Here is a 57,671-nt window from a genome sequence, read left to right as displayed (position 1 = left end):
AGGAATTTACTTTTATGGAAAAGGAATTACAGACAACACAGGCTAAGAAAAAAATCGGTTCAGTAAAGCTTGCCGATGATGTGGTTGCTAAGATCGCAACTCTTGCAGCACTTGAGATTGACGGCGTCAGCGCAATGGCAGGCGGAATTACCAACGAAAATATAGAGAAGTACAGCTCAAAGAACGTACTTAAGAGCTCAAAGGTATTTTTGGGCGAGGGCAAGGTAAGAGTTGATCTTTCAATTCTTATGCGTTACAGCTACAACATTCCTGCAACAAGTAAGCAGGTTCAGGACCGCGTTAAGACTTCTATTCAGAATATGACAGGTCTTGATGTGACAGATGTAAATGTACGCATTGCCGGAATAACCATTCCCGAATAAAAATAAATGAGGATAATATGAACAGATCAGAATTAAGAGAACAGGTTTTTAAGCTTCTTTTCCGTGTGGAATTCAACACACCGGAGGAGATGGAAGAGCAGGAAGCACTTTTTATTGAGAACAGCGATGTTGAGATAAATGAGAAGGATGCTGCTTTTATAAAGAGTCGTTTTGAACAGGTTGTAGATAAGCTTTCCGAGATCGATGGACTCATCAATAATGAGACAACAGGCTGGAATACTGAGAGAATAGGTAAGGTTGAGCTTGCTATTCTGCGTCTTGCAGTTTTTGAGATAAAATTCGATGAGCAGATTCCTACAGGAGTAGCTATCAATGAAGCTGTAGAGCTTGCCAAGAAGTTTGGTCAGGACGGAGCTTCATCTTTCATTAACGGAGTACTTGCTAAATTTGCGTAACGTATATACAGTCGCTCAGGTTAATTCATTCATCAAAAATATGTTTCAGCAGGAACCGCTACTGAACCTTTTGACCATAAAAGGAGAGGTTAGTAACTGCAAATATCACTCCTCCGGTCACATCTACTTTACGCTTAAGGATGCGTCCGGAGCGATTTCATGTGTGATGTTTAACGGAAACAGGGCTGCAGGTCTTAAGTTTCAGATGAAGGACGGACAGCAGGTTCTTGTTACGGGAACGGTTGATGTTTACCCTCGCGACGGAAAATATCAGGTCTATGCAAGAAAAATAGAACCGGATGGAGAAGGCGCATTATTCGAAAAATTCGAAAGGCTGAAGGCTGAGCTCGAAGAGCGCGGAATGTTCGATAAATGCTACAAGCGTCCGATCCCCAAATACATAAAGACTTTAGGTGTGGTAACTGCGCAGACAGGGGCAGCAGTCAAGGATATTATTAATGTGTCTACGAGGCGAAATCCCTATGTGCAGATTATTTTATATCCGGCTATAGTTCAGGGAGACGGTGCGGCTGAGAGTGTTGCAGCGGGAATAGAAGCCCTTGAGCGGATGAATGTGGATGTCATCATCGTGGGTCGAGGTGGCGGATCTATAGAGGATCTTTGGGCCTTTAATGAAGAGGTGGTGGCCAATGCGATTTTTAATTGTAACATTCCCATTATCTCTGCAGTTGGTCATGAGACGGATACGACAATATCGGATTTTGTTGCTGACATGAGAGCACCTACACCTTCAGCTGCGGCAGAGCTTGCGGTTTATGATGTCAGCCTCCTTATTCAGGATATAAATGACTATCAGGATATTCTGGGTCGAAGGATGATGGACAAAATAAATCTCCTAAGGCAGAAGGAAGCAAACGACAGAAGACTCCTTCAGCATCTTTCACCTGTTGCGAGAATTCGCGATCAGAGGATGAGGGCTGCTCAGAGCAGAGACAGACTAGAGAGACTTATGCTGGAGCGTATTCGGGATAAAAAGCATCTGCTGGATGTGGATATAGAGAGACTGAAGGCACTCAGTCCACTGGATAAGCTAAAATCAGGCTTTTCATATATCGCGGATAAGGACGGACAGAACATCAAAAAGATATCGCAGGTAAAGGCCGGTGACGAGCTTGATATTTATGTAAGTGACGGACTTATCAGAGCAACAGCAAATGCTACGGAGAAGAGAGATAATGGCTAAAAAGATTGAAGATAAAGAGTTATCAATAGAAGGCGCTTTTGAGCAGGTTAATGAGAAAATCAAGGCCCTTGAGAACAGCGACGTATCCCTTGAGGATTCCTTTAAGCTTTTCCAGGAGGGAATGGACCTTCTTAAATACTGCAACGAGTCTATTGATAAGGTTGAGAAAAAGGTTCAGAAAATAATCGGAGACGGACAGACGGAGGACTTTGAGTAATGACTGTTTTTGAGGAGCAGCTTAATGAGAGGGCTGCTGAAGCAGAGAAAATCATTCAGAAGTTTTTACCTAAGGAAGAGGGCTATCAGAAGCTTGTAATAGAAGCAATGAACTACAGTATTCTTGCAGGTGGAAAAAGAATTCGTCCTGTACTCATGCTGGAAATGTTCAGAGTTTTTGGCGGCGTGCAGCAGGAGGTTGTTGAGCCCTTTATGGCAGCTATAGAGATGATTCACACATATTCACTGGTGCATGATGATCTCCCTGCCATGGATAACGATGAATACAGACGAGGAAGAAAGACAACTCATGTTGTTTACGGTCCCGGAATGGCGACTCTGGCAGGAGACGGCCTTTTGAACTATGCCTATGAGACTGCACTTTTATCCTTTAGGAGTAGCGCAGTGCTTCCTCAGTTTGATGGTGATATCGCAGACCGCAGAGTAAAGGCACTTCAGATTCTTGCAGGGAAAGCGGGAATATATGGTATGGTAGGCGGTCAGTGCGCTGATATCTGTGCAGAGGGCAAGGCAGAAGCTACTGAAGAAGAGCTTATTTTTATACATGAGAATAAGACGGCTGCAATGCTTGAGAGCAGTATGATGATCGGAGCGCTTCTTGCAGGTGCATCGGAGGCAGAGCTTTTGGAAATCGAGCAGGCAGCAAGGAAAATCGGTGTTGCTTTCCAGATTCAGGACGACGTACTTGATGTTACCGGTGATGAAGCAGAGCTTGGAAAGCCCATAGGCTCCGATGAGAAGAATGAAAAGACGACCTATGTAACCTTACATGGTCTTGAAGATTCCAAAAAGGAAGTAAAGCGTCTGTCGGATGATGCTGCAGATATTCTTTCAAAATCCGAAAAAAGTGAAGAATTCCTTATACCGCTTGTATTATGGATGATTTCACGTAACAAGTAAGGAGCAAATATCATGTTGCTTAACAAAATTAAAAAAGCAAATGACATAAAGAATATTCCTGATAACCGTTTAGATGAGCTTGCACTTGAGATTAGAGAATTTTTAATAGATAAAATAAGCCACACCGGTGGACACCTTGCATCTAATTTAGGTGCGGTTGAGCTGACAATGGCACTCCACTTGGAGCTTAATCTTCCGGAGGATAAAATCATCTGGGATGTGGGACATCAGTCTTATACCCATAAGGTGCTGACAGGACGCAAGGAGGGCTTTGATACCTTAAGGAAGTTTGGCGGTTTAAGCGGGTTTCCCAAGAGAGCAGAGTCGGACTGCGACTGCTTTGATACAGGTCACAGCTCCACAAGTATTTCTGCAGGACTTGGAATGGTAAGGGCCAGACAGCTTTCCGGAGATAAATATACCGTTGTTTCTGTTATTGGCGATGGTTCGCTTACTGGCGGACTTGCCTATGAAGCGCTTAATAACGCAGCAAAGCTTGATACCAACTACATTATCATTCTTAACGATAATGAGATGTCCATCTCAGAGAATGTAGGCGGAATGGCCAGATATCTTAATGTAGTACGTACCAATGAAGGCTATCTGAATCTGCGTGATGATATTTATAACTCACTTAAGAATTCAAGTCCCAAGATGGTAGACGGAATCAGACGCGCAAAGAACAGCTTTAAGCAGCTCTTTGTTCCTGGAATGGTTTTTGAAAATCTTGGAATAACATATCTTGGTCCCATAGACGGACATAATATCACACAGCTTCGCGCAGCTATTCGTGAAGCAAAGAAGGTCCGCAAGGCGGTTCTTATTCATGTGGTTACTAAAAAGGGTAAGGGCTTTGGACCTGCAGAGAAGCACCCTGCAAGATTCCATGGAACAGAGCCTTTCCTTCCACAGAACGGAATTCCAAGAAAGCCCAGGACAACCGCTAACTATCAGGATATTTTCAGCACGGTTATGTGCAAGATAGGAGAGCGTGAGCCCAAGGCAGTTGCGATTACCGCAGCTATGGCTGATGGAACCGGACTTAAGAGATTCAGGAACATGTATCCCGACAGATTTTTTGATGCAGGAATTGCAGAGGAGCATGCTGTTACCTTTGCTGCAGGACTTGCAGTTGGCGGATATCATCCCATTTTTGCAGTTTACAGCTCCTTCCTTCAGAGGGCCTATGATCAGGTCATGATGGATGTGTGCCTGCAAAATCTCCCTGTTACCTTTGCGATAGACAGGGCAGGACTTGTTGGCAGTGATGGCGAGACCCATCAGGGAGTTTTTGATCTGTCATATCTGTCTACTATGCCAAACATGCATATCATGGCACCCAAGAATAAGTGGGAGCTTTCGGATATGATGAAGTTTGCCATAAGATTTGACGGCCCCACTGCCATCAGATATCCAAGAGGCACAGCCTATGACGGACTTAAGGATTTCAGAGCACCCATCGAGATGGGCAAGGCTGAGCCTATCTACGAGGAGAGCGATATTTTACTCCTTCCTGTAGGAAGCATGGTGAAGGTTGCAGAGGGTGTCAGAGAGATACTTAAGGAAAACGGATATAACTGCTCGCTTACCAATGCGAGATTTGTAAAACCCTTTGATGAGGAATACGTAAGAGAAGCTTCGGGTAACCATAAGCTTATTGTTACGATGGAAGAAAATGTTGAAACAGGCGGCTTTGGCGAGCAGGTGAGAGCTTTTGTCTCAAAGGAAAAACTTCCGACTTATACGATGTGTATTGCAATTCCCGATCGATTCGTAACTCATGGTTCCTGCGACGAGCTTTTTAAACAGCTTGGAATTGATGCTGATTCTGTAGCTGAGAAGATAATGGAGTACATGAAAACTAATGCCTAAAGAAAGACTGGATGTGATCCTGGTTTCACGAGGACTTGCTGCTTCGAGAGAAAAAGCAAAGGCTGTCATTATGGCAGGCGATGTTTTTGTAAACGGTCAGCGTGAGGACAAGCCGGGAACAGCATTTGATGAATCAAAAATTATTTCCATAGATGTAAAGAGCAAGGAGCTTGCTTATGTCAGCAGAGGCGGATTAAAGCTTGAGAAGGCTATGAAGAGCTTTAAGCTTAAGCTTGACGGATTTGTCTGCATGGATATAGGCGCATCCACAGGCGGCTTTACAGACTGCATGCTTCAGAACGGAGCATCTAAGGTCTACTCAGTGGATGTTGGTCATGGCCAGCTGGCATGGAAGCTCAGATCAGACGAGCGTGTTGTCTGCATGGAGAAGACTAATTTCAGATACCTTGTTCGTGATGATATTGATGATGATCTTGATTTTGCATCAGTGGATGTTTCATTTATTTCACTTACCAAGATTCTGATACCTGCAAGAAAGCTTCTTAAGGATGGTGGCGAGATGGTCTGTCTCATAAAGCCTCAGTTTGAAGCAGGCAAGGATAAGGTTGGTAAGAAGGGCGTAGTAAGAGAGCCCGAAATTCACAGAGAAGTTATTGAGAGAGTAATTGATTTTGCTGATATTATCGGCTTCAAGATTTTGAACCTTGATTTTTCTCCGGTTAGGGGACCGGAGGGGAATATTGAGTACCTGCTTTATATTAAAAAGGATGCTGACAGAAATGACGAGGTGGCAGAGATAAATGAGGGCACAGGACTTCATTTACTTTCTGATACCGAGGCAGCAGGTAATGGATATTCCAAAGAAGCTGATATGGAAAAGCTTATTAGGGAGACAGTGGAAAAAGCACACGGGGAGCTGTGAGCATGAAGCATTTTTTCATAATTACCAATACGAGTAAGGATCCGGAATTAGCGGAGACTTACAGGATAAAAGATTATCTTGAAGAGCATGGCGCAGAGGTGACTCTTGCCGAGCAGGTTATGGTATCTTCGGATGACGAGAAAAAACCAAGGTTTACGTCGGATGTACCGGGTGACGCGGAGATCTGCGTGGTTCTTGGCGGTGATGGCACTATGCTGCAGGCAGCCGCCAATGTCATCGACAAAAATATACCCATAATCGGAGTTAATCTTGGAAGGATTGGGTATCTTGCAGAAGTCGATATAGACGATGCAAGGAATGCGATGGATAGGCTTCTTGCAAATGATTTCGAGATTGAGGAGCGCATGATGCTAAAGGGCGTTTTGCTTCAGGGCGAGGATGCCGGCAAAGTGAACCATGCGCTTAATGATATTGTCATAGCCAGATGTTCATCTATTCAGGTCTTGAATTTCAATATTTTCGTAAATAATATGCCGCTTACACAGTATCAGGCGGATGGTATTATTCTGTCCTCCCCAACAGGATCAACGGGCTATAATATGTCTGCCGGCGGCCCCATCGTGGATCCCAGTGCACAGATTCTTTTGCTGACACCTATATGTCCCCATACCATAAACGCCAGAACCATAGTTTTGTCGGAGCATGATAAGGTTACGGTCGAGATTGGGGAAGGCCGAGGAGGCGCCGATCAGATTGTGGAAGCAACCCTTGATGGCAGCAACAGGAAAATAATGAAAAGCGGTGACAGAATAGACATCTGTGCATCAGATAAAGTAACCAAGATAGTAAAGCTCAGCAGTGAGAGTTTTCTCAACACACTAAGGAAAAAATTGGTATGAAAAAGAAAAGACACGAAAAGCTTATTGAGATGATCCAGAATAACGTTATTGAGACTCAGGAACAGATGGCTGATATGCTCCGTGCAGAGGGCTTTGATGTTACACAGGCCACGGTCTCAAGGGATATCAGAGAGCTGCGCCTTACCAAGAGGTCTACGCCCGATGGAAAGCACAAGTATGTGATAATCCAGGACGATGCAGGTATGAATGACAAGTACACGGACGTGCTTAAAGCCGGATTTGTCAGCATGGACAGCGCCCAGAATATTCTGGTAATAAGAACCGTTTCCGGAATGGCAATGGCAGTTGCGGCTGCACTTGATGCCATGGAATTTGAGGAAGTAGTCGGCTGTATCGCTGGTGATGATACAATTATGGCTGCTATCCGCACTAATGAAGATGTTCAGATAGTAATGAACAGATTAAACGACTTGCTAAGTTGATTTTCCCAAGCCCGGAGAAGCAGGGGAAAGGATTAACAATATGTTATACAGTTTACACGTGAAAAATCTCGCGCTGATCAATGAGCAGGAGATTGAATTCAGGAAGGGTCTCAACATCATGAGTGGTGAGACCGGAGCAGGAAAGTCCGTAATTATCGGCAGCGTTAATCTTGCGCTTGGCGGAAAAGCGGACAGCAATATGATAAGGACAGGGGCAGATTATGCTCTTATCGAGCTGACCTTTGGAATTGATGATGAGGTACAGCTAAGCAGGCTTAAGGAGCTGGATATTCCTGTAGAGGAGGATGGAACACTTATCCTTCAAAGGAAGATCATGGAGGGCAGAAGCGTCTGCAAGGCAGGCGGTGAGACCGTCAGTGCAAGGCAGCTTCGTGAGCTTTCGGATATTCTTATCAACATCCATGGACAAAATGATAACCAGGTTCTTTTAAGTAAAAAGAAGCATCTACAGATTCTTGATGAGTATGCTGGAGATAAGCTTTCTGCATTAAAAGAAAAATGCGCAGCTACCTACAGAAGCTGGAAGGATGTCCAGAAGGAGCTTGATGAGACTAACCTCGATGAGAGGGAGAGGTCCAGAGAGCAGGATCTTGCAAGCTTTGAATTTAACGAGATCGAAGAAGCAAATCTTACCATAGGTGAGGATGAGACTTTGGAGATGCGTTATCGCAAGATGGTGAATTCCCAGAAAATCGCTGAGGCAGCAGGAATCGCTGCCGAGATGACAGGTGCAGGTGACAGTGATGACAGTGCAAGCTATCAGATCGGAAGAGCAGTAAGGGAGCTTTCATCAGTTAGCAGCTATGATAAGGCTGTTGAGGATTTATTGGCACAGCTTTTAGATATCGATAATCTTTTATCGGATTTTAGACATAATCTTTCATCCTATATCAGTGATCTTGAGTTTGATGCCGAAGCCTTTGCAGAGACAGAGACAAGGCTTAATACTGTCAATCATCTAAAGGATAAGTACGGCGGAACCATCGAAGCCGTCCTTAAGTACCGTGATGAGAAGGAAGAGGAATTGAAGAAGCTTGAGGACCTTGGGGCATACCGGGAGAAGCTTCTGGCAGATGAGAAGAGACTTCATGAGGAGGTTCTTGGACTGTGTGCTGATATTTCCGCAGTCAGAAAAGAGAATGCGCTTAAGCTTTCAAAGCTTTTAAGGAATGCACTGGAGGATCTCAATTTCATTGATGTAAGATTTGAGATTGCCGTGGATTCTTCTGATGAGCGAATATCTTCTGAGGGTTATGATGATGTGGAATTCATGATTTCCACTAACCCCGGTGAAGCTCTTAGACCACTCAGTAACGTAGCCAGCGGCGGTGAGCTTTCGAGAATCATGCTGGCACTTAAGACCGTAGTATCAGAGAAAAATGAGATAGATACACTGATTTTTGACGAAATAGATGCCGGAATCAGCGGACATACTGCATGGAAGGTATCAGAGAAGCTTGGCAGGCTATCACTTGACCATCAGATTATCTGTATCACACATCTTCCGCAGATCGCAGCTATGGCTGACTCTCACTTCGAGATCAAAAAAGAGCTGGCTGATGAGAACGGCCAGGAGAGAACTGTTACCAGAATAACAGAGCTTTCAGATGAAGAGAGAGTATCAGAGCTTGCCAGAATGCTTGGTGGAGCTGAGATTACGGATACTGCTCTTGAGAATGCAAGAGATATGATTAAACAGGCAGGAAATGTTAAGGAGACGAAATGACACTTGACTATGATGACCTTTTAAACAGCATAATGGGCAGCCTTGATCGCATCAAGCAGGTCGATGTAAATGATATTCCAAACATCGATCTGTATATGGATCAGCTTCTTACTTTTATGGACGACAGCCTTCATAAATCAGTGAGACGTCCCGGTGCAGATAAGATTCTCACCAAAACCATGATCAACAATTATGCTAAGAATGATCTGTTACCGCCTCCTGTGAAAAAGAAATATTCCAAGGATCATATAATCATTCTGATCTTCATTTATTACTATAAGAGTATTTTGTCCATAAATGACATTCATACGCTGCTTAAGCCTATGAGAGACCGCTTTGGAAACACCGATAAAACGGTAGATCTGAAGGATATTTATCGGATGATTTACGATGAACAGGATGATATTATCGAAAATCTCAAAAAGGATATTGAGAATAAATACAAAGTAGCAATTGATACTTTCCCGGATGCTCCGGAGGATGAAAGAGCAGAGCTTCAGCTCCTTAATTTTATATCCATGCTTTCCTATGATGTTTTCATGAAAAAACTTCTGATTGAGACAATGCTTGATCATGTTGAGAAGGTTTGCATGAATAAGTCTGATGAAAAGAATGGGAAAGAGAGCAGGAAAAAGAAGAAATAGAGGAATTACGTTTTAGATGAGTATATACGATACACTTAACAGTGAACAGAAAAAAGCAGTTCTGCAGACGGACGGACCGGTTCTTATCCTGGCAGGTGCGGGATCAGGTAAAACCAGGGTTCTTACGCACAGAATTGCTTATTTAATTGATGAATGCGGAGTTAATCCCTGGAACATTCTTGCCATCACCTTCACTAATAAGGCAGCAGGCGAGATGAGGGACCGAGTTGATAATATCGTCGGCTTTGGCGCTGAGAGTATCTGGGTATCAACCTTTCATTCAACCTGTGTAAGGATACTTAGACGTTACGCAGACAAGCTTGGGTATCAGAATAATTTTACAATCTACGATACTGATGACTCCAAGTCCGTAATGAAGGATATCTGTAAGAGATTTCAGCTTGAGACCATGCAGCTTAAGCTGAGAGCCATTCAGACGGCTATTTCCCATGCCAAGGATAACTGTATTGATGCAAATGAGTACGCTCTTGCATCCGGTGATGATTTTAGAAAAATGAAGATCGCCAAAGCATATATCGAGTATGAGAATACCCTTAAGAAAAATAATGCCATGGATTTTGATGATCTTCTTCTTAATACGGTGAAGCTTTTCAGAGATTTTCCTGAGGTTCTTGAGTACTATCAGGAAAGATTCCGCTACATCATGGTGGATGAGTATCAGGATACCAACAATGTGCAGTTTGAGTTCATAAGACTTCTTGCTGACAGATATAAGAACCTTTGCGTTGTAGGTGACGATGATCAGAGTATCTACAGATTCAGAGGCGCCAATATCAGAAATATCCTTGATTTTGAGAAGGTTTATCCTGATGCATGCGTAATTAAACTGGAGCAGAATTACAGATCCACACAGAGTATTCTTGATGCGGCAAATAATGTCATCAGGAATAACTACGGACGTAAGGAAAAGGCACTCTGGACCGATGAAGGTAAGGGTGAGCTTGTACGTTTAAAGCAGGTAAATACAGCGCCTGAAGAGGCTGATTTTGTGGCCTCCGAGGTTTCAAAGCTTAAGAAATCCGGCAAGGCAGATTATAAGGATATTGCGGTGCTGTACAGAACAAATGCCCAGTCAAGACTTCTGGAAGAGCGTTTTGTCTACGAGGGAATTCCCTATGACCTTGTGGGCGGCGTGAACTTCTATGGAAGACGAGAGATTAAGGATATGCTTGCATACCTTAAGACCATAGATTCAGGTGCTGACGATCTCTCTGCAAGGCGAATAATCAATGTTCCCAAAAGAGGAATCGGAGCAACAAGTATCGCTCATGTTCAGGATTATGCGGATAAGATCAACATCAGCTTTTTGCGTGCCTGCGATGAGGCGGAGCTGATTCCCGGACTAAACAAGACGGCGGTAGCCAAGTGCAAGGCCTTTGCCGAGATGATAAGAGTTTTCAGAGCTTTTGCAAAGGAATCAAGACTTGATCAGCTTTTGCAGCATGTGATCCGCGAGATTAATTATGTAGATTATCTGCGTTCAATAGATGAGGATGATTCCACAGAGGAAAACGACCGCGAGCGAAACGTGGACGAACTTATCTCCAAGATGGCTGCCTATGAGGATAAAGAGGAAGAACCTACACTTACAGGATTCCTTGAAGAGGTGGCGCTGGTTGCGGATATCGATAATGTATCTGAGGATGATGACAAGGTTCTTCTTATGACACTACACAGTGCAAAGGGTCTGGAGTTTGATAATGTTTATCTCACCGGTATGGAGGAGAATGTATTCCCCAGCTATATGACTCTTATGAATGAGGACTCCGATCCCGACGGTGTGGAAGAGGAGAGACGACTTGCTTATGTCGGCATCACCAGAGCAAAGAAGCATCTCACTTTAACCTGTGCAAAGAGCAGGATGAATAAGGGTCAGGTTCAGTACAATCGCATCAGCAGATTTGTTACCGAGATTCCAAGAGAGCTTTTGGATGATATAAGCAATTCCGGAATAAATCAGTATCTCTATGATGGCGGAGAATCAATCGATGACGATGATGATATAGATGTTACAACAGGTACACTTTTCAAAAAGAAGATGAACTTCTCAAGCGGCACCGGATATAATACATCTTCACCGCTTCAAAGAAGTGCATATTCAGGAACTACGGCTGCTACAGGAAAGCCGACTGCAAGGGCGGCAGCTAAGCCGGCGCTTAAAAGAGCAGTTCCAAAGGATAAGCCGTTTATCGCAGGAGCAGCAACTTCACACAGCAATGCGCTTAGCGGTAAGGGCGGACTTGCATCACTCAGTAAGGGAATGCCTGCGGGAACTGAACCTGATTACGGTGTTGGCGACAGAGTAGAGCATGTGAAATTTGGCAAGGGTGTTGTTAAGGATATCGTGAAAGAGCCAAGGGACTATAAGGTGACGATTGACTTTGACGATTACGGACAGAAGATAATGTTTGCCGCATTTGCCAAGCTAAAGAAGCTTTGAATTTGAGGGCTGAGTAAATTCGCAAAACGGAATGCTTAGCAGGGACTTTTACAAGAATTAAAAAAGTATTAATACTTCGGTTTTTCATGGAAACAGCACGGCTTGTCGTGTAAAATGGAATAGGAGTGGTTTGGTGCTTTGGAAACGGAAACCACTCAAAAATAATAAATTTTGAAAGGGGTTTGTTATGGACAGAAACAAAATTGATGAACTTTTAGAGTTTACCAGAATCAATGAGCTGATGGAGAAGAAAGAGGCTGCTAACGCTAAGAAGCCTTCAAACATTATTCTCTGGTGCCTTGCAGTTTTTGGAGCAATCGCAGCAGTTGCGACCATAGCATACCTGGTATTTGATTATATGATACCGGAATACGACGATGACTATGATTATGACGATGACGATTTTGATGATTTTGATGACGACTTCGTGGATTTGGATCTTGAGAAATGAAACGTAAAGACATCATAACCGGAAAAATATTACGTGTGGAATTCCCCAATAAGGGAATCATTGAAACACCTGACGGGAAGGTCGTAGTAAAAAACGCACTTCCCGGTCAGCGCGTTTCATGCGTGATAACAAAAGCCAGAAATGGCAGATTTGAAGCCAGGCTTTTGGAAGTATTGGAAGAAGCTGGGGACGCCATTGAAAGTCCATGCATCCATTTTGGAAAATGTGGCGGCTGCAGTTATCTTACTATGCCTTATGTAAAGGAGCTGGGACTTAAGGAGCAGCAGGTTAGACGAATTCTTAATCCTATTTTGGAGAAGCAGAAGAAGAGCTACACCTGGGAAGGAATTAAGACCAGTCCCGTGAAATTTGCATATCGCAACAAAATGGAATTTACCTTTGGAGACGAGGAGCTAGGCGGGCCCCTCGCTCTTGGCATGCACAAAAGAAACAGCATGTATGATATCGTAAGTGTCACCGGCTGCAGAATTGTGGATGATGATTATAATCACATCTTAAGTGCTACGCTCTCATTTTTCGGAGACATGTACAAAGATGGCAAGATTACATACTATCACAGAATGAAGCAGGTGGGATATTTAAGACATCTCCTTGTAAGAAAAGCTGTTAAGACAGGTGAGATTCTTGTAGATATCATCACAACCACTCAGGAAGATCATGATCTTTCCGCATACAGTGATATGCTTCTTACTCTTGATCTTAAGGGAAGAATCGTTGGAATACTGCATACTGTAAATGATGCAAAGGCAGATGCTGTCATTGACGAGGGCACGTCTATTCTGTATGGGCAGGATTATTTCTACGAAGAGCTTCTTGGTCTTCGTTTCAGAATAACACCCTTCTCATTTTTTCAGACTAATTCTCTTAGCGCCGAAGTACTCTATGGCACAGTTAGAGAATATATTGACGGACTGTATCATAACACAAACGAAGATCCGGGCGATAAGGTAATCTATGACCTTTATTGCGGAACCGGAACCATAGCACAGATTGTCGCACCTATTGCCAACAAGGTAATCGGTGTTGAAATAGTAGAAGAAGCTGTTAACGCAGCCAAAGAAAACGCTGCAAGAAACAGTCTTCAGGATTGCGAATTCATCGCAGGCGATGTCCTCAAGGTTCTTGACGAGATCGAAACAAGACCTGACCTCATCATCCTTGATCCTCCAAGAGATGGCATCAACGCCAAGGCTCTTGCCAAGATAATCGCCTACGGTGTAGACCACATGATCTACGTAAGCTGCAAACCTACATCTCTTGCCAGAGACCTAGAGCAGCTCGCCGAGGGCGGATACTATGTGCAGCGAGCTGTGGCTGTAGACCAGTTCCCCTGGACAAATCATGTAGAAACCGTAGTTCTCTTGACGAAGACAAGCAAAGCGTAGTCTGAGTCTAGAGAATACGAGTTGTTCCGGCTCGCACGAAGTACGAGAGCGGAACTTCCTTGTGAAAAAGCGAAGGGACAGGATTGAGTTTAGAGGCGACTGTTGTTCTGGCTCGCATGCTTGCATGCGAGAGCAGAACTTCCTTGTGAAAACGTGGTGGGACACGATAAATAAGACTTTCATTACTAGCGGTTGACAAATCTCTGTCAGCCGCTATAATTTTTTTTATTGTGATATTCACAATTTCTATGTACGGTGTTTATCCCCGTATGATTTTCCTATTTATAGTTAGTTTAGAGCTGCTTATAAACGTGGAAGCATGCTGATGTTCGACAATATGCGAGGTATGGTAGGCATTTTTGGGGAATTTGTCTGCTATGGTTAAGCATTATGAAATTTAGGGCAGGCCATTGCGAAGCCATTAGAAGTCATTATGAGCTTAATTGTCTGCCATGAACGAAAGAATTGAAAAGTAAGGCAGGCGTTTTTGAGGCATAATGTCTGCTGCAGAATGACAAAACTTGATATACGGCAGGCGAGATGTCAACGAAATGCCTGCCATAGAAAGCAAATTATTAACTAATAGCAGACAGAATTCAGGAAAATCGTCTGCTATAAAAAGGGAAAATAAAGATACGGGCAGGCAAATGGTGCTAAAAATGCCTGCTATAAAATCGCAAATCGCAGAATAAAGCAGGCGGTGGGTTATCTAAATTCTTTATGAAACCCATAGAGTGGACATAGTGGAAACTTTTTAGCAGGATTTTAAATACGAATTCAGGTTATGGATTCATACCAAGCAGGATAAAGATTCTGGATTAGTTCCACTTCAAAGTAATGGACATGAATTAAGCAGAATATTCATTCTGGGTTAGTTCCACTCCCAAATAATAGACATGAATTAAGTAGAATATTCATTCTGGATTTGTTCTATTTGCAAACAACGGACATAGAAAAGAGGAGAAACATGATTTATATAAAAGGAGATACTATCGTTTATGTATGGATTAAAAGAAATGCTTATAAAAGAAGAATTAAGATTACAATCGATAAAAAGGACTGTTGATGACAGACTTAGAGATGTACCTGAAGGAAATCTAAGAATAACATCAACGAGAAATCGGGTCCAGTTTATGCATTGCATGGATAAGGAAAAGAAGATGAAAGAGCAGGGAATATATATAAAACAAGACGATAGATCCCTTGCGAACGCTCTCGCTCAGAAGACGTATGATCAACGAGTTCAGAAGCTTGTGGATAGGAGAATAAAGCAGATAGAGAAGCTTACCAAGGAATATACTGACAATGAGATAGATGAGTTATTTGATAACCTTCATCCGATTAGAAAGACTCTTATTAAGGCAGTCGAAATGCCCTGGGAACAGAGACTTCAAGAATGGAAGAATACGCCATACGTTGGAAAAGAATTCGCAGAAAATATTCCTGAAATATATACCAAAAAAGGAGAAAGGGTTCGTTCAAAGTCAGAGAAGATAATTGCGGATACATTCTTTGAGCTGGGAATTGAGTATAAGTATGAATGTCCGTTGAAACTCAAAGGATATGGAATTGTCTATCCTGATTTCACAATACTTCGGAAAAGAGATGGTAAAGAAATATACTGGGAACATGATGGAAGAATGGATGAGCCGGATTACGCAAATAAGGCTGTCAGGAAGATAAATTCATATATTGCAAATGGAATATTCCCCGGAGATAAGCTTGTAATATCTTATGAGACATCAAAAATTGTTCTGAATGACAGAGTAATAAAAATGTTGATTGACGAATATATCCGGTAAGTGGGTTGCACACAGCAGAACCTGTGCACACTGCGCTGAAAAGATTGCACAGAATTGTGGAATGGATGCTGATAAAGCATATGTTCTCGGGCTTTTACATGATATAGGAAGAAAATTCGGAGTATATCATTTGCGACATGTGTCTGATGGATACAAATACATGATGTCACTTGGGTATGATGATGTGGCCAGAATCTGCCTTACCCATTCTTTTAATCAGGATAAATTAGAAGCATATGTTGGAAATTTTGATGCCTCACAGGAAGACACAGAGCTGATTCGCATTAAACTAAAAGAAACAGTGCAGGATGATTATGATAAGCTTATTCAGCTCTGCGACTCGATTGCAGGAGCAGAAGGTGTTATGGATATCATAGACAGAATGAGTGATGTAAAAAGCCGCTACGGTTCGTATGATCCGGAAAAATGGCAAACAAATCTCGACCTTAAAGAGTACTTTGAGAAAAAGATGGGGATGGATTTGTATGTGGCCGTTGATAAAGATAACTACATTCCTATCTCATCCAGAATGGTTGAATTCAGAAAAGCTGATATAGCTGACGCAGAGGTGCTGGTAGATATTTATAATGCGTCGTTTTTTGATGATTATATAAAGTATGGCGAATGTCCGGCATATGGAAGAACAAAAGAAATGATGGAGCAGTCAATAATTGATTATCCCAAATTTCTAATTATTTATGATGGTAAACCGGTTGGCTGCATTTCATGTAAAGCGTTGGAAGACGGAATATATGAAGTTGGATGTCTATGTGTAATTCCGGAGTTTCAGGGAAAAGGGATAGGAACGGCTGCAATGGAATTTGCAAAATCCTTCTATTCTGATTGGAAGAAGTTTACATTGGTAACACCGGTGGATAAAAGTCAAAACGTCAGATTTTATACAGTAAAATGTGGCTTTTCCATCCATTCCGAAGAAATGGATGGAAATGTCAAGGTTATAAGATTTCTATTGGAAAGATAGATTTATGTGCGTAGCATAAGCGAAGTGTTTAATACGTGACTTGGCCTAAGAGCAGCCTTTGCTGGTAACGAACAGCTCATGCAGTATTAGTTAGCGCTATATTTTCTTATCCTAAGCGGAATGTCATGTTCCTTAGATAAAGCAATGCATCTGTCTTTTTCCTCATCAGGGAGGACGTCCACTATAGACCAGCGGACATCTCCGATGACTTCCCGGCACCTTTTGGTGAAGGCGAGCATGTTTTCAAAGCCATTATCCAGAAGTGGTCTTGTCACTTCCTCATATTCCTTTTTTGTAGGAGCATTGAGGCTTACAGAAACGCTGTCGATGACCTTTGCTAATTCAGGAACTATATCACGGCCATGTTCTGCTGAGCCCTGTCCATTAGTATTTAGCCTGGTTTTAAGGCCTTTTTCTTTCTTTGCGTAGGCAGCAGCATCAAGAAGAATATCAAGCTGGCAGGTTGGTTCACCATAGCCACAAAAAACAAGTTCATTATAGCCGGTAAAATCAAAATTTTTAATTGCATCCAGAACTTCTTCTCTTGAGGGATTAACCTGATGCCACAAAGTCTTTGCATCACCAACGCCGTCTTTTACAAATCTGATACAAAAAGTGCATCTGCAATTGCATTTGTTAGTTATATTGGCATACACTGAGTCTTTGTATGTGTAGATAATATCAGCCATGAGCCACCTCCACCTTTGATTTAAGGTTAATTCTGTCAAAAGTCTGTCCAAGAAGAATAAAGAAAATCATACTGCCACCTGATTGTACAAGGCCTCCCGTCAAGCCGGAAAGAAGCGCTGCTTCAAAGCCAAACATGATTGCCTCAGCAATAAAATAGCCTATGTGTGATATGAAATAAGCAATTACCGGTGCGATATAATTTCGCTTGTTTAGTATGTTTGCTCCTTTGTTTGTGAAAGGAATTACTAAAAGAGCCTTGATGATTACTGTAGCCAGTGTCCACGCCGGAGCGGTCAGAAGATCTGCAACTCCTCCGCCGATTGCACCTGCAACCATTGCGTAGGGCATAGGTAAAATAGTAGCTGCAAGGTATATGATTGTGTCACCGAAATGAACATATCCGCCATTTACGCCTACCGGAATATGACCGATGTATGCGGTGAAAATTGTGATAAGAGCAGCAAATGCTCCTGTCAGTGTTAAATTGTAAATTCTGCTGTTTCTGTTTTTCATAGTTAGTCCTCCTCTTTACAATGTAAGCATTTTTAGATTTTTTTCGTATTCAACACCGGCATTCGGTGACGTTGCCGGGGATGTATCTTTGACAGAAGTGTAAATAAATCTGCTTGCAAGATCAGCTGCATCAAAAGCACTCTTTCCGGATATGAAGGCTCCGAGAAATACCGCAGCAAAAAGATCTCCTGTACCCGAATAATGAACTCTGTTACTTTTTGAGGAAATGAGCCGGCTGACACCATTTTCCAAAATATAGTTACCAACTTCTTCATCATCTTCCATGGGAATACCGGTAACTGTAATAATTTTTCCCTGATCGCCGCCAATCAACATGGATAATCTGTTAATCTCGCTGATCAGTTCATCGCCCCTTAATTTCATTATGCTTTCAGGGTCTTCATCTGCAAGGAGTATCAGCTCCGTAAGGTTTGGAGTGATTATATCGGCTTCTTTTGTCATTTCACGGATTGTATGAAGCAGATCCACTGAGAAATTCTTGTATGTTCTGCCATCGTCGCCCAGAACCGGATCAACAAGTACTGTTGTGCTGTCTGTCTTGAATTGCCTTATAAAATCCAGTGAATCAAGGGCCTGTTTCTGGCTCATCATGAAGCCGGTTATTATTCCGTCGAAGATTTCTGACTGCTTTTTCCATTCCCTTGTATATTCAGGTATGATGCCTGTCAGGTCCTTGCTGTAAAAAGAAGGATATCCTGTTTGAGCGCTAAGTACTGCGGTAGGAACGGGACAACATTGGATTCCCATTGCAGATAAAACAGTCATATCGACTACCAGTGAACATTTTCCAAATCCGGAGAGATCGTTTATTGCTGCTACTTTCATGAGTTCTTTGCTCCTTTATCGCTTTGCTTTGATAAAGAATATATTCCTAAATTTGGTACCATTAAAATAGTCAGTTTTGATAATTTTATTAATACCAGATTAAAAAGTATTGTTTTTATTTCCTAAAAGTGATAGCCTAATGATTAGTAAAAAGAAAGGCACGCATCTTGCGTGTAGGTGAAGAAATGAGATATTGATAATTTGATTTGGTTAACGCGAACGAAGAATTTGAATGGCCCAGAGGGGTTTGTTTGTGTATGCCGAATTAGATTATCGTATTCGTTTTGAAGCCGCCCACAGGGATGCTCTTTTTTGGCATATATCGGGTCTTCATTTGTACGTATAATCTGCTTTCGGCATGAAGCAGATTTTTTGTGCCATTTTTTATAACGGAGGTGGTGTGTATGGCACAGATACAGGTGATAGACCTGACTTTTTCTTATGATGGAAGTGCAGATGATGTACTTCAGGATATTTCATTTAGCATTGATACAAATTGGAAGCTTGGACTTATTGGCAGAAATGGAAAGGGTAAAACTACGCTGCTTAATCTTTTCATGGGAAGATATGAGTACAGAGGAAGTATTAAAGCCGGTACCCGTTTCGATTATTTTCCTTACAAGGTAGACGAATCTGATTATTCTCGGAATACCATAGACCTTTTGGAAAAATGGAAACCGCAGATTGAGCAATGGCAGGTGATGATTCAGATGAACGAGCTGCAGATGGATTCGGAATGTCTATATAGGCCATTTGGAACACTTAGCTTTGGTGAGCGTACAAGAGTCATGCTTGCGGTACTGTTTGCAGCAGAGAACGAGTTTCTTTTGATTGACGAGCCCACTAATCATCTTGATAGCAGGGCACGGGATATTGTAAAAGAATATCTTGCCTCTAAAAAGGGCTTTATTCTGGTATCCCATGATCGAGATTTGCTTGACGGTGTATGCGATCATGTGCTTGTAATGAACCGGTCCACGATAGAGGTCCAGGCAGGCAATTTTACGACATGGTGGGAAAATAAAGAAAAGAAGGATATTTTTGCAAAGGCGGAAAATGAAAAGCATCTTAAGGAAATCAGTAAGCTTAAGGTTGCTGCTGACAGAAACAGCAGGTGGGCAGAAAAAAATGAAAATACAAAAATAGGATTCGATCCCATCAAGGAGCATGACAGGAGCAAAAATACCAGGTCATTTATCGGTGCGAAAACAAAAAAGATGCAGTCCCGGGTAAAGGCTGTAGAAAAGCGCATAGATCATGAAATTGAGGAAAAAGAGGGATTGCTTCAGGATATTGAGAAGGTTACGGATCTGAAGCTGGAACCTTTGACATTCCATAAAGAAGTGCTGGTAAATGCCATTGACCTGTCCCTGAAATATGATGATGCTGAAAATGAGTTGTTCTCAGACCTTCGTTTTCAGGTAAAGAGAGGAGATAGAATAATCCTTTCAGGAGAAAACGGGTGCGGGAAGTCCAGTATATTAAAAGCTGTATTACAGAGAATTAATGACGGAGAATACAACCATGATTTGGGATTGTCTGTAGCCGGTGAGCTTAGTGTTGCTGCCGGTATGACAGTTTCGTATGTAAGCCAGGATACATCACTTTTATCCGGCTCTCTTAGGAAGTTTTGTGAGAAAAAGGGACTTAACGAAAGCTTATTTCTTGCAATTCTAAGACAGCTTGATTTTGGACGTGAGCAGTTTGTAAAGAACATGGAAGATTTTTCAGAAGGCCAGAAAAAGAAGGTCCTTATTGCAGCAAGCCTGATAACACCGGCGCATTTATACATATGGGACGAGCCTCTCAATTTTATAGATGTATTCTCCCGTATGCAGATTGAAAAGCTTATCCTGGAATACAAGCCAACCATGCTTCTTGTTGAGCATGATGTGAGATTTCAGGAAAAGGTTGGCACCGGCGTAATTACGGTAGGAAATGCTTTAAAGGACATGGTCGGGACGGAGTTATATGACCAAATAGAATTTAGAGGGGGAGCCTAAAATGTTCTATAATGCCAAAAATGAAAATATCCAACTGGATGGTTCTGACTGCGATTATATCAGTTTTGGAACAGGAAAAGAGAATCTTATTATGCTTCCCGGAGTGGGAGACGGTTTTAAGACAGCAAGGGGTATCGCAGTGCCTTTTGCTTTTATACTGGATTATCTTACAGCTCTGTGACACTGACATGTTGACATTAGTTTTATTCACGTGTATATTGGAAAAATATTTTTTGAGGATATGAAATGAATTTATTTTTATTAAACAGCTTAAGACGCAGACAGAGAAGACATAAGTTCTTGTAATCATTGCTTAGAAAAGCAACAAATATTATTCCTCTGCACCTGTCAGAGAAATCATATCTATATGCTTTAAGATTCCAACATCTTCAAGCAGTCTTATCATACGGTAAACTGTAGCAGTTCCGACGGTGCTGTCCTTGGAAACTACCTTGTGGTAGATTTCCTTGCAGGAGGCACCGTCACTGCTGAGGATTATATCCAGTATGAGCTTTCTTTGTTTGGTTATTCTAAAACCATTATCCTTTAATAGAGATATTACATATTCATTACTCATCAAGGCCTTCCTTTATGAAGCAGCTGATCTGCTGCTGGCTGTATTTACTACCATCTGAGATAAGCATCTGCCTCCGGACAGGCATTTTTTGTAGATCTCAGTACATTTTCTGTAGCTTGAAAAAGTCTTTTCTGCTTTTTCCTTATCACCATAAACTTTCCAATAGCCAACGCATTTAACGCCCTTTCTTGTGTCCTCCATGAAGCCTTTAACATCTACAGGAGGATAACCCAGGAAAAGACCAATCTCATGGGGGAAGGATCCATCATTATGAATGTGGTGAATGAGGTGAACAATATCACTTTCTATGGAGTTGCAGCTATATCCCTTTTCAAGAAGAATGTCCCTAGCTTCTTTTGATGAAAGGTCAGCTTTTAGCTTGTCCGGGCGGTATAGGTAGAGCAGAACATTTTTCTCTGTTATCTTAAGCGGAATGGCACGAAGACCCTTTTCCGTAAAGCACTGATTTAATTCACAAAGTTCTTCCTTTATATCTGATATAAGACTTCTGTCTATTGTAAAAATGTTTCCCGTTTTAATTCCTGCTAATGTGGGTGAGCAATTCTCAACTATGATATTATCAGGCATTATTATGGCTCCTCCGAAAAAAATTTAGTAAAGCGTTAGCAATTGCTAACGAAATTATAACCTATTGTAATCATGTTAGCAATAGGTAACTTTAAATGGCGATGAAACAACATTCCATCGCATAATATTTTTTGTTATCTAATTGTGCAAAATAAGTATTTAATGGGCGATTAAGATGATGTATAATTAGCGAAAACTTTTAAGTAAATGTAGAGGGATTATATGAAAAAAGCAACCAGAATTTTGACGGTACAGTATTCTTTTTTGCAGCTTGGGTATTGGGTGGACTATCTTTTAATATCATCCTTCGCAGCTGTTCTTTTGATGTCGCGAGGCTTCAAGGCCTCTGAGATAGGTTATGTAACAACCATGGGCTCTGTTATGGCAATATTTCTTCAGACCTATTTATCATCTCTTGCTGACAAATCCAAGAAGATCACTTTGAAGCAGATATTGGGGCTTATGATTGCCATGGCTTTTCTGGCAGCAGGAATAGTCTGGCTTGTGCCATCGTCTCATGTGGCAACCTTTATAGGTATGTTTACAGCCTTTGGTGTGACCAGCTCCATATCGCCGCTGCTTACAGCACTTTGCCTTCAGTATAACTATGCGGGCTACGGTGTGGACTTTGGTATAGCAAGAAGCCTTGGTTCCTTTGGCTATGCGGCAGCAGGCTTTGTAATGGGACAGGTCACGGAGAAGTTTGGAGCAAATATCATACTTCCGATTTTCTGCGTGGTTTATGTTCTTTTGATGTTTACACTACTGTCCATGAGAAAGGCTGATAACAATAACGATAAAATGGAGAAGCCTGAAAAGCCCAGCGGAATCATAGAGTTTTTCAGAAAGTATCCGAGATATGATGTTTTTCTTATAAGTGTAATGCTTATTTATTTCATGCAGATGATGCTTGGAACATACATGATCTATTTTGTAAAAAGCTACGGCGGTGCAGAAGCGGAGATGGGCACGGTATTATCTGTAACGGCATTTGCCGAGATGCCGGCAGTTGCCTTTGGAATGTTTTTCCTTAAAAAGTTCACTGCTCAAAAGCTCCTTAAGGTCACAGCTATAGCAGCTTCAATAAAGTTCATTTCAATGATCTTTATTACAGATATAAAGGTTTTCATTGCGCTGATGCTGATACACTTTTTCTACTCCGGAATGTATATGGTTTCATCAGTGTATTTTGCAAACTCCATAGTGGATGATTCCGATGCAGTAAAGGCTCAGGGCATTCTTGCCGTAGGAATCACGGGCGTTGTTGGAATCGCAGCCAACATCATCGGCGGCTATATGCTTGAGTTTGTATCCGTAAAGGCGGTTACAGTTCTTGGAGCGGCCATGGCAATAATCGGAACGGTTACAATGTTCCTTGCAACAGGAGAGAAGATACCAAAGGTAAGTAAGAAAGCAGCATAATAGAATGAGTATATAAAGAAAAGCGCTACACACTGTAACAAAATGTGTAGCGCCTTTTTTGAATTTTTGACGTTATTGGATATACACAATTGCTGTCTTTCTGAAGGCTGTGATTATCCTTGATATTGCGGAGTATATAAGTCCTGCGCTGTAGATGTAAACAATCACAGACAGGGACTTAAGCAAATAGCCTGCAACAAATGCTGCAATGGCAATAGCTATATTTATGGCACCGGAGGTGAATTTGAATCTCCAGGAAGAGGACATACGCTTTGATTCAAGAGCTCGCAGGATGTCAACAACCCCTGAAAACATGTGGATTATAAGCATATACAAAATAACAAAGCTATTAGAGTTATCCGCTACGGTTAGTGTAAAAACCCCAAGATCAAATATTATGACGCCGGTATACAGAATACTCCTGCCGCCTACCATGTGTTTTGCCATGGAGAAGTAGTAGAATATATTTTTAAGTCCATATAAAGTCAGCGACATACTCAGTATAAGCACTATCAACGGTATGCCATCTTCAGGGATCCATACTATGCTTATACTGCCAATGATCATTATAAAGGCTATAAAAATATTTTTAATTCTTTGAAAGGCTGTCATCGTCTGCCCTCCTTAACTGATCTAAAAGCTTTCTGTAATCAGCAATTCCCCTAAAACCTTTTTTGGCATAATCAACTGAAAAGCCTGCCAGTCTGTTTCCTGATTTATAGATTGCGTTTGTGACCATACTCTTTTGACCAAGAGCAGCTATTATAAATCTGCCGATAAAGGTATCATCGATTTCTTTTGGTGTGGCCATATTGTATTCTTTCAGGTACTTGTTCACATTGAAGAACTCTATGGAACAGCCGGAAAGCTTTTCGCCAAAGGCTTTCCAGTCTCTGCTGGAATCAAGCTGCCGTTTTTTTATAATAGCTTCAATCTTTTCCCTGTAAGGCGCTATGGCGTCAAAATCATAGGTGTCTGCCACAAAATCTTCCCGCTCTCCTCGCAGATATTTCATGGCTTCTATCATCTGAGTGAAGGCGTGAAGGTAATCTGAAGGATTATCTTTTATTATCTCATCGTAGTCACCCCAGGCAGGAAGATATTTATACCTGATAAAGCTGTAGTCCGGAAGGTGGCCTGCCCTGCCGTGTCCAAGATTCATAATTGAGCTTTCTTTATTCTGATAAAGGCTGTTGACGTATATGGACTCATTAAGATTATCAGTCATGGACGGATTTGGTTTGAAGGTTATGCGACGCTCAAAGCATCTGTCACCGTCAGGAATGAGTTCAAAGAAATACCTGTCTGTATTATTTATGACAAGAGACGGAGTTCCTGCAAAGTAGCGGTGTGCCCAGGTGTCAGCAAGAACGTGCATAGCTATGCCCACAGCCTGAAGCGAATTGTTTTTTGCACGTTTGACTGTGTTTACAAGGAGCTCGCCGTTTGGATTACAGATCAGTCTGTACTTATTCAGATATCTTTTTGAGCAGCCCTTCTTTTTGGCATAAAGATCTCCCGGAAGAAAATGAAAGGAGGACCAGATTCTGGTGATGTTCTGAAGACTAATTATATCTGATGACGCATCCGCCAGCTCAAGCTGCAGCTGAGTTGTTGCAGCAGAGAGAGGAGCTCCCAGTCTTGATAAAAAAGTCTCTGTACACAGATCCACAAATTGAGCGCTGTAGCATATATCCATGCATTCTTCGTGCGAATAGCCTGCAAGGAATGCTGCGCAATATGTCGCATAGTAGTGAAAATCTATTTGCATGACAATACCTCACATAGTCTTTTTATGTTTTACCGCGTGCTTTTCACCTCGAAGAATTCGGAGCTTCCTGGTGGATGAAATAAGCTCTATCATCATGTAAAGTGAAGTTGAATCTACGAGGAAGGATGCAACAAAATCCGGAATATGTTCGTCGATATTCACATTTAGGACGGAGCTAAAAAGAGTTAGTGCATTGATTATTGTCATTATTATGGCTAAACAATAGAAAATATTGTCTTTATGATAGTTATTTGCTTCGAAAATAGCGGCTCTGCCTATGTAGATTTTAATAAGGAGATTTGTAACTCCAAAAATCATGAGAAAGAGCCATGAAAAAATCAGAGCAAAACGGGCTTCAAATTCAGTGCCGGTCATTCCCATTGCATCAAAAATATAATCCCTGCCAAGCAAATAGTAGAGGTTTATCTTGATCACTTCCCACAGACCAAAAGCGATGACACCCTGCCCTGTTGTTGCCAGAATACTTTGCCTGCGTCTTATTTCTTTATCCATATTTACACCCTCAATAAGAAAAATCTTTATACTTTATTTTAAAACGAAATAGTATAATTTTAAAGTAAATAGGACCTGTTTAATCAGACATATTCAGATATCGGAGGAAGTAAGACATGAGTATTAGGAAGGATTTAGTCAGTCAGCAGATGAGAGAAAAGGCACCGGAACAGGATCCGTTAAGACTTGGTACCGGTTGGAAAAAAGAGGATCTTTCCAAGCCTCAGATATATGTTGAAAGCAGCTACGGCGACAGTCATCCCGGAAGTGTTCATCTTAAAAGGCTTTCCAATGAAGTGATAAGGGGAATTGAAAGTGCAGGTGGTCACGGCGCTGAGTATTTCTGTACAGACATGTGTGACGGCGAAAGTCAGGGGACAGACGGAATAAACTACAGTCTTGCAAGCCGTGAGATGATGGCGGGAATGATAGAGATACAGGCAAATGCAACGCCCTTTGACGGCGGCGTATATCTTGCCAGCTGCGATAAATCCGTTCCGGGTAATCTGATGGGAATGCTCAGGGTAGATATACCTTCCGTATTTGTTCCCGGAGGCGTTATGAAGGCAGGCCCTGACATGCTGACCCTGGAGCAGCTTGGAATGTACAGCGCAAGATTTGAGCGAGGAGAGATCGGGCAGGATAAGCTTGACTGGGCAAAGCAAAATGCATGTCCCGGCTGCGGTGCCTGCTCATTTATAGGTACAGCTTCCACCATGCAGATAATGGCTGAGGCGCTGGGATTGGCTCTCCCTGGAAGTGCGCTTTTGCCTGCACAGGGAGATGCCATTATGGAGAATGCATACAGGTCAGGACAGCGGGTAGTAGAGATGGCAGGGGATGATGATATGCGACCATCCAAGCTTCTGAGTCTTGAAAGCTTTGAGAATGCAATTCTGGTTCATGCTGCTATATCAGGTTCTACCAACTGTCTTATGCATCTGCCTGCCATAGCCCATGAACTTGGAATAGAGATAGACGGTGATACCTTTGACAGGCTTCATCGCGGAGCACATTACCTTCTTGATATTCGTCCTGCAGGAAAATGGCCTGCAGAATGCTTCTACTATGCAGGAGGAGTGCCTGCGGTAATGGAAGAGATAAAGGATCACCTGCACCTTGATGTAATGACGGTTACAGGCAAAAGCCTTGGTGAAAATCTTAAGGAGCTGAAGGAAAGCGACTACTACGAAAAGTGTGCAGAAGGCCTTAAGGAGTTTAACAACAGATACAACGTCAAGGCTACAAAGGAAGACATTATACGTCCCTATGACAAAGCAATCGGTACAGATGGCAGCGTTATCGTGCTAAAAGGTAACCTTGCTCCTGAAGGCGCTGTAATAAAGCATACAGCATGCCCTAAGGAGATGATGAAGGCAGTTCTTAACGCAAGACCCTTTGACAGCGAGGAGGAATGTCTCGATGCTGTACTGCATCACAAAGTACAAAAGAACGATGCTGTTTTCATAAGGTATGAAGGCCCTAAGGGAAGCGGCATGCCTGAGATGTTCTATACCTCGGAAGCAATAAGCTCAGATAAGGAGCTTGGAAAAACGATTGCGCTTATTACTGACGGTCGCTTTTCCGGAGCATCAACAGGACCTGTTATCGGGCATTGTTCACCCGAGGCGGCAGCAGGCGGACCTATCGCCTTTGTGGAAGAGGGTGATTTGATAGAACTTGATGTTATGGAAAGAAAACTCAATATAGTCGGTGTAAAAGGTAAGCGTAAGACTCCGGATGAAATAGATAAGATTCTGGATGAGCGAAAAGCAGGCTGGAAACCGGCAGATAGCAAATATAGGAGAGGAGTTCTCAAGCTTTTTGCAGATCATGCTGTTAGTCCGATGAAGGGTGCATATTTGGAATAAAAGATTAAAGTTTTCTAAAAAACGCTTATATAATCTCGATTTTTCATTCTATACATTATAATAAAATTATATAAGCGAGAATATGTGGGGGATTTTATGTATGGAACATTTTGATTTTTTTCTGACAACAGGTTTTCAAGTGGTATTTGGGTATCTTTTACCTGCAATCGGAAGTGCTTTGATTTTTTATAAGTGCGGAATTAAAAGAAGATGGGCGTTTGTACCTTTCATTAGAGAATACCTGCTTGGCGTATGCGCTGATAAGGAAAGGGAAGGCAGAGTTTATTTAGGACTTGCCGTAGCAGCTGCTGTCATGTCCGGTATAGCGGATCTCATGGGGCAAAAGGTCTATGCAATCTGGGCGCTTCTTCAGGTTGTCTGTTTGTCAATAAGGATTGCTCAGCTGCTGTATTCAGTAAGAATCTTTACAGCGCTTGTTAAGGTATTTGGGAAATCCAAAAAGTGGGTTTTACCAATGGTGTTATTCGAGGGTGCGGTTCTTATTTATTGGGGACTGTCACCTCAATATGTGCCCAGGAAAAAGGTTACAGATAGAGAGATAGAGGCGGAAACCAAGCTGCTTGGCGCTGATGTTCAGAGTATCCTTGATGGACTTACTGTCAATATAAATGAGAGATCAGTAATTGATTTCTTTAGAAAAAAAGTACTTCTTAAGGATATTCATATGTGCATTCCAAAGGGACATATGGTGCTGCTTCTTGGCGGATCGGGTGCCGGCAAGACCACATATCTGAATGCGGTCACAGGTTATGAAAAGGCTGATGCCAGAATAACTCTCGGTGAAGATGATGTCTATTTTGATTACGATAAGATGATGTATGATATCGGATTTGTTCCCCAGCAGGATCTCATGCGAGGTAACGATACTGTAGCTCTTACTTTGTCGGATGCAGCCATGTTAAGGCTTCCTTCAAGTGTTTCAATGGCAGAGAGGAAAAAGCGTGTGGCTGAAGTACTTGAGCAGTTTGGGCTTACCACTGTTAAGGATAATCTTGTAGAGAAGCTTTCCGGAGGTCAGAGAAAAAGACTTTCGATAGCAATGGAGTTTATTTCCGATCCCACACTTTTTATTCTTGATGAGCCGGATTCAGGATTGGACGGCGTAGTGGCCCGCTCGCTTTTTGAGAAGCTTCGAAGCATAGCAGATGAAGGAAAAATAGTTGTTGTAATCACCCACACTCCGGACAGAGTAATTGATCTTTTTGATGATGTTATAGTTCTTGCCAAGGATGCCGGAAGAACGGGAAGACTTGCATGGTATGGTCCCGTGGAAAAGTCATATGAATTCTTTGGTAAAAATTCCATGGAGGAAATTCTCTTATCCATAAATCAAAAGGACGAAGGCGGAGAGGGCAGAGCCGACGAATTTATCGAAAAATATGCTGACTATATGAGAGCGGAAATGGGGTGAAAAACATGAAAAAGAAAATCAGAAGAAGAGGACGTTTTTCACAGACCATTATCTATCTTGGTAAGCTTTTCAGAATGTTTCTGTTTCAAAATGACTGGAAGGTTCTTCCCATGTCTGCGGTTATAGCAGGACTTGTATGCTTTGCTGTTGGCGGAAATCTCTATAAGACAATGGAAGGCACCCTGATGGGATCCTTTGCTATTTCATGTATCTGCGTATGGAACGGATTTTTTAATTCCATCCAGTCTATCTGCAGGGAGAGATCTATTGTCAAAAGAGAACACAGATCGGGACTGCATATATCTTCTTATGTTTTGGCCCACATGATCTATCAGGCGACCTTGTGTATTGCGCAGGCTGTGATAACCATATCTGTATGTGATGCCATGAAGGTTAAGCTTCCAAATGAACCACTTGTTACCCCTTATCCTATTCTGGATTTTGGAATAACACTTTTTCTTATTACCTATGCTGCGGATATGCTGGCACTTTTGATATCATCCTTTGCAAAAACTACAACAGCAGCCATGACTATAATGCCCTTTATGCTTATAGTACAGCTTCTGTTTTCCGGTGCATTTTTCAATCTTCCGGAACAGGCAATGCCATTAACCAATCTCACTGTGACAAAATTCGGCCTCACATCACTTTGCGCACAGGGTGATTACAATTCACTTCCGATGGTATCTATCTGGAACAGCGCAGTTAAGCTTAAGGGTGTAGATGTAGGAGGAGAAAAGCCAATTCAGGAGGCTCTTAAGGCTATAGAAGAGAATGGTTCAAGAGAAGAAATTTTGATGAGAACTGCTGAATATAACCAGAATCCTGCTTACGCTTTTGATCCGGATGTAGTGGTCGGCTGCTGGATGGCACTGATTCTATGGTCCATCGCATATATTATTGTAACTATAATAATGCTTGAAAATATAGACAAGGATAAGCGATAGAGAAGTCTAAACAACCCCGATTTGAAAATCTAAGGGGGATAAGTAAAAATTATCACTGACTATAAAATCATCTAAATTTTCAAATGAGCTATGAGATGATAGTATAAACCCAACAGAAACGAAGGAGGAACAAATGATGACAAAGACATGTATCGTAAATCTTAATAAAATGTGTTGTCGAATGTTGAACTCCCGGGCATGCTATGCGGTTGATTACCTGGCTCATTTGTCAGGCAATCGTATTCAGTAATCTGTCATTTCAGATTCGAATTTACCGATGCCCGGGGGAAACCACTCCGGGCATTTAATTATGTAAGAAAATCTTGATTTGTCCGGGGAGCAAATATAAAATAGTAAACATATTTTATCGTTTATACGATTTATGAGAGGAGACGTTATGAAAAAGAAATTTTTTGGAAGATTATTAGCAGGGACACTGACACTTGGACTTGGTATTGCTTCCCTGACAGGATGCGGCAAGTCAGATGCCGGCAGTGAAGCAGGAGCTACAGAGGTAGCAGAAAGCAGTGAAGCAGCTGAGGCAGACGTAGTAGAAGAGAGCAGTGAAGAAACAGCAACTTCATCAAACTCAGCACTTGACATTGTTCCCGGAAACGGCGAAACTATTAAGATAGCAGCATCGCCTATCCCTCACGCACAGATTTTGGAGAAGGCTGCTGAAATTCTTAAGGAATATGGTTATGAACTTGAGGTAGTAGAATTTGAGGATTATGTACAGCCCAACCTGGTTGTAGAGTCCGGCGAATTTGATGCTAACTACATGGAACATATTCCGTACCTTAACAGCTTCAATGAGGAGCAGGGTACTCATCTGGTGAGTGCAGGCGGAATCCACTATGAGCCCTTCGGAGTTTATCCCGGAACAAAGAGCAGTCTTGATGAAATTGCAGACGGCGACCGCATTGCAATCCCTAACGATACTACTAATGAGGCAAGAGCACTTCTTCTTTTACAGGACAATGGAATCATTAAGTTAAAGGATGGTGCAGATCTTACAGCTACTGTTAATGACATCGAGGAAAACACATACAACATAGAGTTCGTTGAGCTTGAGGCAGCTCAGGTTGCAAGAGTAACCAAGGAAGTTGAGTTTGTGGTACTTAACGGTAACTACGCATTAGAGGCAGGCTATTCGGTAGCAAAGGATTCTATCGCTTATGAGTCAAGTGATTCGGTAGCAGCTAAGACATACGTAAACATCATTACAGTATACGAAGGAAATGAGACCCAGGATAAGATTAAGGCTCTGGTTTCAGTATTGAAATCAGATGAGATAAAGAAATTTATTGAAGATACCTATGACGGTGCAGTAATTTTCTTTGAGGATTAAGATTAAGTGAGGGAAAGATAATTCTTTCCCTCATTTTTAATTTCTGAGAAATTCTATTTTAGTATTGGGGAGCATTTATGAGTGTTATTGAAATCAAGAATCTGACAAAAAAGTTTGAGATTGACGGTAATACCGTCGTAGCCCTTAACAATATTAATCTTAATATTGAAAAGGGCGATATTTTTGGAATAATCGGTATGTCCGGAGCAGGTAAGTCTACTCTGGTCAGATCCATCAACTATCTTGAAAAACCCTCTGAAGGATCGGTTTATGTTGATGGGGTGAATCTTGGCAGCCTTTCAGAGAAGGAGCTTAGAAAAACCAGAAGCAACATCGGAATGATCTTCCAGAATTTCCATCTTCTTGAACAGAAAAATGTAATAGACAACATCTGTTTTCCTCTTGAAATTCGCGGTGTAAAAAAAGCAGATGCAAAGCGTCGCGCCAAGGAGCTTTTAGAGCTGGTTAAGCTTGAGGATAAAGAAAAAGCATTCCCTTCTCAGCTTTCAGGCGGACAGAAGCAAAGAGTTGCCATTGCGAGAGCTCTTGCCACCAATCCCGAGATTCTTCTTTGCGATGAGGCTACAAGTGCACTTGATCCCCAGACAACAGCATCTATTCTGGAGCTTATTAAAAATATCAATGAGACCCTTGGAATTACTGTTGTAATAATTACTCATCAGATGTCGGTTGTAACAACCGTTTGTAAGAGAGTTGCTATTATTGACGGCGGTAATCTTGTTGAGGAAGGGCTTGTTGAGACAATATTTGAACATCCCAGGACCGATGCAGCCAAGGAGCTTATTTCCGGCAAAAAGATCAGCTACACACCTATGAAGGAGCTGATTGCGGATCGCAGAATCAGAATTGTATTTAAAGAGAATACTGCCTATGAACCTGTTATTGCAAATATGATTCTTAAGGTTCAGGCACCTATCAATATTCTGAAAGCTGATACAAAGGATATCGGCGGAAGAGCAGTGGGAGAGATGATTCTTGGTCTCCCGGATGATGTAGAAAAACAGGAAGCTATTATTAGAGAGCTTAAAAATGCAAGACTTATAGTAACGGAGGTAGATTACAATGAATGAAAAGGTTGTTGAGATGATCATACAGGGAATAGGTGAGACTCTCTATATGACCATGGGTTCAGTTATCATTGGTTATATCCTTGGTCTTCCTCTTGGAATACTGCTTTATGTCACAGGTAAAAAGGGACTTAAGCCCAATCCCATAGTTTACAGAACTCTTGATTTTGTCATCAATATTATTAGAAGTATTCCTTTCCTTATTTTGCTGATACTTCTTATCCCCTTCACACGATTTGTTGTAGGACAAAGCTATGGTTCAACAGCGACTATCGTTCCGCTTGTAATCTGCGCAGCACCCTACATTGCAAGAGTTGTGGAATCATCGCTTATGGAGGTTGATGCAGGAGTTATTGAGGCGGCAAGATCCATGGGAGCCAGCAATTTCCAGATCATTACCAAGGTGCTTCTCGTGGAGGCAAGAACATCACTTATGATGGGCTTTACAATTACAACAGGTCTGCTTCTTGGTTATTCAGCAATGTCAGGAACAGTCGGTGGTGGCGGACTTGGTGATATTGCGGTTAGATATGGTTATTACAGATGGCAGACAGATATCATGCTGATCACCGTAATTCTGCTTATCATTATTTTCCAGATCATACAGAATATCGGAACAAAGATTTCCAATAAATTTGATCATAGAAAGCGCTGAAAATAGTCTTTATAGATTTGTGAAGAGTAGTATTATATAAATTGAGACATAAATTGCATACAAGATATATACGGAGGGCTTTTACATGAATGAGTTTAGATATTATGCACCTACAGAAGTAGTATTTGGAAAAGACGTAGAGAATAAGACCGGAGAGACTGCTACAAAGTATGGTAAAAAGGCTCTCCTTGTTTATGGAAAAGGAAGTGTTGAAAAGTCAGGACTGCTTTCCCGTGTTCAGAAATCCCTTGAAGCTGCAGGGATAAGCTATGAGAATTTTGGAGGTGCTAAGCCTAATCCCACTCTGGCTCATGCTGAGGAGGGTGTTCAGAAGGCCCTTGATTTTGGTGCTGACATGATCATCGGCGTAGGCGGCGGAAGTGCTATAGATACAGCTAAGGCTATCGCCCACGGAACGGCAAATCCTTCAGAGAAGCTCTGGGAGCTTTGGACCAAAAAGGTAGAGCTTACGAAATCACTTCCCGTTGGTGCGGTTCTTACTATGGCTGCTGCAGGAAGTGAGATGAGTGATTCAGCTGTTCTTACAAATGAAGAGATTGGTAAGAAAGCAGGCATCAATACAGATTTTAACCGCTGCCGTTTTGCAATTGTCAATCCTGCTCTCGGAAGCACGCTTCCTAAGTATCAGCTGGCTGCAGGTATCACAGATATCATGATGCATACCATGGAGAGATATTTTATTCCGAATATCACCTGTGATATGACTGATGAAATAGCAGAAGGTCTTATCAGATGTGTTGTGAAAAACGGTAAGAAGGTTATTGAAAATCCTGATGACTATGACGCTATGGCTGAGGTTTTCTGGGCATCATCACTTTCTCATAACAACCTCACAGAGTGCGGAAGAGGTAAGGACTTCTCAGTCCACAAGCTTGGACATGCACTTTCTGCAAAGTATGATGTGACACATGGCGCATCGCTTGCAGCAGTATGGGGTGCATGGGCAAATGCTCTTTATAAGGACGCTGTTCCGAGATTTGCACGCTTTGCAAGAAGCGTATGGGGAATTGAAGAGGCTGATGATGTGAGAGCAGCAGAGAAGGGTATTGAGAGCACAGTTCTTTTCTTTAAGTCAATCGGTATGCCTATTGATCTTAAGGGACTTAATATCGAGCCTACAGATGATGATTTGAAGGCTCTTGCCATGGATGCTACAATGAATGACAGTGTTAAGCTTTCAAGAATCCGTCCTTTGGACGCAGAGGCTGTTTATAAGATTTACAAGGGTGCTCTGTAATAACAGCAGCATCTTATACTTAGATATGGTATTGGTAATTAAATGACAGATAACAAGATTTTTGAAAGGGAGTCTTCAGCAAAGAATGACTCCCTTTCCCATGACAAAAAACTGATAAGTGCGCTATTACTCCTCCTTGCAGCAGTTGTATGGGGAGGAGCTTTTGTTGCTCAGTCCCTTGCAGGTGCTGAGATTGGAATCTTTAGCTTTAACGGGATCAGATTTATCATTGGCGGTCTATGTATCCTGCCCATGATGCCAAAGCATAAGCTGGATAAGCTTTCCGAATCAAAGGGAAACATTATTGGGGCAGCGGTTTGCGGAATAGCTCTTTTTCTTGCTTCCACCTGTCAGCAGGCAGGAATAGCTCTTGGAGCCGATGCCGGAGAGGCAGGATTTCTTACGGCCTGCTACATTATAATGGTTCCGATTCTTGGGATTTTTCTTGGTAAAAAGTGCCCTGCAAAAATCTGGGTAGCGGCAGGGATCACCATGGTGGGATTATACCTTCTGTGTTTTTCTGACACGGAGCAGGGAGGAGCCCTTGCAGGCTCCGGATTAGCGGCGCTTATAGCGCTTCTGCGAAATATTTTTTCCTGGACGGATCTGCTGCTTCTTGGATGTGCGTTTCTTTTCTCGATTCAGATTATCTGCATAGACAGATATTCACCCAGAATGCATCCAATCACCCTTACCTGCACTGAATTTATGGTAAGCGGCGTGTTATCGCTTATATGCGGATTCTTTTTTGATTTTTTACCGGACAGGCAGGGCTTTGTCACATCCCTTATGACGCCTACCGTATGGATATCTATTCTTTACACGGGAATCCTTTCAAGCGCTGTTGGGTACACGCTTCAGACCGTAAGTCAGAGAAAGCTTCATCCTGCGGTAGCATCTCTTATCATGAGTATGGAGTCGGTATTTGCAGCAATATTTGGATGGCTGATTCTGGGGCAGGTTATGTCAGTAAGGGAGCTGCTTGGGTGTGCTCTGATTTTTGGCGCGATAGTTCTTACACAGATTGAAAGATAAAAATAGAAGTACAAAATAAGATAAAAAACGGGTTCAGGGTTTGGGGCCTGAGCTGATGTATTGGGAGTTTTAGTAATGAAGGTATTTGTAAAAGATAAGCAGTTCTATAAAATGCTGGTGGCATTTGCGCTTCCTATTGCGCTGCAGCAGCTTATAACCGTTGGCGTAAACATGGCCGATAATATCATGCTTGGTCAGCTTGGTGAAGCGCCTATGAGTGGTGCGACCCTTGCCAACAATTTCATCACCATATTCCAGATTATGTGCATGGGACTTGGTATGGGAGCCAGCGTTCTTGTCAGCAGATTCTTTGGCATGAAGGACAGGCTTAGCATGAAAAAGTCCGTAAATATCATGTTCAGAATGCTTTTCATTGTTGCTACGGGATTTTCAATAGTAACAGCTCTTTTCCCTGCAGGAATCATGAACCTGTTTACAACCGAGGAAGAGGTTATTCGTCAGGGTACAGGGTACCTTCTTATTTCCATTCCCTGCTACTATTTGAACGGATATGCTGTAACATCAAGCATCATGCTTCGAAGCGTTGGTAAAGCCAATATTCCGCTTATTTCAAGCTGCTGTTCGTTTTTCATAAATATCTTTTTTAACTGGGTATTCATATTTGGTAAGCTCGGTGCATCTGCCATGGGCGTTAACGGTGCGGCTCTTGGAACGCTGATTGCGAGAGTTGTTGAGTTTACTATTATTATGGGATTCCTTTTCTTTAAGGATACCAATATCGGACTTCGAATTAAGGATCTTACACTTTCCGTAAAGGACCTGATAGGAGAGTATATCAGGATTTCAATTCCGGTTCTTGTGTCAGATACACTGCTTGGTCTTGGAAACAGCGCAGTAGCTGTTGTTATGGGACACATCGGAGCAAGCTTTGTTGCGGCCAACTCCATAACTACGGTCGTAATGTCTCTTGCCACAGTTGTCATTCAGGGTATCAGCCAGGCCAGCTGCACTATTACGGGAATTACTCTCGGTAAGGGTGAAGTTGAGAAGGCAAAAGCTCAGGGCTATACCTTTGCGGCTCTTGGCTTTATAATAGGCGGTTTTGGATGTGTTCTGATTCTGGCTATTTCCAATTTGATCGTAGGAGCATACAAAATTGAGCCTGAGACAGCAGTGCTTGCTAAGGATTTAATGCATGCGGTTGCGCTTGTAATCTGGTTCCAGGCTGCCAACAGTATTCTTACAAAGGGTACACTCAGAGGCGGCGGAGATACAAAGTTTCTTATGGTTGCCGATATTATTTTTCTCTGGATATGTTCAATTCCTCTTGGAGCCCTGGCAGGACTTGTATTTAAGTGGCCGGGATTCTGGGTATATATAATGCTTAGGATCGATCAGTTTATTAAGTGTATTGTTTGCGTAATTCGGCTTAGAAGCGGCAAATGGATAAAGAAAATCAAAAATGCAGACTAAATTAAATCCCGGATTAAGATTTCGGGATTTTTGCATTAATGAAATAAATTTAAAGTTTTAATAAATATATCATATAAATTTTATTAAATAGTATTAATAAAAATTGTAGAATGAACGTGGTGTAGTGTTTTCTTAAAGGGTTCTCTTGTTACATTAAGGGGGGAAAATATATGAGGAAAAGTCTGCGAAGGCGTATTACGCTGCTAATGACGTTCATGACTCTTATTCTTCTTGTGGTTAATGCGGTCATCAGTACCATCAGTTCTAAGTCCAGTCTCGAAGCTCTTTCTGATAATCTCTATCAGACTACAACAAATTATTATGCAGAAATAATTGATAGTTGGTTTATGACAAACGGCGCAATACTTAAGACAACTGCCGATGCGGCCAAGGTTGTTGACGGTGATATTACGACGCTCCGGCCAATGCTTGCAAAGATTTAAGCATGTCCTACGCCATAGACAGCGGCGTTGTGGGCATTGACCTTGATCTTAATGCTTTAACAGAAAATGTTCCGGTCCCTGAAAATGGCTATACTCTTGTCGCAACAGATCAGGGTAGTATTGTAGTTCACCCGGAGTATGGCCTTACGGCTGATACAGTATATACCATGGATGAAGTTGTGGGAGGAAGCTATAACTCGGCGCTTCAAAACAATGATGTCTTCAGTGATTACAACGGTATAAAGAGTTATATTACCGCTGCTACGGCAGATGCCAATAACTGGATAGTGGCTGTTATTGTACCGCAGAGTAAACAGAATCTGCCGGTATACAGGATGATAAATGTGTTTGTCATTCTTGCAGTTGTATTTAGTGTTATTGCAGCCGTTGTAGTTACGATACTAAGTAATAACATAACGACACCTATCAGAAAGATGACTGCCAAGATTCATGGTATTGTTGCAGATATTCAGGAAGGTAAGGGTGATCTTTCCGCGAGAGTAGGAGTTCAGACCCAGGATGAGATTGGCGAGATTGGAAGAGGAATAAATGCTCTTATGGGAGAGCTTGATCAGCTGATTCCCCAGTCAAAGAGCGCTGCATCTACAGTTAGCGGACATTCAGACGATCTTGTAGACATAACGGATAAGCTGTCTGATGCAATGACGGGAATATCCTCTGCTGTTGGAGATATCGCACAGGGTGCAACCCAGCAGGCCCAGGATGTGGCAGCTGCGACGGAGAATGTTAAGCATATCGGAGAAGCTATTGACAATGTGGTTAATGCCACAGGCGAGCTTAATACAATAGCAAAACAGATGCAGGCTTCCTCAACGGATTCTGCAAATCAGATTCAGAATCTGCAGAAGTCTACAGACTCAATGGTAGATGGAATAACCAAAATAACTGAGCAGATAAATGATACCAGTAGAGCTGTTGATACCATCAATGAGAAGCTGGCTGCAATTACTGAGATTGCTTCACAGACCAACCTGCTGTCGCTTAATGCTTCTATTGAGGCAGCAAGAGCAGGAGAGATGGGCAAAGGCTTTGCGGTTGTGGCAGAGGAAATCGGAAAATTGGCCGTTAATTCTGCAGAAACAGCAGAGAGTATTAAGGCAGAGATGGATTCTCTTTCAGCTATTTCCGAAGAAAATGCAGCATCCTCTGAAGAAACATCAGCTACCACACTTGAGATTACTAATACCATTGATAATCTCAACAGTCAGGCAAAAGACCTCAACGGTGTGGCAACTGAGCTTAATGACAGCCTGAGTATTTTTAAATAACTCGTAGCTGTTTTCCTGATTTTCGTTTTACATCTGAGTAAGATAACGAAGCCGGTTTCGAAAGGAGCCGGCTTCCTATGCGTTTGCAGATACCTGTTTTATCCAAAGCTTCTCCAATGAAAACACATTGATTTTCTGACGATGGTGAATCCGTTATGGAATAAAGGCCGTCAGCTAAGTCAAAGCGGAGAGTTTCATTTCCAACAGGGATAGTGCCTTTTGCTCTTGCTATATGACCAAGCTCGCCTCTCAGGCAATCCTCCAGCAGAGTTATAAGCTCGCCGGGATTAGTGAGCTTTGCATTGTTAATAGTAATTTGAGAAAAGGAGGTCTGCTCGTCTGATGCTTCAGTTACGTTCACTTTTTTTCCGGGAAGTGCCATCAGACTGTTCCACCAGGAATCCTCCTGCCCGGTGTAGTGGCTGCTTATTATCTCTGCATCGGGATTGATGCTTCGAACAGCGGCCTCTGTCTCTGCAAGGAGGTCGGGAGAATCATTTTCACATTTTGAGAAAACAACAACTTTAGCGTTGGCAATCTGGTCAGTGTAGAGCTCTTTCCACTGGCTCATATTCTGTCTGTAGCTGCGGGGAGACAGAACTACTATCGGGTTTAGAATCGATATATTACCGTGGAGGATAGGCTGCAGGTTACTTATGATACTGCTAAGGCGTCCGACACCTGTTGGTTCTACAATAAGATATTCCGGTGCTAGTCCTGAAAAAATCGTAAGGACAGAGTTAACAAAGCTGTCCTTCATGGTGCAGCAGACACAGCCCTCCATAAATTCCATGATTTCAAGCTTCTGCGGTGATGAATCTGTGCTTCTAAGCTCATTCGCATCTATACTGTTATCGCCGTATTCGTTTTCCAGTACAACAGGAGTAGTACCGGTGCGACGGATGAGTTCTTTTATAAAAGTGGTTTTTCCGGCACCCAAAAAGCCGGAGACAATAAGAATATTCATAGTTTACCAATCATTATAATTTTCAAATTTTTACTAATAGAAGGAGCGGCCTGTAAAAAGCCGCTCCATTTCCGTTTGTTTTTAATTTTTATTACGGATTGTTATCAAGGATAACAACGGGCTTGATAAGATCAGCGGGCTTATCCTTCATAAGCTGTAATGCTTCCGGAATATGCTCCCAACCGTGGAATACATGTGTGGAAAGCTTGCTTACATCAAGTTTGCCTGATGAAACAAGAGCACCGAGCTTCTCCATACGGAGACGTCCGCCGGGCATCAGACCACCGTTGATCTGCTTGTGACCCATACCTACGCCCCATTCTACGCGGGGGATAGTGATGTAATCACCGCTTCCAAGGTAGTTAACGTTACCGATCTTTCCGCCGGGCTTAAGAGACTTAACAGCTGACTCAAAGGTCTTAACGCTTCCGCCTGCCATTACTACGCGGTCAACACCCTTGCCGTTTGTAAGCTCCATAACCTGATCTTCGATAGAGCCGTTCTTGTAGCTGATGAATTCGTCAGCGCCATAGAACTTAGCTGCTTCGATGCATTTAGGACGAGTACCTACAGCGAGGATTCTTGAAGCACCACGCATGTGAGTACCTGCAACGGACATAAGACCAACAGGTCCGATACCGATTACAAGAACAGTATCACCAAACTGAACATCAGCCAGCTCTACGCCGTGGAATCCTGTAGGAACCATATCGGAAAGCATACATGCGTCCTCAAGGCTCATACCCTCAGGCATGTGAGCGAGGTTACCGTCAGCATCGTTAACATGGAAGAATTCAGAATCAAGACCATCCTTGAAGTTAGAGAACTTCCAGCCTGCCAGCATTCCGCCGGAGTGCATTGAGTATCCGCTCTGAGCTTCAAGAGAGTTCCAATCGGGAGTGATAGCAGGTACAAGAACCTTATCACCGGGTTTGAAATCCTTAACTTCTGAACCAACTTCAACAACCTCTGCGCATCCTTCGTGGCCAAGGATCATGTTGTGGCGATCGCCTACAGCACCTTCCCAAACGGTGTGTACGTCTGATGTACAGATGGCAATAGCCAGTGGCTTACAAATAGCGTCCAGGGGTCCGCAGACAGGGCGCTCTTTTTCAATCCAGCCGACTTCGCCGATTTTGAGCATTGCAAAACCTTTCATACTGTTTTCTCCTTTATTTTATTTTGTACAATTATTTAGCATGATTTTATGATATAGAATGCAATTTGACTATGTCAAGGAAAGTCAGTGTTCTTCTGCTTTTTCGTGGCTTTGCACATAAAAGAGGTGCAATAATTGTAGGTATTTGCCCCTTTACATTTTGGGAAATAGCAATAGCAATTATTCGAAGATGCTGATATAATGATAAAACATTTGCATTGGAGGTAATAAACAAATGAGAATTGCAGTAACTTATGATGACGGTCAGGTGTTCCAGCACTTTGGACATACAGAGAATTTCAAGATTTATGAGGTTGAGGATGGCGAAGTAAAGTCTTCCGAGATCATCGGATCCGACGGACAGGGCCATGGCGCTCTTGCAGGTCTTCTTGATAATAACAGCATTGATGTGCTTATCTGTGGCGGTATTGGCGGCGGTGCCAAGACTGCACTTGATGAAAAGGGTATTGAGCTCTGCGCAGGTGCTGAGGGTGATGCTGATGAAGCTGTAGCAGCATATCTTAGAGGTGAGCTTGTTAATACAGGTGTTAACTGTGATCACCACGGCGAGGGACATAGTTGCTCAGATCACCACGATGAGGAAGGCCATTGTGGTCATGATGAAGAAGGTTGCGGTCATGAAGGAGGCTGCGGTGGTTGCAGCGGATGTGGCTCTGCTCCCCAGTTTGAAGGAAAGAACGTTGGTAAGATCTGTAAAACACATTACAGAGGCACTTTTAACGACGGTACTCAGTTTGATTCATCCTATGACAGAGGAGAGCCTCTTCAGTTTGTATGCGGAGCAGGCATGATGATCCTAGGTTTTGATAAGGCTGTAGCTAACATGGAGGTTGGAGAGAAGCTTACCGTACACCTTATGCCTGAGGAAGCCTACGGCGAAGCAGATCCGGAAGCAATCTTCACAGTAGATATTGCTGAGATGCCGGGCTCAGAGGAGCTTACAGTTGATCAGCAGGTATATCTTCAGGATATGTACGGAAGACCGATTCCTGTAAAGGTTGTGGCTAAGGATGAGAAGACAATTACCTTTGATGCCAACCACGAGATGGCAGGCAAGGAATTGAACTTTGAGATCGAGCTTGTTGAAGTACAGTAATTTAGCTGTAAAATTATAAAACGAAAACTGATTTTTTAGTCCCATGCTCAGTTATGAGCATGGGATTTTTTCGGTTTTATCAGGGAATTCTTCGAAAATATTTTCGTGATATTTTCGTATTTTAGATGTAATAAAGTATTCTTTTCTTGGATTATTTCGTGTATTATTATTCCGTCAGATTTTTGCAGGGTAAAGTTTGGGAAGGGGACTAAAACATGGAGAAAATTTTTATTAATCAGGTTGGATTTTTGCCGGCAAGTGAGAAGAAGGCTGTTTTAAACTTTGACAGTCCGGAGTTTAAGCTTGTTGATGAGAACGGTCAGACTGTTTTTGAGGGAAAAACAAGTCATTTTGGAACTGATGATATTTCAGGTGAAGATACCTATGTTGCTGATTTTTCTGATTTTGCAGGTCAGGGCAGATATAAGGTAGAAGCAGGAGATGTAAAAAGCACATGCTTTGATATTTCCGACAAGGCTTATGATAAGCTGATGCATGATATTTGTAAGTGTTTCTACTATCTTAGATGCGGACATGGTCTTAGCAAGGAGTTTGCAGGTGAGTACTATCATGAGCCCTGCCATCTTACAAAGGCTACCGTTTATGATGAGGATGTAGAGCCTGTTGATGTTTGCGGCGGCTGGCATGATGCAGGAGATTATGGAAGATACTCCACAGCAGGAGCTACAGCTGTTGCCCATCTTCTTTATGGTGTCAGATTTTTTGAGAATCTTCTTAATATTAATTTTGAAATCCCTTCCGAGAAATGTGAAAAGGGTCAGTATCCCAATATTTTAGCTGAGGTAAAGGTTGAGCTTGATTTCCTTATGAAGATGCAGAGGGAAAACGGTTCTGTATGGCACAAGGTTACAACCTTTAATCACGCTGATTTTATTATGCCGGAGGATGATAAGAATGAGCTGTTCCTTTTCAGCGTATCTTCTCTTGCTACAGCTGACATTGCCGGTGTATTTGCGCTTGCTTACACAGTCTACAAGGACTATGACAGCGAATACGCTAAGCTTTTGTTAGAAAAAGCAATTAAGGCATACGAGTGGCTCAAGGCCAATCCCGAGCCTCTTCTTTTCAAGAATGCAGAAGGCTCTAACACAGGTGAGTATCCTGAGCCTGAGGATTTTTCCAACAGATATTGGGCTGCATGCTCTTTATATGAAGCAACAGGCGACAAGAAATATTATGAGGATGCTCTCATATTGAAGGAAAAGGTTATTGCCTATGATAAGGAAGATTCCTTCAAATTCTATCAGGGAAATATCTTTACATGCTTTGGCTGGACAGACGTGGCGGGTTTTGGCTCACTTTCTCTTCTATTAATGAAGGAGGACAACGAGCTTAAAAAGCTGGCTAAGGACAGCATTATTCTGGAGGCTGACAGATTATGCGAAAATGCAGGAAAGAACGCTTTTAACCTTTGCATGCGTAAGGAAGACTTTATCTGGGGCAGCAACATGGAGCTACTTAAATATCTCATGGTTGCAACGGTTGCGAACATCCTTGATCCTCAGGAAAAATATAAAAATGTGATCCTCTCGGGAGTTGATTATCTCCTTGGCTGCAACAGTATGGATGTGAGCTATGTGACAGGAAACGGAGAGAAGGCCTACAAGAATCCTCATCTTCGTCCCACAGCAATCGACGATATCGAAGAGCCCTGGCCGGGGCTTGTATCAGGTGGTCCCAATGTGGGACTTCAGGATGAAAGAGCGCAGACACTTCCTAAGGATCTGCCTCCAATGAAATGCTATTTAGATCACATTGACTGCTATTCCTTAAATGAGATTACTATTTACTGGAATTCACCTCTTGTATTTGTAATGGCTGGTCTTTTGAAATGATTATTAGCACCCTTGGATATGAAAATATCCGGGGTGTTTTTATGTAAAGTTTTATCAGCTTTTGACGATATATTAATTGAAATCTATTCGTATGCCCTTTTCGTGAACACAAGGAGGTGTTTATGAAAATTATGAATATAGCGGTTAATTCCCAAAATCTATATTTATCTTTTTATCAAAAGAAAGATTCCAATGTTAAGGGAAAGAATAAAGCAGATGGTCTGTTCTCAAAGCTATCCGGTGATGTGTCTGATGAGAAGTCGGCTGTATCAAAACAGATGCGGCAGATGATTCGCGGGCTTAAAAACGCGCAGTTTGAGGAAAAAACAAATTCTGCAACATCAAAGGATAAGCTGAATGATTTTCTTAAGCAGTCAGGCTCTCCGGAGGCGGAAGAGGAAGAGAAGGTCATTAATTCTGTAAAGTATAACTACAAAGCTGTTGCCACCAAGATCCAGCAGGCAAAAACATCCCTTAGCGCAGGGCAGGCGGTTTTGGCCGCAAAAAGGGAGACCTTGAAGCTGAAAAGTAAGATAGCTTCAGGGCAGGGAGATCCGGAGGAGCTTCAGATCGCCCTTACCCATGCAAAGCGTATGGAAATGGTAGCCCGGAAAAAGAAGCATCATATTGAGCTTGAAGAACTTGTGCAGTATACCCGGAAAAATGATGAGAAGCAGGAAGAGATGGAGGATGCTGCAGTACAGATAAAAAACGCCATGGTTGAAGCAGAGGAAGAGAAGCTTACCGAGCAGGAGGATGAGATTTTCGAAGCCCGGGAAGAGATGCTGAGCGATGTGATTGATAGCATTGAAGAAAGCGGGAAAACTATATCAGAGGGTGCGCTTTCTGATATAAACGAGATGATCTCTGAATTCGGAGAAGAGGAGCTTGAGCAATTAGAGGAAAGCATGGGGATGCTTGAGGAAATGGAGATCGTTGATCCTCACATGAGCAAAGAAGATTTCGAAGAACTAAAGAGGAAGCACAGAACCTCTGAGGATAAGGACATAGTTAAAGCAAATATGGATTATCTGAAGGATATGATAGAGCATACTCAGATTGAAGCAGCACCAACTTTGGATATTCAGGTATAGATATTGATGAGTAATGGTGTTTTCAGCATGGAAGCTGCATATATTTTGAAATATTAAATAACAATAAACTGATATTTTATGTTCATTTAATAGTATATTGACGCCACAAATGTATAATTTAGGAGAGGATGCGCAGCTTGCTAAGATGATATTTAGTTCTGTGCAGAATACCTGTGTGCGAAAATTCGCAAGAGAAATACTATCTTATTTAAGGGGGAACTAATGAAAAGAAGAATATTTGGCAGCATATTGGTTATGGCAATAACGGTGTGCCTTATTTGTGTTGCATGCGGACAGAGTAAGACAAAGGCTTTAGCTGAGTATTGGGCAGCAGATTCGGAGGCAGCAGAAAGCCTTCGCAGTTACGTGGCAAAGGTTACAAATAAAAATGATGCAGAAAACTTTATACCGCAGGAGGACCGCATAGCGGTGTTTGATATGGATGGAACGCTTACCTGTGAGACCTTCTATACCTATTATGACACCATGATGTTTATAAACTTTTGCCTGACAGATCATCCTGAGAGAGTATCTGATGAGCTAAAGGCAGCGGCTGCGGAGATTATGCCGGGCTATACTGCAGGTGAAGAGCTTGCAAGGAATTTTGCCAAGGCTTATGCCGGAATGACTGTAAAAGAGCTGTATGATTATGCGGTGGAATTTGGACAGAAGCAGACGGACAGCTTTGAGAATATGCGATATATCGACGGCTTTTATCTGCCTATGGTTGAAGTGGTGAAATATCTCTATGACAATGGTTTTACGATTTATGTGGTCAGCGGAACTGAGCGCACCACAACAAGAGCCATAGTTGCAAATTCTCCTATCAGCGAATATGTATCTCCGGCCCATGTGATCGGAACAGAGTTTGAGGTTAAGGTTAAGGGAAACGAGGATGTTTCTTCAAACATGGATTATAAGTATGCCGATGGCGATGAGCTTGTTTTTACAGGGGACTTTATTCAGAAAAATCTTAACGCGAACAAGACAATCTGGATTGAACGTGAGATAGGACAGTATCCTGTTCTTGCCTTTGGAAACAGCGGCAGTGATACCAGCATGATGAACTATGCTCTGGATAGCAGAAATCCCTACCCTTCAGCAGCATATATGATAGTTGCAGATGATGATGTTCGCGAGTGGGGAACACAGGACTGGGAAGAAAAATCCGCCGGCTACAGAGAGCAGGGCTACGTTCCGATTTCCATGAAAAATGATTTTCTTAAGATATATCCTGATACTATAAAAAGATCTGACGTACAGTATGTTGAACCCGAAGCAGATGCTGCGAAGGTTACCGATTTTCCGGATGAAGTAACGAAACCTGAGCAGACTACTGAGGACGAGTCCGGGCAAAATGTGGCATAATATATTCAGTTATACCAATATGCAAAAGAATGGAACGTGAATTTATGTCAGAAATAATTAGAGCCCATCTGAATTTTAAAGGTTATGTGCAGGGCGTTGGCTTTAGATATACCGCATACCACATCGCTACCATGTACGGACTTACAGGATGGGTGAAGAACGAGTGGAACGGCTCGGTAACTGTGGAGGTTCAGGGAGACCCTGACACCATAGATATGTTTATTCAGAAGGTTAAGGATGGACGCTTTATAGAAGTGCTTGATATGACAAAAGCAACCATACCACCCGAGGATGAAAGTAGTTTTCAGATAAAGTATTGACCCCGTCCCCTAGGACCATTTGTCACTACACGTTTTTACAAATCCGTCCTGACATGGTAATATATATTCGCTGTGTCAGGGCTATTTTTATGTCGTAATACATAAATGGTACTCGTCGTGGCACTCTGTATAACAAGCTGAGATATTAAATGGCTTAAATAAAGCATTTTTAAAAGGAGATACATAAAAAATGAAACTAGGAATCGAGGCAACTAGTCGATTTCACGTGTTGTCACGCCTGGTTATATATCTTCATTTTTCCTAACAATTCCCAAATCTTAATTTTACATAATTTTACGTAAAGTCACGTGAAGTAGGAAATGCTGGTACATAGCTGGCACAAATTTGGTACATAGAAGCGTTCCTACGCCTTTATAGTTTGGTAAGCCTAGGAGTGATAGTTTCACCCGGGGTTTTGATTTTTGGAGCAGTTATCTCAAACGAGGTAGCTGCTTTTTTGCGCTCATTTTGAGCCTGAAACAATGCATATTATTCCGACTTATCCGAAAATGCATAATTTGCCCGTACCAACGGTTGGTACGGATATGTCGTAATTCACGTTAATATCCTTCAAAGCCTGATTTTACAGGGGTTGTGGCAGATGGAGGGCCAAGTGGTTAACCTCATAAGGACAGGTGGGTGAGCCACTTGTTAAAGGTTGTTACTAAAGGTTCGACCATTGAGCAATTTGGAAGTGGATTTAAGAGAATGGCCTTAGTCTTTCTCATGCATAAATGACTTGCATCAGGTCAGTTCCTTGTTTCTTCGATAAATTTCAGAAATGCATTGACTGCATCTGACTGTGCTTCTCGTTTCTTCCAGATCAGCAGAGGCGTAGCCCATTTGCAGGGAGCAATCGCAACGAACGTGAGTCCTTCCCTCAGGAGGTCCGGATCTTCGAAGCACAGCATGGGGCCAAGCCCCTGCTTTACAAGCTGGATGGCATTATGTGCCAGGGTATAGACAGCGGCTATGTCCGGACTTTTGGAAAACCAGCCGGTCAATTCCCTGTAATATACCGGGTTTTCCGGAATGATCAGGGATTCCTTTTCAAGGTCTTCGGCTCTGATCTGTTCCCGCAATGCAAGAGGATGGTCATTCTTTACTAGAACACCCCAGCATGCTTTTCCCGGGTACTCCAGGCTTTCGAAGAGCTCTGTACTGACGGATCGGGTCAGCAGCCCCAGATCAAGGACTCCCTTTTCCACATCCTCACGGATTTCCTCGGCATTTCCAGACTGAATATGAAAACAGATTCCGGGCTGTAGGCGGCGGAAGTCCCGGATCTGTTCCGAAAGCTTTGAAAAAGCCGGGATCTCTCCTGATCCGATGTATATATCACCTTTTAGAAATTTCTGATCCTTTTCCCGGTTAACTGCTTTTCTGTAGATTCTCAGTATATCCGATGCTGTTTCCCTGAACTGCCTGCCTTCATCAGTCAGAGTTACAGATCTGTTCGTCCTCAAGAACAGCTGCCGGCCAAGCTCATCTTCCAGTTCCTGGATCCTTCTGGAGACTGTTGGCTGAGACAGATGCAGCAGTTTCGCTGCCTTTGTGATATTTCTTTCTTCTGCTGCCATCATAAAGATCTCAAGACTTATCATATCCATGCATATGTCCCCATGCTTTCTCTATAGTGATACAAGTATAGCAAAGTGAGCGGTTTATCACCAGTCTGATATTTGAATTTTGTATGACAGATTATTTGAAATTGTTATTTTGCATGGATCATTGGAGGAGTTATAATGTATTCATCAAGTAAAGAAAAGGAAAGGAAATCTGAGATGATCTTATTTTTTTCAGCAACCGGAAACAGTCTCTATGCAGCGAAGCAGCTGGATCAGGAACTTGTCAGCATTCCCCAGGAAATGAAAAAGACAAACCGGCATTATACTGCCGATAAGATCGGGATTGTCTGCCCGCTTTTTGAGTTTGAGATCCCGCCTATGGTGAAGGATTTCATCCGTGATTCAGAATTTGAAACAGAATATTTTTATCTGGTTGTGACCTACGGCTGCCATCACGGTGGGGTTGCCGGCCGTACCCAGGAATTTCTTTCATCTATCGGGAAAGAAGCGAATTATATCAATACCATTATCATGCATGACAACGCAATTATAGTATTTGATATGGATCAGCAGAGACAAATCGAAGGTGAAAAGAAAGTTGACGAGCATCTTGCACTGATCAAAGCTGACATCGATACAGAAAAGCACTATATTCAGGCTGCGTCAAAGGAAGAAACGGATTTTTATAATGGCTACATGCACTTCAAACAACAAGCCGGCCCAATGTATTCCTTCCCGCTTTACCGCGTAAATGAACGCTGCGTCGGCTGCGGTACCTGCAGCCGTATCTGTCCACGAGGATGTATCCGGTTGGAAAACAATCGCCCGGACTATAATTACACGAATTGCATAAACTGTATGGCATGCATCCAGGCCTGCCCTACAAAAGCCCTGCAGTTTGCCACAGTAAATGAGCCCAACCCGGAAGCCCGATACAGAAATGTTCATATCACACTGAAAGAGCTTATAGAGGCTAATCAGCAGTAATGGTGTTCGTAAAATTCAGGACATCATGGAGCAGGAGGGTCTAAAGACTGCAACAGGGCTTACCAGATGGCAGTCTGCTTACATTAATAGAATGCTTAGCAATCCTTTTTATTGCGGTAGAATCGTTTATCGTAAAGGATGCTGTGGCACCGCTTTATAATGATGAAGGCATATTGGTAATGAGTGTTTATGATTTTCTTCTAAATCCAGATAGCATGGAAATCTAAATGAATGTATCTGAATAAAAAAATAGCATCCCTAGGCGTAGTTTCATATAAACAAGATTAAAACACCAGAACTTTGAGCCATATAATGGACCACAAACCCTGTCCCCTAGGTCCATTACTGCATGTTTTTACAAATCCGTCCTGACATGGTAATATATATTCGCTGTGTCAGGACTATTTTTATGTCATAATAGATAAATGGTGTCCGGCGTGGTGCTTGGTACAACAAGCTGAGATAACAAATGGCTTAAATAAAGCATTTTTAGAAGGAGATATATAAAATATGAAACTAGGAATCGTTATTTGAGTACCTTTTTCATATATCTCCATAAAAATCCTTAAAACTCTCTAAAACCGCATAAACACTTCATTCGCGGAAATTTCAACTCATATAAAACTTGTTATAGATTCATATATTTCATAAAAAAATGGCACTCGTGTGGCACTGGGTGGCACTCGATATGGCACTCGATGGCACTCATTTTTGGGTAATCCTATGAGAGATTATTTCATGTCATTTTTGGTAACTTTTTGGTTGAGAGTCCCAAATTAGCAAAAAAGAATTATGGTCGGCATCATGAAGTTAATAGCTTCGTGGTGCCGTTATTTTTTTTGTGCAAAAGTGGGACTAAAATAGTTCCAATACGGGCTGATAAGGGATATGATGAATGTATAATCCTAAGCAATAGGAGGAATACAAGTATGAATACAAATAACATATCAGAACAAAAGGGAACCAAGATAAGTGAAAAACAGTGCGTTGCTGGCTATGATAAAGAGGCTTTTTCAAGGTTTGTTAAATCGAAAAGGAAAGAAATAATCAATGCAGATGGAAAAAAAGGCATTACCACGCGTGAGTTGGCTGACATGATTAACATTGATTATGAGCAGTTTAGAAAAATTGTGAATCAAAATAAACCTACGAAAAAAAGAGACTGCATGAACTATTGGTTATTCTTCTTGATAGAATTGAAAAAGAGAATCCTCAAAGCCTGTCCCTATAAATGGACAGGCATTTTGCTATCATAGGAATCATAAAGGGGGAGTGTACGATTTTTGCGACCTGTCAGATTTTTTCATTATTTTGTAGATTTATTATGCAAATGTATATTTATGGTGATGTACTTCTAATTAGGAAGTAAAGAGAGCAGATTGCTTTTTTAGGAAGGAGTGGCATATGAGACACAAATCTACAGATTTTATGATCTTTTGATGGGACTTGTTGCTAAACTTACCTCCTCTTTTCAAAAAACAGTCAAGACATATATAGACCAATATTCTGAGTATATATCGCAAAGCCAGCACAGGACTATTTTTATGCGGTTTAAAACTAATCCTATTTTAGAAAAGCGGTATATGTTCCGTTTTTTTAATATGACTTGTGAAGATATCTCAAACGTAATATACTTTAGAAAAGCGGTAATTGGACCGGAAAATTGAAATAGGAGTTCTTTATGGAAATAAAAAGGGATAATTATTTAAAAAAACTTATAAATAAAAGAAATAATGGACTAATTAAGGTTATTACTGGGGTTAGACGATGCGGTAAATCATATTTACTTTTTAATTTGTACTATGATTATCTTATTAATGAAGGTGTGTCAAAGGATTGTATTATATCTGTTCCGTTAGATGATGATGACTATGTAGAATGCTGCGATCCTCAAAAGCTATCTGAGTATATCAAAAGCAGAATAACTGATTCAAACAAGCAATATTATGTGTTTATTGATGAAGCACAGTATGCGATTACTAAGGAAGAAATGAAAAACCCTGATGTTCCAATTAGATTATATGGGGTTTTAAATGGATTACTTAGAAAGAAGAACGTTGATGTGTACGTTACAGGAAGTAATTCTAAGTTTTTATCCTCTGATATTTTAACAGAATTTAGAGGGCGTGGTGATGAAATACATATTGCGCCTTTGTCGTTTTCGGAATATTATCCTGCCGCTGGAAAAGATAAATATGATGCATGGCAAGAGTATTTATTCTATGGTGGATTACCGCATATTTTGGCAGAGCCAGATAATGAATCTAAAGAAGCATATCTAGAAAGACTAAATTCTGAGATTTATATTAGAGACATAGTTGAAAGATATGAAATACGAGATGCAGCAAGTATGGAAACCTTGATGAAGGTTATTGCTTCAGCGGTTGGCTCACTTACCAATGCTCAAAAAATATCGGATACATTTAATAGTAATGGCGATAAGTCAATTTCAATGCCTACAATATCGAATTATTTAAAATATCTTACGGAAAGTTTTGTTATTCAAAAGGGTGAAAGATATGATATAAAAGGGCGCAAATATATAGGCACACCATCAAAATATTATTATACAGATATTGGATTAAGAAATGCTCTTTTAAATTTCCGCCAATTTGAAGAAACGCACTTAATGGAGAACGCTATATACAATGAATTGATTTATAGAGGTTATAAAGTTGATGTAGGTGTGGTAGAAATCCGTGTTAGTGAAGATGGGAAAAAAGTGCGCAAACAATTAGAAGTTGATTTTGTGGTTAATCAAGGTAGCAAGCGGTATTATATTCAGTCTGCATTTGAATTACCAAATCAGGAAAAGATAGACCAGGAACAAGCATCACTCATTAAAATACCGGATTCTTTTAAGAAGATAATTATTACTAGTGGAAATTCTTCGGTGTGGAGAAATGAGCAGGGAATAACAATAATGGGATTGTTTGATTTCTTACTTAATGAAGATAGTCTGGATTATTAACCATAGTAGAGAAATAAAAAGAAATGTGTTAATATACAAAAGGCTTTCACCAATGCATCACCATTTCTACAACCTGCAAAAAGCTAGATAAATACTGAGCAAATCAGCATTAAGAAACAACCATTTGGTGAGATTTGGTGACAGATCTTTTGTGTATTAATCTGAAAACACAGTAAATATGCACTTTTTAAAAGGAGAAATATAAAATGAAACTAGGAATCGTTATTTGAACGCCTTTTTCATATATCTCCATAAAAATCTATAAAACTCTCTAAAACCGCATAAATACTTCGCTTGCGGGAGTTCCACCTCGCATAAAACTTGTTAAAGATTCATATATTTCATAAAAAAATGGCACTCGTCTGACACTCGTTTTTGGGTAATCCTATGAGGGATTATTTCATGCCATTTTAGGTTACTTTTTGGTTGAGAGTCCCAAATTAGCAAAATCATAATATGAATGATATTTTTAAAAGCCAGGTTCATAGTAGCCTGGTTTTTATAATGCCATAAAATGTCCAAATTATAGAATTATCACTTATATTTAATAATTCCTACAGACATTATTTATATGTTGTAAACTATTGTATTTTATACTAAATAGTAGCGTTACACATATTGACTGATAGGAGGTTATTTGATCATGAGTAGCACCGATAAAACCGGAAAAAAAGAAAAAGTAAAGGCTATAAGCGTCAGGTTGTCCATTCTGTTTGTGGGGCTTCTTGTGCTGAGCATTCTGGTAAGCGAAACCATCGTGATTGCCATGGGCTACGGGCTTGTCAAGAATCTTATCGACTCCACTTTGACTAATAAGGTTTCAAGTGATGCCGGTGAGATAAACAAAGAGCTTAATGCAACATTCTATTACCTAAATGGTGTTGCCGATGCTGTTGAGCAGAATCAATATAACAGCGACGATGAGCTTATGCAATATATGATAGGAACTGTAGGCAGATATAAAATGCTTCCCACAGGAGCTTATATTGCGCTAAACGATGAAACCTTCATCTATCCAAGCCAGCCTGATTTTCAGATGGAAGGCATCACTGAAAAGCCCTGGTATACACAGTCTTTAGGCTATGACAACAGTTGGTTCTACTTTTATGACGTCCCATATTTTGACACAGTAACAGGTGATCTGTGTGCGACAGTTATCAGACACATTCATTTAAAGGACGGGCGTGAGGGATGCTTTGCAGCGGATCTTTTCCTGTCAGGCTCTCAGGAAAGTCTTAACCAGATTAAACTCTATGAAACCGGTGGTGCGATGTTGCTTACACCTCAGGGAATCATTCTTTCATACAGAGATGATCCTTCATTAAACGGCAAAAATGTTTCCGAACTTTCAGACAATGCATTTATTACCAATATAGGTGCCATTGTTAGTGCTGATGCCGCGGATAGTGAAAGTGACACAGGTCCTGTTCACTCATTTAAGGCAGATGGACAGACCATCTATTCAGTAACATCCAAGGTTAGCGGTACTGACTGGAGAGTTGTTATATATGCAAAACAGAACGAAGTTCTGGCAGTATTAAATCAACTCATTTTAGCTCTTGTAATTGTATCCTTAGTATCGATTGTTGTGGTTATTATCATAATCTCTCAGGTACTTCAGAGGATGATCAAGAAACCTGTCACAACCCTTACCGAAAACATTGAAAAGATTTCGAGCGGTGACTTTACAGTTGATATCACCACTAAGGGTGATGACGAAATTGCTTACATGAACAGAGCTATGGGAGAGTTCATAACAGGTATGCGCTCATCGCTTACAGAGATAAAAGATGTATCTGGAAAGCTTATGGGTGATGCACAGAATTCCAAGAATACAGCAGAGAATCTGGAAGAGGCCGCTAACAATCAGTCCGCAAGCATGACTCAGATCAAAGAAAACATTGAAAATATGGCCAGCGCCGTAAATGAAGTTGCTGAAAATGCAACCGTTCTGGCTCAGACCGTATCCAATGTTACAGATCAGGAAGCCCAGATTGAAGCTTCTATGAATGAACTTGTTAAAAAGGCTGAAAGCGGTCAGCATGATATGTCTAACGTAGCAAACGGAATGTCCGATATCGTTGACTCCATGAAGGATATGGCAGATGCCGTTAAAAACGTTGACGAAGCTGCCGATAAGATCAATCAGATCATTGACCTTATCAACTCTATTTCCTCCCAGACCAATCTCCTTTCACTCAACGCTTCCATCGAGGCAGCAAGAGCAGGTGAAGCAGGAAAAGGATTTGCGGTTGTTGCTTCCGAGATTGGAACACTTGCTCAGAATTCAGCAGATGCTACTAACCAGATCGGTGAAATTATAAAGGATATGTCCCAGAAGGTGCAGATGCTTTCTGAAAAATCCGAGACCAATACTACTCTTATCAATAACAGTGCTGAGACCGTAAATGTTGCAGCTACAACCTTTAAAGAGATCACTCAGGAATTGTCCGATGCCAATGATATCCTTGTAGAAATGGCCGAGCAGATGAACAAGGTCAATGACGTTGCTACCAACATGGCTTCAGTATCTGAAGAGCAGTCCGCATCCACACAGGAAATTGCAGACAACGTTGAAAGAGTAACAGCTGCAGCTCAGGGCGTTGCTTCATCATCTGAAAATGTATCCTCCGCTGCAACCTCTGTTTCTGACGCGGTTGATACCATCAATAATAACCTTGAAAGATTCACAATAAGCTGACTTATGTAAATGAGTTTTTGAAGAAGTCCGTAAAGATCTTCTAAATACCATTAAAATTTAAACATCCCACACCCTTAAAAGTATATAAGAGTGTGGGATGTTTTTTCATTATTTTTGAACATGCTGCAGTGATGTGGCGAGGTCTTTTTGCATAAAAATGTGTATAGAAACAAAAAGTCACTCATAAAAGCGCGAAGAGTACATAGTGCTTCTAAGATTTTCCCAACAGTGTCGGAAAATTTGATCTGTATCGAACAAAAATGCGGAATCCGCAAAAATGTCGATTAGAGTATTGAATAAGCTATTCCTATGATGTAAAATTCTATTGAACAAAAATGCGGATTCCGCATTTTTGTTCAATAAGTAATGGGTGGAACAATATGGAAATACGTAGAGATATATATTTGAATAAGCTTATTTCAAAAAAACATAACGGACTAATTAAGGTTGTAACAGGTATGCGAAGATGTGGGAAATCGTACCTTTTATTTAATATTTTTAAAGAGTATCTGGTAAATGAAGGAGTTAATGAAAACCATATTATTGAGATTGCATTTGACTCTTTTGAGAATAGAAAGTATCGAGATCCTGAAGTTTTATTTCCATATCTGATGGAAAAAATCGCTGATAATGAAATGTATTACGTTTTATTAGATGAAGTTCAGATGCTCGATGATTTTGAATCAGTTCTTAATAGCCTCGGAAGAAAGAAAAATGTGGATGTATATGTAACGGGAAGTAATGCCAAGTTTCTGTCAAAAGATATTATTACTGAATTTCGTGGACGTGGGGATGAAGTTCATATGTATCCGTTAACATATAGTGAATTTATGAGTGTATATGACGGTGACAAACAGGAAGGCTGGAGGGATTATGTGCTGTTCGGTGGGATACCGCTTGTGCTAGGCTTTGAAACGGCTGATCAAAAATCTGATTTTTTAAAATCTCTATTTGAGGAAACCTATATTTCTGATATTACTGGAAGAAATAATATACGAAATAAGGCAGAGTTAGAAGAACTTCTGAACATTTTATCCTCAGCAATTGGATCGCTTACGAATCCAAGCAAGTTATCTGCGACTTTTAAAAGTGTTAAAAACAAGACTATAAGCAAAGAAACTATAATCAAATATATAGATTACCTTAAAGATTCATTTCTTATTGATAGTGCAATTCGATATGACATCAAGGGTAAAAAATACATTAGTACTCCATCGAAGTATTATTTTACCGATCTGGGACTTAGAAATGCGAGACTTAATTTTAGACAGGTGGAGGAGACTCATGCAATGGAAAACATTATATTTAATGAATTAAAAGTTCGTGGATATAATGTGGACGTTGGTGTTGTTGTGATGAATGAAGTTGACAAAAATGGTAAGAAGATCCGAAAACAGTTGGAAGTGGATTTTGTCTGCAACAAAGATTCAAAGAGATTTTATATTCAATCAGCCTATGCATTGCCTGATAAAGAAAAGATGGAACAGGAACAACGCTCATTAGTGAATACAGGCGATGGATTTAAAAAAATTATTATTACAAAGGATGCTGTGGCACCGCTTTATAATAATGAAGGCATATTGGTAATGAGTGTTTATGATTTTCTTCTAAATCCAGATAGCATGGAAATCTAAATGAATGTATCTGAATAAAAAATAGCATCCCTAGGCGTAGTTTCATATAAACAAGATTAAAACACCAGAACTTTGAGCCATATAATGGACCACAAACCCCGTCCCCTAGCTACGGCAACTAGCTCATTTCACGTGTTGTCACGCCTGGTTACATATCTTCATTTTTCCTAACAATTCCCAAATCTTAATTTTACATAATTTCACGTAAATTCACGTGAAGTAGGAAATGCTGGTACATAGCTGGCACAAATTTGGTACATAGAAGCGTTCCTACGCCATTATAGTTTGGTAAGCCTAGGAGTGATAATTTCACCGGGTTTTTTGAATTTAAGGGCAGTTATTTCGAAAGAGATAGCTGTCTTTTTTACACATGATATAGTCAATACTGTATAATTAAATTTGCTTGATAGGAATATTTGGAGGCGAGATATGAGCAACCTTATTAAAATTGATAATGAATATAAAGACTGGATTACAGAAGTATCAAAACGTTTCAGACAGACTCAGCTAAAAGCTGCTGTGAAAACTAATAGTGATATGCTCAGGTTCTATTGGTCTCTTGGTAGGGATATTGTTGGATTGAGCGAAAAAAATAATTACGGATCTGGCTTTTATAAAACTATTAGTGAAGATTTGAAAGATATTTTCCCGGATATCAAATCGTTTTCGCCTACAAATCTTAAATATATGCGATATTTTTATGAGATGTATCCGGAAATATTAAATCGTCCTCAACTTGGGGACGATTCTGAAAATGAATTAAATCGTCCCCAGGCTGGGGACGATTTGGAAAATGCAATATTTTTTATTCCTTGGGGGCATAACAAAGTTATCATAGATAAGTGTAAAGGAGATTCCGCAAAGGCACTATTCTATGTGAAGAAAACATTGGAAAACAATTGGTCAAGGGATGTACTCTTGAACTTCCTTGATACTGATCTATATGAGAGGCAAGGTAAGGCGGTAACAAATTTTGCATTAACATTACCGGCAGAGCAGAGTGATCTTGCGCAGGCTATGACGAAGGATCCATATAGATTTGATTTCTTAACATTGAGAGAAAAGTATGATGAGAAAGAGCTTAAGGATGCGCTTATAAACAAGGCCGAGAAGTTCCTTATGGAACTTGGTACAGGCTTTGCATATATGGGGCGAGAAGTCAGGATTGAAGTAGGTGATACTGAGAAGTTTATTGATATGCTCTTTTACAACACCAAGCGACACTGCTATGTAGTTTTGGAAGTGAAAACGGGCAAGTTTGATTCTTCATATGCTGGACAGCTTGGTACATATGTTGTAGCAGTAAATCACCAGATTAAGTTAGAAGAAGATAATCCAACTGTTGGCTTGTTGATATGTAAAGATCTTGACAAAGTAGAGGCTCAATATGCGTTGGAATCAAGTAGCCAACCTATTGGCGTATCCAGTTACGAATTATCAAAGTTGATTCCAGAAGAATTTAAAGGAAGTATGCCAACGATTGAAGAAATTGAAGCAGAGTTTGGAAATATT

The 57,671-nt window shown here is 41.3% G+C and carries 53 protein-coding genes (1 of these 53 running past the window's edge); 42 read left to right on the top strand and 11 right to left on the bottom strand.

Annotated elements, in window-relative coordinates; genetic code table 11:
• Positions 1-14: 14 nt before the first annotated feature.
• From G608_RS0118450 to G608_RS24375, 16 genes are all read left to right on the top strand, one after another.
• Positions 15-383, top strand: coding sequence for an Asp23/Gls24 family envelope stress response protein (locus G608_RS0118450; RefSeq protein ID WP_026497221.1), 369 nt, complete (start codon positions 15-17; stop codon positions 381-383).
• A gap of 17 nt (positions 384-400) precedes the next feature.
• Entirely contained in the window at positions 401-799 is a 399-nt protein-coding gene (gene nusB / locus G608_RS0118445; RefSeq protein ID WP_026497220.1) for a transcription antitermination factor NusB, read from the top strand.
• A complete protein-coding gene (xseA, locus tag G608_RS0118440; protein ID WP_026497219.1) occupies positions 792-2,003 on the top strand; it encodes an exodeoxyribonuclease VII large subunit in 1,212 nt (403 codons plus the stop codon). Before nusB ends, xseA begins: the two co-directional genes overlap by 8 nt.
• Positions 1,996-2,220: an exodeoxyribonuclease VII small subunit gene (gene xseB / locus G608_RS0118435; protein ID WP_035796232.1), complete on the top strand. Its 225-nt coding sequence runs from the start codon at positions 1,996-1,998 to the stop codon at positions 2,218-2,220. Before xseA ends, xseB begins: the two co-directional genes overlap by 8 nt.
• On the top strand, positions 2,220-3,140 hold the full coding sequence (locus tag G608_RS0118430; RefSeq protein ID WP_026497217.1) for a polyprenyl synthetase family protein: 921 nt from the start codon (positions 2,220-2,222) through the stop codon (positions 3,138-3,140). The genes xseB and G608_RS0118430 overlap by 1 nt, the downstream gene beginning before the upstream one ends.
• 12 nt (positions 3,141-3,152) lie before the next feature.
• On the top strand, positions 3,153-5,012 hold the full coding sequence (gene dxs / locus G608_RS0118425) for a 1-deoxy-D-xylulose-5-phosphate synthase (RefSeq protein WP_026497216.1): 1,860 nt from the start codon (positions 3,153-3,155) through the stop codon (positions 5,010-5,012).
• A complete protein-coding gene (locus G608_RS0118420; protein ID WP_026497215.1) occupies positions 5,005-5,895 on the top strand; it encodes a TlyA family RNA methyltransferase in 891 nt (296 codons plus the stop codon). The genes dxs and G608_RS0118420 overlap by 8 nt, the downstream gene beginning before the upstream one ends.
• Positions 5,896-5,897: 2 nt before the next feature.
• Positions 5,898-6,755, top strand: a complete 858-nt coding sequence (locus G608_RS0118415) for an NAD(+)/NADH kinase (protein ID WP_026497214.1) — start codon at positions 5,898-5,900, stop codon at positions 6,753-6,755.
• A complete protein-coding gene (gene argR, locus G608_RS0118410; protein WP_026497213.1) occupies positions 6,752-7,198 on the top strand; it encodes an arginine repressor in 447 nt (148 codons plus the stop codon). The genes G608_RS0118415 and argR overlap by 4 nt, the downstream gene beginning before the upstream one ends.
• Before the next feature lie 40 nt (positions 7,199-7,238).
• Positions 7,239-8,945, top strand: a complete 1,707-nt coding sequence (gene recN / locus G608_RS0118405; RefSeq protein ID WP_026497212.1) for a DNA repair protein RecN — start codon at positions 7,239-7,241, stop codon at positions 8,943-8,945.
• Positions 8,942-9,589: a DUF1836 domain-containing protein gene (locus G608_RS0118400; protein ID WP_026497211.1), complete on the top strand. Its 648-nt coding sequence runs from the start codon at positions 8,942-8,944 to the stop codon at positions 9,587-9,589. The genes recN and G608_RS0118400 overlap by 4 nt, the downstream gene beginning before the upstream one ends.
• A 16-nt stretch (positions 9,590-9,605) precedes the next feature.
• Positions 9,606-12,050: an ATP-dependent helicase gene (locus G608_RS0118395; RefSeq protein ID WP_026497210.1), complete on the top strand. Its 2,445-nt coding sequence runs from the start codon at positions 9,606-9,608 to the stop codon at positions 12,048-12,050.
• Positions 12,051-12,237: 187 nt separating this feature from the next.
• Complete coding sequence (locus G608_RS0118390) at positions 12,238-12,501, top strand: hypothetical protein (protein ID WP_026497209.1); 264 nt, start codon at positions 12,238-12,240, stop codon at positions 12,499-12,501.
• Positions 12,498-13,907: a 23S rRNA (uracil(1939)-C(5))-methyltransferase RlmD gene (rlmD, locus tag G608_RS0118385; RefSeq protein ID WP_026497208.1), complete on the top strand. Its 1,410-nt coding sequence runs from the start codon at positions 12,498-12,500 to the stop codon at positions 13,905-13,907. Before G608_RS0118390 ends, rlmD begins: the two co-directional genes overlap by 4 nt.
• A gap of 998 nt (positions 13,908-14,905) precedes the next feature.
• The gene (locus tag G608_RS23720; protein WP_026497207.1) at positions 14,906-15,709 is read left to right on the top strand and encodes a hypothetical protein; all 804 of its coding nucleotides are present in this window, start codon (positions 14,906-14,908) and stop codon (positions 15,707-15,709) included.
• Positions 15,690-16,691, top strand: a complete 1,002-nt coding sequence (locus tag G608_RS24375) for a GNAT family N-acetyltransferase (RefSeq protein ID WP_330367098.1) — start codon at positions 15,690-15,692, stop codon at positions 16,689-16,691. Before G608_RS23720 ends, G608_RS24375 begins: the two co-directional genes overlap by 20 nt.
• An 86-nt stretch (positions 16,692-16,777) precedes the next feature.
• Here G608_RS24375 and G608_RS0118360 read toward each other — a convergent pair whose 3' ends face one another.
• The 3 genes from G608_RS0118360 to G608_RS0118350 are packed head-to-tail and all read right to left on the bottom strand — an operon-like array spanning position 16,778 to position 18,740.
• Complete coding sequence (locus G608_RS0118360) at positions 16,778-17,380, bottom strand: TatD family nuclease-associated radical SAM protein (RefSeq protein ID WP_026497205.1); 603 nt, start codon at positions 17,378-17,380, stop codon at positions 16,778-16,780.
• Positions 17,373-17,894: a TIGR04002 family protein gene (locus G608_RS0118355; protein ID WP_026497204.1), complete on the bottom strand. Its 522-nt coding sequence runs from the start codon at positions 17,892-17,894 to the stop codon at positions 17,373-17,375. The genes G608_RS0118360 and G608_RS0118355 overlap by 8 nt, the downstream gene beginning before the upstream one ends.
• Before the next feature lie 15 nt (positions 17,895-17,909).
• Positions 17,910-18,740: a bifunctional hydroxymethylpyrimidine kinase/phosphomethylpyrimidine kinase gene (locus G608_RS0118350; protein ID WP_026497203.1), complete on the bottom strand. Its 831-nt coding sequence runs from the start codon at positions 18,738-18,740 to the stop codon at positions 17,910-17,912.
• A 404-nt stretch (positions 18,741-19,144) separates the two neighbouring features.
• Here G608_RS0118350 and abc-f point away from each other — a divergent pair, with 404 nt between their 5' ends.
• On the top strand, positions 19,145-20,743 hold the full coding sequence (gene abc-f / locus G608_RS21905) for a ribosomal protection-like ABC-F family protein (protein ID WP_051209539.1): 1,599 nt from the start codon (positions 19,145-19,147) through the stop codon (positions 20,741-20,743).
• Position 20,744: 1 nt separating this feature from the next.
• Positions 20,745-20,924 (top strand): hypothetical protein, encoded by a 180-nt coding sequence (locus tag G608_RS0118340; RefSeq protein WP_026497202.1) that lies wholly within the window; start codon positions 20,745-20,747, stop codon positions 20,922-20,924.
• A gap of 150 nt (positions 20,925-21,074) precedes the next feature.
• Here G608_RS0118340 and G608_RS21900 read toward each other — a convergent pair whose 3' ends face one another.
• Positions 21,075-21,320 carry a Fur family transcriptional regulator gene (locus G608_RS21900; protein WP_035796229.1) on the bottom strand — a complete coding sequence of 82 codons (246 nt, stop codon included), beginning with the start codon at positions 21,318-21,320 and terminating at the stop codon, positions 21,075-21,077.
• Between the two features lie 12 nt (positions 21,321-21,332).
• Entirely contained in the window at positions 21,333-21,908 is a 576-nt protein-coding gene (locus G608_RS0118330) for a DUF3793 family protein (protein WP_026497201.1), read from the bottom strand.
• A 222-nt stretch (positions 21,909-22,130) separates the two neighbouring features.
• Between G608_RS0118330 and G608_RS0118325 the strand changes: the two genes are divergently transcribed.
• The gene (locus G608_RS0118325; RefSeq protein ID WP_026497200.1) at positions 22,131-23,330 is read left to right on the top strand and encodes an MFS transporter; all 1,200 of its coding nucleotides are present in this window, start codon (positions 22,131-22,133) and stop codon (positions 23,328-23,330) included.
• A gap of 72 nt (positions 23,331-23,402) precedes the next feature.
• Here the strand turns inward: G608_RS0118325 and G608_RS0118320 are convergent, their stop codons facing one another.
• Genes G608_RS0118320 through G608_RS0118310 form a run of 3 tightly spaced genes read right to left on the bottom strand, consistent with a single transcriptional unit; the run spans position 23,403 to position 25,614 of the window.
• Positions 23,403-23,942 carry a DUF308 domain-containing protein gene (locus tag G608_RS0118320; protein WP_026497199.1) on the bottom strand — a complete coding sequence of 180 codons (540 nt, stop codon included), beginning with the start codon at positions 23,940-23,942 and terminating at the stop codon, positions 23,403-23,405.
• The gene (locus G608_RS0118315; protein WP_026497198.1) at positions 23,920-25,101 is read right to left on the bottom strand and encodes a DUF6765 family protein; all 1,182 of its coding nucleotides are present in this window, start codon (positions 25,099-25,101) and stop codon (positions 23,920-23,922) included. Before G608_RS0118315 ends, G608_RS0118320 begins: the two co-directional genes overlap by 23 nt.
• A 9-nt stretch (positions 25,102-25,110) precedes the next feature.
• Positions 25,111-25,614, bottom strand: a complete 504-nt coding sequence (locus G608_RS0118310) for a hypothetical protein (RefSeq protein WP_026497197.1) — start codon at positions 25,612-25,614, stop codon at positions 25,111-25,113.
• A gap of 116 nt (positions 25,615-25,730) precedes the next feature.
• Between G608_RS0118310 and ilvD the strand changes: the two genes are divergently transcribed.
• From ilvD to G608_RS0118255, 11 genes are all read left to right on the top strand, one after another.
• Positions 25,731-27,485, top strand: coding sequence for a dihydroxy-acid dehydratase (gene ilvD / locus G608_RS0118305; protein WP_035796226.1), 1,755 nt, complete (start codon positions 25,731-25,733; stop codon positions 27,483-27,485).
• Between the two features lie 100 nt (positions 27,486-27,585).
• The gene (locus G608_RS0118300; RefSeq protein WP_051209537.1) at positions 27,586-28,917 is read left to right on the top strand and encodes an ATP-binding cassette domain-containing protein; all 1,332 of its coding nucleotides are present in this window, start codon (positions 27,586-27,588) and stop codon (positions 28,915-28,917) included.
• 5 nt (positions 28,918-28,922) lie between these two features.
• The gene (locus G608_RS0118295) at positions 28,923-29,864 is read left to right on the top strand and encodes an ABC transporter permease (RefSeq protein WP_026497194.1); all 942 of its coding nucleotides are present in this window, start codon (positions 28,923-28,925) and stop codon (positions 29,862-29,864) included.
• A 397-nt stretch (positions 29,865-30,261) separates the two neighbouring features.
• On the top strand, positions 30,262-31,215 hold the full coding sequence (locus tag G608_RS0118290) for a MetQ/NlpA family ABC transporter substrate-binding protein (RefSeq protein WP_026497193.1): 954 nt from the start codon (positions 30,262-30,264) through the stop codon (positions 31,213-31,215).
• Positions 31,216-31,292: 77 nt separating this feature from the next.
• Positions 31,293-32,306, top strand: coding sequence for a methionine ABC transporter ATP-binding protein (locus tag G608_RS0118285; RefSeq protein ID WP_026497192.1), 1,014 nt, complete (start codon positions 31,293-31,295; stop codon positions 32,304-32,306).
• Complete coding sequence (locus G608_RS0118280) at positions 32,299-32,958, top strand: methionine ABC transporter permease (RefSeq protein WP_035796223.1); 660 nt, start codon at positions 32,299-32,301, stop codon at positions 32,956-32,958. Before G608_RS0118285 ends, G608_RS0118280 begins: the two co-directional genes overlap by 8 nt.
• 85 nt (positions 32,959-33,043) lie before the next feature.
• Entirely contained in the window at positions 33,044-34,216 is a 1,173-nt protein-coding gene (locus tag G608_RS0118275; protein WP_026497190.1) for an iron-containing alcohol dehydrogenase, read from the top strand.
• A 42-nt stretch (positions 34,217-34,258) separates the two neighbouring features.
• A complete protein-coding gene (locus tag G608_RS0118270; protein ID WP_051209535.1) occupies positions 34,259-35,251 on the top strand; it encodes a DMT family transporter in 993 nt (330 codons plus the stop codon).
• A gap of 75 nt (positions 35,252-35,326) precedes the next feature.
• Complete coding sequence (locus tag G608_RS0118265; protein ID WP_026497188.1) at positions 35,327-36,685, top strand: MATE family efflux transporter; 1,359 nt, start codon at positions 35,327-35,329, stop codon at positions 36,683-36,685.
• 170 nt (positions 36,686-36,855) lie between these two features.
• A complete protein-coding gene (locus tag G608_RS0118260) occupies positions 36,856-37,128 on the top strand; it encodes a hypothetical protein (protein WP_026497187.1) in 273 nt (90 codons plus the stop codon).
• A gap of 2 nt (positions 37,129-37,130) precedes the next feature.
• Positions 37,131-38,417, top strand: coding sequence for a methyl-accepting chemotaxis protein (locus G608_RS0118255; RefSeq protein WP_026497186.1), 1,287 nt, complete (start codon positions 37,131-37,133; stop codon positions 38,415-38,417).
• Here G608_RS0118255 and G608_RS21895 read toward each other — a convergent pair.
• Entirely contained in the window at positions 38,410-39,384 is a 975-nt protein-coding gene (locus G608_RS21895; RefSeq protein WP_051209533.1) for a GTP-binding protein, read from the bottom strand. The genes G608_RS0118255 and G608_RS21895 overlap by 8 nt on opposite strands.
• Positions 39,385-39,475: 91 nt before the next feature.
• Positions 39,476-40,543 carry an NAD(P)-dependent alcohol dehydrogenase gene (locus G608_RS0118245; protein ID WP_026497185.1) on the bottom strand — a complete coding sequence of 356 codons (1,068 nt, stop codon included), beginning with the start codon at positions 40,541-40,543 and terminating at the stop codon, positions 39,476-39,478.
• 235 nt (positions 40,544-40,778) lie between these two features.
• Between G608_RS0118245 and G608_RS0118240 the strand changes: the two genes are divergently transcribed.
• The 5 genes from G608_RS0118240 (at position 40,779) to G608_RS0118220 (ending at position 46,298) form a co-directional block, all read left to right on the top strand.
• Positions 40,779-41,660: a NifB/NifX family molybdenum-iron cluster-binding protein gene (locus tag G608_RS0118240; RefSeq protein ID WP_026497184.1), complete on the top strand. Its 882-nt coding sequence runs from the start codon at positions 40,779-40,781 to the stop codon at positions 41,658-41,660.
• A gap of 215 nt (positions 41,661-41,875) precedes the next feature.
• Positions 41,876-43,516, top strand: coding sequence for a glycoside hydrolase family 9 protein (locus G608_RS0118235; protein ID WP_026497183.1), 1,641 nt, complete (start codon positions 41,876-41,878; stop codon positions 43,514-43,516).
• A gap of 122 nt (positions 43,517-43,638) precedes the next feature.
• Complete coding sequence (locus tag G608_RS0118230; RefSeq protein ID WP_026497182.1) at positions 43,639-44,610, top strand: hypothetical protein; 972 nt, start codon at positions 43,639-43,641, stop codon at positions 44,608-44,610.
• A gap of 222 nt (positions 44,611-44,832) precedes the next feature.
• Positions 44,833-45,978 (top strand): HAD family hydrolase, encoded by a 1,146-nt coding sequence (locus G608_RS21890; protein ID WP_051209531.1) that lies wholly within the window; start codon positions 44,833-44,835, stop codon positions 45,976-45,978.
• Between the two features lie 44 nt (positions 45,979-46,022).
• Positions 46,023-46,298 (top strand): acylphosphatase, encoded by a 276-nt coding sequence (locus tag G608_RS0118220; protein ID WP_026497181.1) that lies wholly within the window; start codon positions 46,023-46,025, stop codon positions 46,296-46,298.
• A gap of 749 nt (positions 46,299-47,047) precedes the next feature.
• Here the strand turns inward: G608_RS0118220 and G608_RS0118215 are convergent.
• Positions 47,048-47,908 (bottom strand): LysR family transcriptional regulator, encoded by an 861-nt coding sequence (locus G608_RS0118215; protein WP_026497180.1) that lies wholly within the window; start codon positions 47,906-47,908, stop codon positions 47,048-47,050.
• Positions 47,909-48,043: 135 nt separating this feature from the next.
• Between G608_RS0118215 and G608_RS0118210 the strand changes: the two genes are divergently transcribed.
• From G608_RS0118210 to G608_RS0118180, 7 genes are all read left to right on the top strand, one after another.
• Entirely contained in the window at positions 48,044-48,853 is an 810-nt protein-coding gene (locus G608_RS0118210) for an EFR1 family ferrodoxin (protein WP_196810247.1), read from the top strand.
• Positions 48,854-48,878: 25 nt separating this feature from the next.
• Positions 48,879-49,013, top strand: a complete 135-nt coding sequence (locus G608_RS24515) for a recombinase family protein (RefSeq protein ID WP_242829433.1) — start codon at positions 48,879-48,881, stop codon at positions 49,011-49,013.
• Positions 49,014-49,782: 769 nt separating this feature from the next.
• Positions 49,783-50,109, top strand: a complete 327-nt coding sequence (locus tag G608_RS0118205) for a hypothetical protein (protein WP_026497178.1) — start codon at positions 49,783-49,785, stop codon at positions 50,107-50,109.
• 425 nt (positions 50,110-50,534) lie between these two features.
• Positions 50,535-51,824 carry an ATP-binding protein gene (locus tag G608_RS0118195; protein ID WP_026497176.1) on the top strand — a complete coding sequence of 430 codons (1,290 nt, stop codon included), beginning with the start codon at positions 50,535-50,537 and terminating at the stop codon, positions 51,822-51,824.
• Positions 51,825-52,467: 643 nt separating this feature from the next.
• Positions 52,468-54,525: a methyl-accepting chemotaxis protein gene (locus G608_RS0118190; protein WP_026497175.1), complete on the top strand. Its 2,058-nt coding sequence runs from the start codon at positions 52,468-52,470 to the stop codon at positions 54,523-54,525.
• Positions 54,526-54,905: 380 nt separating this feature from the next.
• Positions 54,906-56,159, top strand: a complete 1,254-nt coding sequence (locus tag G608_RS0118185) for an ATP-binding protein (protein WP_026497174.1) — start codon at positions 54,906-54,908, stop codon at positions 56,157-56,159.
• A gap of 429 nt (positions 56,160-56,588) precedes the next feature.
• Positions 56,589-57,671, top strand: partial view of a PDDEXK nuclease domain-containing protein gene (locus G608_RS0118180; RefSeq protein WP_026497173.1) — the 5' portion only. It continues 6 nt past the right edge of the window; only the first 1,083 of its 1,089 coding nucleotides appear in the window; its start codon is at positions 56,589-56,591; its stop codon lies beyond the right edge, outside the window.

This window comes from Butyrivibrio sp. WCD3002, from assembly GCF_000424265.1.
Taxonomy (GTDB): domain Bacteria; phylum Bacillota; class Clostridia; order Lachnospirales; family Lachnospiraceae; genus Butyrivibrio.
Note: the sequence above shows the minus strand (reverse complement) of the source record. Positions and strands in the feature narration are given on the sequence as shown.

What these genes read in the sequence shown, in the direction of transcription:
- G608_RS0118450 (WP_026497221.1), top strand. Translation starts at nt 15, where the DNA reads ATGGAAAAGGAATTACAGACAACACAGGCTAAGAAAAAAATCGGTTCA.
- nusB (WP_026497220.1), top strand. Translation starts at nt 401, where the DNA reads ATGAACAGATCAGAATTAAGAGAACAGGTTTTTAAGCTTCTTTTCCGT.
- xseB (WP_035796232.1), top strand. Translation starts at nt 1,996, where the DNA reads ATGGCTAAAAAGATTGAAGATAAAGAGTTATCAATAGAAGGCGCTTTT.
- G608_RS0118430 (WP_026497217.1), top strand. Translation starts at nt 2,220, where the DNA reads ATGACTGTTTTTGAGGAGCAGCTTAATGAGAGGGCTGCTGAAGCAGAG.
- dxs (WP_026497216.1), top strand. Translation starts at nt 3,153, where the DNA reads ATGTTGCTTAACAAAATTAAAAAAGCAAATGACATAAAGAATATTCCT.
- G608_RS0118420 (WP_026497215.1), top strand. Translation starts at nt 5,005, where the DNA reads ATGCCTAAAGAAAGACTGGATGTGATCCTGGTTTCACGAGGACTTGCT.
- G608_RS0118415 (WP_026497214.1), top strand. Translation starts at nt 5,898, where the DNA reads ATGAAGCATTTTTTCATAATTACCAATACGAGTAAGGATCCGGAATTA.
- argR (WP_026497213.1), top strand. Translation starts at nt 6,752, where the DNA reads ATGAAAAAGAAAAGACACGAAAAGCTTATTGAGATGATCCAGAATAAC.
- recN (WP_026497212.1), top strand. Translation starts at nt 7,239, where the DNA reads ATGTTATACAGTTTACACGTGAAAAATCTCGCGCTGATCAATGAGCAG.
- G608_RS0118400 (WP_026497211.1), top strand. Translation starts at nt 8,942, where the DNA reads ATGACACTTGACTATGATGACCTTTTAAACAGCATAATGGGCAGCCTT.
- G608_RS0118395 (WP_026497210.1), top strand. Translation starts at nt 9,606, where the DNA reads ATGAGTATATACGATACACTTAACAGTGAACAGAAAAAAGCAGTTCTG.
- G608_RS0118390 (WP_026497209.1), top strand. Translation starts at nt 12,238, where the DNA reads ATGGACAGAAACAAAATTGATGAACTTTTAGAGTTTACCAGAATCAAT.
- rlmD (WP_026497208.1), top strand. Translation starts at nt 12,498, where the DNA reads ATGAAACGTAAAGACATCATAACCGGAAAAATATTACGTGTGGAATTC.
- G608_RS23720 (WP_026497207.1), top strand. Translation starts at nt 14,906, where the DNA reads ATGTATGGATTAAAAGAAATGCTTATAAAAGAAGAATTAAGATTACAA.
- G608_RS0118360 (WP_026497205.1), bottom strand. Translation starts at nt 17,380, where the DNA reads ATGGCTGATATTATCTACACATACAAAGACTCAGTGTATGCCAATATA.
- G608_RS0118355 (WP_026497204.1), bottom strand. Translation starts at nt 17,894, where the DNA reads ATGAAAAACAGAAACAGCAGAATTTACAATTTAACACTGACAGGAGCA.
- G608_RS0118350 (WP_026497203.1), bottom strand. Translation starts at nt 18,740, where the DNA reads ATGAAAGTAGCAGCAATAAACGATCTCTCCGGATTTGGAAAATGTTCA.
- abc-f (WP_051209539.1), top strand. Translation starts at nt 19,145, where the DNA reads ATGGCACAGATACAGGTGATAGACCTGACTTTTTCTTATGATGGAAGT.
- G608_RS0118340 (WP_026497202.1), top strand. Translation starts at nt 20,745, where the DNA reads ATGTTCTATAATGCCAAAAATGAAAATATCCAACTGGATGGTTCTGAC.
- G608_RS21900 (WP_035796229.1), bottom strand. Translation starts at nt 21,320, where the DNA reads ATGAGTAATGAATATGTAATATCTCTATTAAAGGATAATGGTTTTAGA.
- G608_RS0118330 (WP_026497201.1), bottom strand. Translation starts at nt 21,908, where the DNA reads ATGCCTGATAATATCATAGTTGAGAATTGCTCACCCACATTAGCAGGA.
- G608_RS0118325 (WP_026497200.1), top strand. Translation starts at nt 22,131, where the DNA reads ATGAAAAAAGCAACCAGAATTTTGACGGTACAGTATTCTTTTTTGCAG.
- G608_RS0118320 (WP_026497199.1), bottom strand. Translation starts at nt 23,942, where the DNA reads ATGACAGCCTTTCAAAGAATTAAAAATATTTTTATAGCCTTTATAATG.
- G608_RS0118315 (WP_026497198.1), bottom strand. Translation starts at nt 25,101, where the DNA reads ATGCAAATAGATTTTCACTACTATGCGACATATTGCGCAGCATTCCTT.
- G608_RS0118310 (WP_026497197.1), bottom strand. Translation starts at nt 25,614, where the DNA reads ATGGATAAAGAAATAAGACGCAGGCAAAGTATTCTGGCAACAACAGGG.
- ilvD (WP_035796226.1), top strand. Translation starts at nt 25,731, where the DNA reads ATGAGTATTAGGAAGGATTTAGTCAGTCAGCAGATGAGAGAAAAGGCA.
- G608_RS0118300 (WP_051209537.1), top strand. Translation starts at nt 27,586, where the DNA reads ATGGAACATTTTGATTTTTTTCTGACAACAGGTTTTCAAGTGGTATTT.
- G608_RS0118295 (WP_026497194.1), top strand. Translation starts at nt 28,923, where the DNA reads ATGAAAAAGAAAATCAGAAGAAGAGGACGTTTTTCACAGACCATTATC.
- G608_RS0118290 (WP_026497193.1), top strand. Translation starts at nt 30,262, where the DNA reads ATGAAAAAGAAATTTTTTGGAAGATTATTAGCAGGGACACTGACACTT.
- G608_RS0118285 (WP_026497192.1), top strand. Translation starts at nt 31,293, where the DNA reads ATGAGTGTTATTGAAATCAAGAATCTGACAAAAAAGTTTGAGATTGAC.
- G608_RS0118280 (WP_035796223.1), top strand. Translation starts at nt 32,299, where the DNA reads ATGAATGAAAAGGTTGTTGAGATGATCATACAGGGAATAGGTGAGACT.
- G608_RS0118275 (WP_026497190.1), top strand. Translation starts at nt 33,044, where the DNA reads ATGAATGAGTTTAGATATTATGCACCTACAGAAGTAGTATTTGGAAAA.
- G608_RS0118270 (WP_051209535.1), top strand. Translation starts at nt 34,259, where the DNA reads ATGACAGATAACAAGATTTTTGAAAGGGAGTCTTCAGCAAAGAATGAC.
- G608_RS0118265 (WP_026497188.1), top strand. Translation starts at nt 35,327, where the DNA reads ATGAAGGTATTTGTAAAAGATAAGCAGTTCTATAAAATGCTGGTGGCA.
- G608_RS0118260 (WP_026497187.1), top strand. Translation starts at nt 36,856, where the DNA reads ATGAGGAAAAGTCTGCGAAGGCGTATTACGCTGCTAATGACGTTCATG.
- G608_RS0118255 (WP_026497186.1), top strand. Translation starts at nt 37,131, where the DNA reads ATGTCCTACGCCATAGACAGCGGCGTTGTGGGCATTGACCTTGATCTT.
- G608_RS21895 (WP_051209533.1), bottom strand. Translation starts at nt 39,384, where the DNA reads ATGAATATTCTTATTGTCTCCGGCTTTTTGGGTGCCGGAAAAACCACT.
- G608_RS0118245 (WP_026497185.1), bottom strand. Translation starts at nt 40,543, where the DNA reads ATGAAAGGTTTTGCAATGCTCAAAATCGGCGAAGTCGGCTGGATTGAA.
- G608_RS0118240 (WP_026497184.1), top strand. Translation starts at nt 40,779, where the DNA reads ATGAGAATTGCAGTAACTTATGATGACGGTCAGGTGTTCCAGCACTTT.
- G608_RS0118235 (WP_026497183.1), top strand. Translation starts at nt 41,876, where the DNA reads ATGGAGAAAATTTTTATTAATCAGGTTGGATTTTTGCCGGCAAGTGAG.
- G608_RS0118230 (WP_026497182.1), top strand. Translation starts at nt 43,639, where the DNA reads ATGAAAATTATGAATATAGCGGTTAATTCCCAAAATCTATATTTATCT.
- G608_RS21890 (WP_051209531.1), top strand. Translation starts at nt 44,833, where the DNA reads ATGAAAAGAAGAATATTTGGCAGCATATTGGTTATGGCAATAACGGTG.
- G608_RS0118220 (WP_026497181.1), top strand. Translation starts at nt 46,023, where the DNA reads ATGTCAGAAATAATTAGAGCCCATCTGAATTTTAAAGGTTATGTGCAG.
- G608_RS0118215 (WP_026497180.1), bottom strand. Translation starts at nt 47,908, where the DNA reads ATGGATATGATAAGTCTTGAGATCTTTATGATGGCAGCAGAAGAAAGA.
- G608_RS0118210 (WP_196810247.1), top strand. Translation starts at nt 48,044, where the DNA reads ATGTATTCATCAAGTAAAGAAAAGGAAAGGAAATCTGAGATGATCTTA.
- G608_RS24515 (WP_242829433.1), top strand. Translation starts at nt 48,879, where the DNA reads ATGGAGCAGGAGGGTCTAAAGACTGCAACAGGGCTTACCAGATGGCAG.
- G608_RS0118205 (WP_026497178.1), top strand. Translation starts at nt 49,783, where the DNA reads ATGAATACAAATAACATATCAGAACAAAAGGGAACCAAGATAAGTGAA.
- G608_RS0118195 (WP_026497176.1), top strand. Translation starts at nt 50,535, where the DNA reads ATGGAAATAAAAAGGGATAATTATTTAAAAAAACTTATAAATAAAAGA.
- G608_RS0118190 (WP_026497175.1), top strand. Translation starts at nt 52,468, where the DNA reads ATGAGTAGCACCGATAAAACCGGAAAAAAAGAAAAAGTAAAGGCTATA.
- G608_RS0118185 (WP_026497174.1), top strand. Translation starts at nt 54,906, where the DNA reads ATGGAAATACGTAGAGATATATATTTGAATAAGCTTATTTCAAAAAAA.